A 42929-nucleotide genomic window follows, 5' to 3' on the forward strand; every position below is an offset into this window, starting at 1 on the left:
CTAGGAAGCCGGGTCCCCGGCTGCGAGCTGCAGGGCGCGAGCGTACAGCCGATTGCGTGCGACTCCGGTGATCCGCACCGCCAGGCGGACCGCCTGCTTCAGGGGCAGCTCCCCGACCAGGGCACCGAGCACCCGTTCGACCTCTTCCTCCAGTTCCGGATCGCCCCCGGCATTCTGCATTGGCCGGTGCGGCGCGATTACCAGCACGAATTCGCCCCGGGTCCGGTTCGGATCCCGCTCGATCCAGCCGGCCAGCATCGACGCCGGGCCGAAGAAGTGTTCCTCGAACTGCTTGGTCATCTCCCGGGCGAGGAAGATCCCGCGTTCCGGCGCAAGCTCCGCCAGATCCGCCGCGGTGCCAGCAACCCGGTGCCCGGATTCGAAACAGACCACGGTAACGGGATAGCCCAGCAATGCCCCGAGCCGTTCCCGTCGGGCCGGCCCGGAGGCGGGCAGAAAACCCTCGAAACAGAAGCGGTCGGAGGGCAGGCCGGCAACGGACAACGCCGCGAGCGCAGCACCGGGACCGGGCACCGGCAGCACCTCGAGCCCCGCCTCGCGGCAGGCCCGCACGAGCCGGTAACCGGGATCGGAAAGCAGGGGCGTCCCGGCGTCCGACACCAGCGCGAGGTCCTGACCCTGCCGCAGGCCCTCCACGAGCCCGGGGACCCGGGCCTCCTCGTTGTGCTCGTGCAGGCTCATCAGGGGCGTCGAGATTCCCAGTCGGGACAGCAGGCGCCCGCTGTGACGCGTATCCTCGGCCGCGATCAGATCGACACCTGCCAGCACCCGACGCGCGCGCGGCGCCAGGTCTTCGAGATTTCCTATTGGCGTGGCGACCACCCAGAGTTTCCCGGGTCGCGTTGACAGCGTGTGGCGCTCTTTCAATACTGGCTCCCCCTCATTGGTCCAAGAACCTGTCGTGACTCTAACCCACACCACCCCCTCCACGCCCCGGGCCGCGACAGTGCGGATCCTTGTGGCCGGGTGCCTCGGCATCCTGCTGGCCGCGTGTGCCGCACCCCGACCCGCCCCGCCACCCGCAGCGCCGGAGCCCGAGACGGTCGCGATGAGCCCCGTGGAACGGGCCGGGAACCTGCTGATCGAGGCCGAGTCCACCCCCGATCCGGGACCCGCCCGGACCGCGATCGACGCGGTGCTGGTGCTGGACGAACCGAGCGGTGACCTGGTGCTGCGCGCGGACAGGCTCTGGACGCTGCTGCCCGAGGAAGGGCGCGGCACCCTCGCGGATCGTTACCGCGGGGCGCGTCTGGCGATGCTGCGCGGCGAATCCGGGCGCGCGTTCGAGCGCCTGCCGCCGGTGGACGAGTCGCCGGACACCCGGCTGTACAGGGACGCGCTGGCACTGCATGCGGAACTGCTGACGGCGCACGGACCGACGATGGATGCCCTGCTGGCACGGGTGGAACTGGACCCGTACCTGGTCGACCGGCCCGAGAGGCAGAACGCGAACCAGCAGGCGATCTGGCGGCTGCTTGCAGCGCTGGATCCGGCGGGGCACCGCAGGCTCGGCGCGCTGGAGGAACCGGCGCAGATCCACGGATGGACCGAGCTGTTCCATGGGCTGCGCGAGGCCGGCACCGATCCTGACGCCTTCGCAGAGGCGGTCGCTGACTGGAACCGGGTGCATCCCCGCCACCCGGGTCAGCTCCTGCTGCCGGAACTGCGCGATGCCGCGCTGCGCCCGGTCGATCCACCGGGACGCGTTGCGGTACTGCTGCCACTGACGGGACCTCTCGCCGACCTGGGCAATGCGCTGCTCGAGGGCATCGCCGCGCAGTTCTACCAGGCCCACGGCACGGGCACCTCCCTGCTGATCCTGGATACCGCGGGTGAGGAGGGTCTCGCGGATGCGGCCTACCGCAATGCCCTGCAGCAGGGCGCGGACCGCGTGATCGGCCCGCTGGTGCGCGAGGCGGTGGACCGGGTCGTGACGATCGATTCCAGCGTGCCCACGCTGCTGCTCAACCATCCGTCCCAATCTCTGCGGGCCCCCTTCTGGGTGCTGTCGCTGTCGCCCGAGGACGACGCCCGGGCCGTCGCGCATCGCGCGCACCGGCTGGGCCGCGAGAGGGCGCTGGTACTGGTGCCGGAGGGATCGTTCGGCGACCGCGTCGCCACCGCCTTCAGGGAGTCCTTCGAGCACCAGGACGGACGCGTAACGGCCGAACATCGCTTCGAGGCGCGGGCGCCGGACATCAATGCCCGGATCGGGACCGCGCTGGGCATCGACGCCAGTGAACAGCGCATCCAGCGGGTGCGGCGCGAGACGCAACTGGAACTGGAGGCGGACGCCCAGATCCGGAGCGACATCGACATGATCTTCGTCGCGGGATCGGCTGCGGACCTGCGGCTCGTGGTGCCGCACCTCCACTACCACCGGGCGGGACGGCTGCCGATGCTGGCAACGTCGCACGTTTACGAGGGCCGGCCACAGCCTGACCTCGACGTCGACCTGAGCGGAATCCGTTTCCCGGATGCGCCCTGGCTGCATCCCGACGTCAACCCGGAACCCGGGCTGCTCGCGGAACTGGCCTCCACGGAAGAGGTCGATACCGCGGCCTCGCGTCTGCCGCGGTTCGCCGCACTCGGGATCGACGCGATGGACGTCGCGGCAGAGCTCCCGCTCTACGGGCGCGCCCCGCATCTCGAGATAGGCGGGGTCGCCGGAACCTGGCAGCAGCACCCGCCGACGCGGAACTGGGTGCGGCAGCCGGCCTGGCTGGAATTCCATGCCGGACGCATCCGGCCGGCGTCGATGCATGCCGCCGCGCCGCAGGAGGATTGATTGATGGCACTGCCCGTCGAGCAGGGTCGGGTAGCCGAGGACGGCGCCGAGCGCTTTCTGGTGGATCAGGGCCTGCGCGTGATCGAGCGCAACTTCCGGCGGCGCTTCGGCGAGATCGACCTGATCGCGATGGAGGACGACGTTCTTGTCTTCGTCGAGGTGCGCAAGCGCAGTCACCAGGCCTTCGCCGACGGCGCGGAGAGCATCACCCGGCGCAAGCGGCAGCGCCTCCTGCGCACCGCCGAGGCCTACCTGCAGCAGCGGCGCTGGCGCGGTCCGGTGCGTTTCGACGTGATCGTGATGGATGCCCGCGACCGCATCGAATGGCTGCAGGACGCGATCCAGGCCGACTGGTGATGACGCCGCTGCAGCGCGAACTGGAGCGGCTGCTCCCCGAGCGGGACCGCCTGCTCGATCCGGCGGACTGCTGGGCCTACGGCGCCGACAACTCCCGCCTGCACGCGCCCCCCGAGGCAGTGGCCTTCGTCACCGACGAGCAGATGGCGGTGGAACTGGTCCGGCTCTGCCGGCGGCTGCGCAGCCCCCTGGTGGTGCGCGGCCGCGGCACGGGCACCACCGGCGCGGTGGTCCCCGTGGCGGGCGGCCTGGTGATCTCGATGGAACGCATGAACCGCATCGTGGAGATCGACCCGGACAACCGCTGGCTGGTCGCGCAGCCGGGCGTTACCAACGCCGAGGTGCAGGAGGCTGCGGGCCGGCACGGATTCTTCTGGCCCCCCGACCCGACCAGCAGCGCCTATTGCACCATCGGGGGCAACCTGGCCTGCAATGCAGCCGGTCCACGGGCGGTAAAATATGGCACGCCACGGGACAACACCCTGGGCCTGGCCGCGGTCGCCGGAACCGGAGACGCGTTGCGCACCGGCGTGTACACGACCAAGGGAGTGGTCGGCTACGACCTGACGCGCCTCCTGATCGGTTCGGAGGGCACCCTGGCGCTGCTCACCGAGGCGACCCTGCGGCTTACGCCGGTACCCGAGGCACGACAGCTGCTGCAGGCCGTCTACACCGACATGGCGGCGGCGGCCGCCGCCGTCGCGAGGATCATGGCGCAGCCGGCCACTCCCTGCGCACTGGAGTTCATGGACGCCGGGGCGATCGGGATGATCCGGGGATATGCCGACACCGACCTGCCCGAGCACGCAGGTGCGCTGCTGATGATCGAGGTCGACGGCTCGCAGGCGCAGATCGGCCTGGCCGCGGACGCGGTCCGCGCCGCCGCCGGCGGCCACGGTTGCCTCGGAATCGAGGTCGCGGCCACCGCCGGGGATGCCGAACGCCTGTGGCGGACCCGCAAGGCCCTGTCACCGGCGCTGCGCAATGTCGCGCCAAAAAAGATCAACGAGGACGTCGTCGTCCCGGTGACGAGGATCCCGGCACTGATCGACGGCCTGCAGGCACTGAGCCGCCGGCACGGGATCACGATCGTGAACTTCGGGCATGCGGGCAACGGCAACATCCACGTGAACCTGCTGGTCGACCCGGACGACCCGGCGCAAATGCGCTCGGCGGAGGCCTGCCTCGACGGCGTCTTTGCGCTGGTGCTGGAGCTGCGGGGCACGCTCTCGGGCGAACACGGAATCGGGCTGGTAAAGAAGGAGTTCGTGCGCCGCGAGCTGGATCCGGTGGCGCTGGGACTGATGCGCGGACTGCAGCGGGTCTTCGATCCCGACGGGATCATGAATCCTGGCAAGAGCCTGCCCGACGCCGCCGCTACTTGACGACCTTGAGACTCGGACCCTTGCGTCCGCCGGGCTTCTTGCCCGCATCGGCCGCTTCGCCTTCCCCGGCGCCCTGCCCCTGACCGGTATCCGCGTCACCCCCCGGCTCGCTGCCGAACATCATGCCCTGCCCGTTCTCCCTGGCGTAGATTGCCAGCACCGCCCCGACCGGCACGCTGACCTGCATCGGCTGCCCGGCGAAGCGCGCGGAAAAGGAGATCCAGTCGTTGCCCATATCGAGCCCCTGCACCGCGGCAGGACCGATGTTCAGCGTGATCCTGCCGTCCTGAACGAACTGGGTCGGGACGACCACTCCGGGGCGGGTGGCATCGACCAGCAGGTGCGCGGTCTGCCCGTTGTCGCTGATCCAGTCCAGCAGCGCGCGCAACAGGTACGGGCGTGAGGAGGTCATGGTCATTCCCGCAGTTCCCGCTCGGTGTCGGTCAGGCTGATCTGGAAGGACTCCCGCCCGCAGACGCGGTCGGCGTAGAGCTGGATCGACCTCGGCAGACTGTCGAGCGCGATCCCCGCCGAGGGCAGGCGCCACATCACCGGGGCGATGGCGCTGTCAACGATGCTGAACTCGTCGCTCAGGAAGAAGGGCTTCAGGTCGAAGATCTCGGTGGCGTTCAGCAGGCTCTCGCGCAGCATCTTCCGGGCCCGGGTCAGCGCCGCGCCACTGGACTGGGCGATCAGGTCCATGCCGGCATACCAGTCCCGCTCCACCCGGTACAGCGCAAGGCGGGCCGCCGCCCGGGACACGGGATCGACCGGCATCAGCGGCGGGTGCGGAAAACGCTCGTCCAGATACTCCGTGATCACGTGCGTGCCGTACAGCGCGAGATCACGGTCGACCAGGGTCGGGACCTCGTTGTAGGGGTTCAGGTCGGAGAGGTCCTCCGGCAGCTCATCCGGCGCCAGGCTGACCACGTCGATGGCGATGTCCTTCTCCGCCAGGATGATGCGTATGCGGTGGCAGCGCACGCAGTCATGCGCGGAAAAGAGGGTCATCACTGAACGGCGGTTGGCGACCAGCGCCATGGCTTTCTCCCGATGCCGCGGGACACGCGGAGTGGTGCGGAAACTGGGGACCGGGCGGATCCAGACTGCGAATCGATACCCGATCCGGGCCTTAGTGTACGTCTTTCCAGTATTCCTTTTTCAACAGGTAGGCCAGCACCAGGAACACGAGCAGGAAGCCCAGCACGTACATTCCGAGCCGCTGACGCTCGATCTGCATGGGTTCCCCGAGGTAGACAAGGAAGGTCACGAGGTCGCGGATCGCGCGGTCGTACTCGGGCCCGCTCATGCTGCCGGCCTCGATTACCTGCAGGCGCGTCTCCCCGTCCGCATCGACCTGCTTCTCCTGCCAGCCCTGCAGTTCCCACAACGGATTCGGCATTCCGACATTCTCGTACACCGCATTGTTCACCCCCAGCGGCCGGGAGTCGTCGAGGTAGAAACTGCGCAGAAAGGTGTACAGCCAGTCCTTGCCCCGCACCCGCGACACCAGCGTCAGATCGGGAGGCGCCACACCGAAGGCCTCCTCGGCGTAGACCGGGGTCATCGCGTTGGTGATCAGGGAGCCGACACCGACGGGTTCGCCCTGCTCGTCGGTGGTAAAGATCAGGGATTGGGCGACCTGGTTCTCGGTGAGTCCGAGGTCACGACCCAGCCGGTTGTAGCGCATGTATTCCGCGGAATGGCAGCCCACGCAGTAGTTGAAAAACAGCTGCGCGCCGCGTTGCAGCGAGGCCTGGTCGGTGACGTCCACCGGGGCCCGGTCCAACGACACGGAAGGGTCGGCGGCCTGCAGCGACACGGGCATCAGGGCCACGAAGACCATGGCGATCAGAGCGATTGACGGTTTCATCAGGCGGTCACCCTTTCCGGAACGGCACGGTCTCGGCCAAGGCCGCGTGCCAGCACGGGCACGAGCATCGTCACGAACAGATAGGCGGTCGGCAGCAGCCACATGGTCATCACCAGCGCCCCGTCGGTGCTGCCGATGCGGAGGGAATCGTAGTAGGTATAGATCCCGACGATGACTGCGAAGGCGATCGCGCTGAAGGCCGCCGAGCGTTCCCGGCTGTGGAACCAGAGCAGCCAGAAGAACAGGAAGTACATCGTGCTCAGCCGCAGACCCAGTTCTCCGTACAGGGCGCTGACCGGCTGTGCCCCCAGGTAACCCAGCACGATGAAGGTCACCGCGAACACGCCGAGGTTGATGCGATGGACGGGAGCGCGGTACCGGATCGACTTCACCGGGTTGCGGTCCAGCCAGGGCACGAAGAACAGGATGACGACCGCAGCCCCCATCGCCACCACGCCGAGGAACGGGTCGGGCACGGCCCGGAGCACGGTGTAGAAGGAGGTGAAATACCAGACCGGCGCGATGTGCTCGGGCGTTGCGAGCGGATCGGCCGGCTCGAAGTTCGCGTGCTCCAGGAAATAGCCGCCCATCTCCGGCGCGAAGAACACCACGGCGAAGAACGCGATGAAGAACACGCCGACACCGACCAGGTCCTTCACGGTGTAGTAGGGATGGAACCGGATGCCGTCGCGCGGCACACCGTTTTCATCCTTGTCCTTCTTGATCTCCACACCGTCGGGGTTGTTGGACCCGACCTCGTGCAGGGCAATGATGTGCGCGACCACCAGCAGCAGCAGCACCAGAGGCAGCGCGATCACATGCAGCGCGAAGAAGCGGTTCAGCGTCGCGTCCGAGATCAGGAAGTCCCCGCGAATCCACGTCACCAGATCGGGGCCGATATAGGGAATGGTCGCGAAGAGATTCACGATCACCTGCGCCCCCCAGTAGGACATCTGGCCCCAGGGCAGCAGATAGCCCATGAAGGCCTCGGCCATCAGCACCACGTAGATCAGTACACCGAAGACCCAGATCAGCTCCCGGGGCTTCTTGTAGGAGCCGTACAGCAGCGCCCGGAACATGTGCAGATAGACGACGATGAAGAAGAATGAGGCACCGGTGGAGTGCATGTAGCGGATCAGCCAGCCCCACTCGACGTCCCGCATGATGTACTCGACGGAGGCAAAGGCAAGCGCCGCATCCGGCTTGTAGAACATGGTCAGGAAGATGCCGGTAACGATCTGGATCACGAGCACCAGCAGCGCGAGCGACCCGAAGTAGTACCAGAAATTGAAGTTCTTCGGCGCGTAGTACCGCGCGAGGTGTTCGTTCCAGAGCTGTGACAACGGAAAGCGGGCATCCACCCAGCCCAGCAGCCCACCCTGGATCTTGTCAGCGGAATTGCCTGCCATTATGCGGTGCCTCCATCGGCGTGTTCACCCACGATGATCAGGTCATCATTCACGAAGCGGTACGGGGGTACCTCGAGGTTCAGCGCCGCAGGCACGTTCCGGTAGACCCGTCCCGCCATGTCGAACCGCGACCCGTGGCAAGCGCAGAGCCAGCCACCCGGCCAGTCCTCACCGATGTCCGCCACCCCGATCTCGGGGCGGAAGGCGGGCGAGCAGCCAAGGTGCGTGCAGATGCCGATCAGTACCAGGATCTCGGGCTGGATCGAGCGGTGCGGGTTGCGGGCGTAGTCGGGCTGCTGGGTGACCACCTCGGAGTCCGGATCGCGCAGCCGGTCGCGGATCTCGGGGAGCAGCTCCAGCATCTCCGGCGTGCGTCGGACCACCCAGATCGGGCGGCCGCGCCAGGCCACGCTGATGCGCTGCCCCGGCTCGATCTCGGCGACATTGACTTCGACAGGAGCACCGGCCGCCTGCGCACGGGCGCTGGGTTTCCACGACACCAGGAGGGGTGTCGCCAGGGCCACGACGCCCGCACCACCCACCACCGAGGTCGCTGCCACAAGGAACCTGCGGCGACCTCGATTCACGCCTTGGTTTGCCATCTTCGCTCTCTCCAGCTGCTGTTTCCGGTGCGTTCACGCTGGCGGTGGCTCGGCGGCGTCCGGCAAAGCCGGCGATCAGGCCTGCGCGCCATCGTGGCGCCCTCTTCGGGGCCGATGTAATCAAATAGAATTCCCTAAAACGCTAATGGGGTCAACCCGCGTGCCGGTGGGGACAAGCCCGTGGCGCCAGGGAACGGCCACAGGGACTGTGACCCGGTCGCTGAATGCCGGTTCGGATGGCTCAGGCCGGGTTGGGTATATCGATGAAGCGGTGGTCGACTCCGAAGCGTTCGGCGCACCAGGCGCCGAGGGCCCGGGGTCCGTAGCGCTCCGTTGCGTGATGACCGGCGGCAAAGTAGTGCACGCCGAGTTCCCGGGCCTCGTGGGTTGTCTGCTCGGAGATCTCGCCGCTGATGAAGGCATCGACCCCATGCCCGGCGGCGGTCGCGAGCATGGACTGCGCCCCTCCGGTGCACCAGGCCAGGCGGCGCACGGGGTGCGCACCCCCCTGAACCCAGGTCGGCTGGCGTCCGAGGACTGCGCCGATCCGGATGGCAAGCTGTTCCGGCGGGCATGGCTCCGGAAGCCGGCCGACCAGTCCGATGCCGTCCGGGCGCAATGATCCCTCCGGCACCAGGCCCAGTTCGAGCCCGAGCTGCGCGTTGTTGCCGAGTTCCGGGTGCGCGTCCAGCGGCAGGTGGTAGGCAACGAGATTGATGTCATGCTGCAGGAGCGCCTGCAGCCGGCGCCGCTTCATGCCCACCACGGGCTGCGGCTCGCCGCGCCAGAAATATCCGTGATGCACCAGGATCAGGTCGGCTTCCTGCTCCGCCGCGGCGCGAATCAGCGCATGCGAGGCGGTCACGCCGCTGATGATGCGCCGGATCTCCGGGCGCCCCTCGACCTGCAGCCCATTGGGGCAGTAATCCTCGAAGCGCTCCGGCTCCAGTATCCGGTCAAGCGCTTCGAGAAGGGTGTCACGGGCGATGGTGGCCGGCATCAGGGGACCTCGCGGATCAGGCGCTGATGTGCCCGGGAACAGCAGGCGCACGGGCACTCGAGAGAGATTGACAGTAATATATCGGCATCATGGTGAAGCTTTCGCGTTTCCTGCTGCAAGCGACCCTGGCCGGCATCGCGGTCGCGGTGGTCATTGCACTGCTCTTCCCCGCACTGCTCGACGGCGACCGCAGCGGTACCGCTGCCGGGCCGCCGCCGGAGGAGCCGCGGCAAACCCTGCAGGGTCCGGTCTCCTATGCGCCCGCGGTGGCCCGGGCCGCACCGGCGGTGGTGAACATCATGACCTCCCGCATGGTGGAGGTGCCGCATCCACTCACCGACGAACCCGAAGCGGACCCCTTCTTCCCGGAGATGCCTCACGGACCCCGGGACCGCGAGCAGGCCAGCCTCGGCTCGGGCGTGATCATGACGCCGAACGGGCACATCCTCACCAACCATCACGTGATCGAGCAGGCCGAGGCCATCGCCGTGGTGCTCGCGAACGGAGACGCGCACCCCGCTGCGATCATCGGCATCGACACGGAGACCGACCTCGCGGTCCTGCGCATCGCTGCCACGGAGATCACCGCGGCCACCGTCGGACAGTCCCGGAACCTGGAGGTCGGGGACGTCGTACTGGCGATCGGCAATCCCTTCGGTGTGGGCCAGACCGTCACCAAGGGCATCGTCAGCGCCACGGACCGGACCGAGCTGGGGATCAACCTCTTCGAGGACTTCATCCAGACGGACGCGGCCATCAACCCCGGGAACTCCGGCGGTGCGCTGATCAACGCACTCGGTGAGCTGGTGGGCATCAATACGGCGATCTTCACCCGCTCGGGCGGATCTCACGGCATCGGTTTCGCGATCCCGGTGGACCTGGCGCGCGAGGTGATGACAGAGATCATCGAAAAGGGCTACGTGACGCGCGGCTGGCTGGGTATCGAGGTGCAGGCGATGGACCGTGCCCTGGCCGAGTCCTTCGGACTGGAACGTCCCCGTGGCGTCCTGATTGCCGGCATCCTCAAAGGCGGACCGGCCGCGCGGGCCGGCCTGCAGCCGGGAGACGTGGTCGTCCGCCTGGACGATCAGCGCGTGGACAATGCGCGCGAGGCCCTCAACGCGATCGCCCGCAAGCGCCCTGGCGAGAAGATCGGCATCGAGGCGCTGCGCGAAGGAGAGACACTGCAACTCGAGGCCACTGTGGATCAGCGCCCGGTCTGATCTGCGTCCGGCAGCGGTTCAGGCGGGATTCGGGAGGGCGCTGGCGAGCGCCGCGAGGAAGGCATCGTTCTCCGCCGGGGCTCCCACCGTGACCCGCAGATGATCGGCGAGCACCCCGCCACCGCGCCCCACGTCCTTGATCAGGATGCCCGAAGCCAGCAGGGACTCGAAGGCCGCGCGTCCCTGCCCGGACGGGACCTCGAAGAGGATGAAATTGGCCTCGCTCGGCACCACCCGGCGCACGCCCGGAAGCGCCCCGAGTGCCGTCGCAACCCTGGTGCGCTCCTGGCGCAGCAGCCCGGCCTGTCGTTCCAGCCTGCCCCCGTGCTCGAGCGCGAACAGGATCGAGCGCTGGGTCAGCGTGTTCACGTTGTAGGGCAGGCGCAGTCGGTCCAGCGCATCGACCCAGTCCGCGGAAGCCGCCAGGTACCCGAGCCGCAGCCCCGCGAGCCCGAGCTTCGACAGCGTGCGCATCACCATCAGGCCCGGGGGCGTGCCGGCCCGGGGCAGGAAGCTGTGACTGGCGAAGGGGGCGTAGGCCTCGTCGATCACCGTGACGCCCGGGTTGGCCGCCACCAGTTCGGCGACCATTGCGGGATCGTACAGGCGACCCGTCGGGTTGTTCGGAAACGCGAGAAACAGCAGCGCCGGCCGTTCCCGCTCCAGCACCCGCAGCAGCGCCGGCAGGTCGAGGTCGAAGTCCGGCGCGAGCGGCACACCGATGAAGGGAACGCCGGCCGCACGCGCGAGCACCTCGTACATCACGAAGGTGGGCACTGGCGAGACGACCGGTCGGCCACTGCCCTGCACGGCCGTGATCAGGATCTGGATCAGCTCATCGGAACCGTTGCCGAGCAGGCACCCGGCCTCCACGGGCACCCCGTGCGCGGCGCGCAGGGCCGCGGTCGTCTCCCGCCCTCCCGGGTCGGGGTAGCGGTTCAGCTCCACCCCGCGCAGGGCCTCGAGCCACGCCGCCTCGAGTTCGCCGGGCCAGGGGAAGGGATTCTCCATCGCGTCGAGCTTGATCAGTCCGGCGGCATCCGCGACCGCGTAGGCGGCACGCTCCAGCACCTCGGGACGCATCAGTTCAGACGGACGGGTCATGCGGGTCCTTCCGCTGCTGCCGACGACGCGCTATTCACCACGCATCTCGGCCGAACGGGCGTGGGCGATCAGGCCCTCGCCCCGCGCGAGCACCGAGGCCGTGCGCCCCAGTTCCGCGGCCCCTTCCGGCGAACACTGGATGATGCTGGAACGCTTCTGGAAGTCATAGACACCCAGCGGCGACGAGAAGCGCGCGGTGCGCGAGGTCGGCAGCACATGGTTCGGCCCGGCGCAGTAGTCGCCCACGGCCTCGCAGGTGTAACGCCCCATGAAGACCGCACCGGCATGGCGCAGCCCGGCGTCGAGCAGCGCCCGGGGATCGGCGACCGAGAGCTCGAGGTGTTCGGGAGCGATGTGATTGGCCACGCGGATCGCCTCGTTCAGATCGCGGACCCGGATCAGCGCACCCCGATCACCGAGGCTGGCCCGGATGATCTCCTCACGCGGCATCTCCTGCAGCAGCCGGTCCATCGCCGCGGCGACCCGGTCGAGGAAACCCGCGTCCGGGGAGAGCAGGATGGACTGGGCCTGCTCGTCGTGCTCGGCCTGCGAGAAGAGGTCCGCGGCGATCCAGTCGGGATCGGTCTGCCCGTCGCAGACCACCAGGATCTCCGAGGGGCCCGCGATCATGTCGATGCCGACGGTTCCGAAGACCTCGCGCTTGGCGGCGGCGACGAAGATGTTCCCCGGCCCGACGATCTTGTCCACCGCCGGAACCGTCTGCGTGCCGTAGGCCAGCGCCGCCACCGCCTGCGCCCCACCGAGGGTGAACACACGATTCACGCCGGCAATGGCCGCGGCCGCCAGCACCATGTCGTTCAGCTCGCCATCCGGCGCCGGAACCACCATCGCCAGCAGGGGCACGCCGGCAACCTTCGCCGGAATCGCGTTCATCAGCACCGAGGAGGGGTAGGCCGCCTTGCCTCCGGGTACGTACAGACCGACGGAGTCGAGCGGCGTCACGCGCTGCCCGAGCAGCGTGCCGTCCGGCTCCTCGATCACCCAGTCCTGCATGCGCTGTTGTTCCGCATAGCGGCGGATGCGCCCGGCGGCCTGCTCCAGGGCATCGCGCTGGACGGCCGGGATGCGCTCCAGCGCCTGGCGCAGCCGTTCCGGCGGGACCTCCAGCTCGCCGGCACTGGCCAGGTGCAGGCGATCGAAGCGTTCCGTGTAGCGGAGCAAGGCGGCGTCGCCCTCTCTGCGCACCGCTTCCAGGATCTCGTCCACGATGGCACGGACCCCGTGGTCGGCCACCGACTCCCACGCCAGCAGGCGGTCCAGTTCGCTCCAGAACCGCTCGTCCCGGCTGTCGAGGCGCTTGATCTCAGGCATGGCTGCTGACTCCCGTCACTGTCGGACGAACGGCCCGATGGCCGTCCGGAGTTCCACGATGATGGCGCTCCGCGCGGTCTTCGTTTTACCCGGTGATCACGAAGACTCCGCAGACCGTCCTGTTCGCGCGCGCACGGTTGGCCCGTCGCGTTGTATTCGGCATGGCCTTCTCCAGCGCCGGCGCATTGGTGATGACCAGACCGTGTTATCCGGACTCGCGGCGCCGGCGCGCGGCGGTGGCCAGCACGCGCAGCGCCGCCTCGGAATCATCCCAGCCCATGCAGGCATCGGTGATGCTCTGCCCGTAGACCAGCGGCCTGCCCGCGACGATGTCCTGCCGGCCGGGCTGCAGGTGACTCTCGAGCATCGCGCCGATGATGCGCCGGTCCCCGTCACCGACCTGGTCCGCGATCGTGCGCACCACATCGACCTGTCGCGCCGGATCCTTGCGGCTGTTGGCGTGGCTGCAATCCACCATCACCGTCTCCGGCAGATCGGCCGCCTGCAGCTGACCGCAGGCCCGGGCGATGCTCTGCGCATCGTAGTTGGGCTGACGTCCGCCGCGCAGGATGATGTGGCAATCCTCGTTGCCGGCGGTGGAGAAGATCGCCGAACGCCCCGCCTTGGTCATGGACAGGAAGTGGTGAGGCCTCGACGCGGAGCGGATCGCGTCGATCGCGATCTGCAGACTGCCGTCGGTCGAGTTCTTGAAGCCTACCGGGCACGACAGTCCCGACGCCAGCTCGCGGTGCACCTGACTCTCGGTGGTCCGGGCCCCGATCGCGCCCCATGACACCAGGTCGGCGATGTACTGCGGGCTGATCAGATCAAGGAACTCGGTGGCCGCGGGCATGCCGCGCTCGGCCAGGTCGCGCAGCAGGCCGCGCGCGATGCGCAGCCCCCGGTTGATCTGGAAGCTGCCATCCAGGTCGGGATCGTTGATCAGCCCCTTCCAGCCCACGGTGGTGCGCGGCTTCTCGAAATAGACGCGCATCACCACCTCGAGGGCGTCGCCGAACTCCTCGCGCAGCGCGCCCAGCCGCCCGGCGTACTCCAGCGCCGCATCGACATCGTGGATCGAGCAGGGTCCGACGACCACCAGCAGACGGTCGTCCTCGCCATGCAGGATGCGGTGGATCGCGGCCCGGGCGCTGTAGACCGTGTCGGCGGCCGCGTCGGTCAGCGGCAGCTCCCCGCGCACGGCGTCCGGAGGGGAGACCTCGTCGATGGACTTGATTCGCAGATCGTCGGTGGCGTGGCTCATCGTGAATCCAGTGGCCTCAGGAGGCCGGCGTCAGGGCGGGTTGCAGGCCCTCGATCAGCTGTTGAATGCGTGCATGCTGCATCTTCATCGCAGCCTTGTTGACCACCAGCCGGGAACTGATTCGGGCGATCAGCTCCAGCGGCTCGAGGCCGTTGGCCTTCAGGGTGTTGCCGGTGTCGACCAGGTCGACGATATAGTCGGCCAGCCCGACCAGCGGCGCCAGTTCCATCGATCCGTACAGCTTGATGATCTCGACCTGCCGCCCCTGGGCCGCGAAGTGGCGCTGGGTGACGTTCACGAACTTGGTCGCGATGCGCAGGTGCCGGGCGCTGGCCGCGTGTCCCGGCCGGCCCGCGAGCATCAGGCGGCAGCGTGCGATGCCGAGGTCCAGCGGCTCGTACAGACCGGTCGCTCCATGTTCCATCAGCACGTCCTTCCCGGCAACGCCGACCGCGGCCGCGCCGTACTGGACGTAGGTCGGCACGTCGGTGGCGCGCACCACGACGATGTTCACGTCGGGACGGCTGGTGCCGATGATCAGCCTGCGCGTCTTCGCCGGATCCTCCAGCGGCACGATCCCCGCACGTTCCAGCAGCGGCAGCGTCTCCTCCAGGATGCGCCCCTTCGACAGCGCGATGGTCATGGCCTCCGCGGCGTTCACCGGCTGGGCTCCCTGCGGATCGTCGCACCGATCTGCCGCAGCTTCTCCTCGATGCATTCGTATCCCCGGTCGATGTGGTAGATGCGGTCCACCGCGGTCTCGCCCTCCGCCACCAGTCCCGCAAGGATCAGACTGGCGGACGCGCGCAGGTCGGTGGCCATTACCGGAGCCCCGCGCAACTGCTCGACACCGGCGACGATCGCGGTGTTCCCCTCGATACGGATGTCCGCGCCCATGCGCTGCAATTCCTGGGCGTGCATGAACCGGTTCTCGAACACCGTCTCGATCACCGATCCGGTCCCGGAGCCCGCCGCGTTCAGCGTCATCATCTGCGCCTGCATGTCGGTCGGAAAGGCCGGGAACGGAGCGGTGCGCAGGTTCACGCACCTCGGCCGGCGCCCGCGCATGTCCGCCTCGATCCAGTCGGGGCCTGAATCGATCCGGGCGCCGGCCTCGGCCAGCTTCAGCAGCACCGCGTCCAGGAGCTCCGGCCGGGTGTTGCGCGTGCGCACGTGGCCCCGGGTCACGGCGGCCGCCACCAGGAAGGTGCCCGTCTCGATCCGGTCCGGCATCACCTCGTATTCGCAGCCCGTCAGCCGCTCCACCCCGGTCACGCGGATGGTGTCTGTCCCCGCACCCTGGATCCTCGCGCCCATGCGCGCCAGGAAGCAGGCAAGGTCGACCACCTCGGGTTCGCGGGCGGCGTTCTCGATCACGCTCTCGCCATCGGCGAGCGTCGCCGCCATCAGCAGGTTCTCGGTGCCGGTGACCGTCACCTGATCAAAGACGATGCGGGCGCCCTGCAGTCGGTCGGCCCGGGCATGGATGTACCCGGCCTCGACCTCGATCTGCGCACCCATCGCTTCCAGGCCCTTCAGGTGCAGGTTCACCGGACGGCTGCCGATCGCACAGCCCCCCGGCAGCGAGACATCGGCCTGTCCGAACCGCGCCAGCAGTGGCCCCAGCACCAGGATCGAGGCGCGCATGGTCTTCACCAGATCGTAGGGCGCCACGCATTCGGTCAGCGTGGTCGGGTCGACCTCGATCCGCATGCGCTCGTCCACGGTGAGCGTCACGCCCATACGGCCGAGCAGCTCCATGGTCGTGGTGACGTCCTGCAGGTGCGGCACGTTCCCGACGACCACCGGACCATCCGCGAGCAGCGTTCCCGCCAGAATCGGCAGCACCGCGTTCTTCGCACCGGATATCCGGACCTGCCCCTCCAGCGGGCGGCCACCACTGACGATCAGTTTGTCCATCTGAGACTCGGAAGGGCCCTCGCGGGTACCGCGGCGTTCGAAAACCGGCGATCATAACCGAAAGCATCGGTGGCCGCCCATCCGGCCCGGTTGCGGATCAGTCCGAGGCTGCCACGCCGAACACCGGCTCGAGCGCGTAGAGCTGCAGGAGCGGCTGCAGGTCCGCCGGTATCGCCGCCAACCGGAGACTCGCGCCCGAGCGTTCGCGGTGGCGCCAGAACTCGACCAGCATCGCGGCACCGGCACTGTCGATCCGCGTGACACCCGAGAGGTCGAGCGTGCCCGCCTCCGGCAGCCGGGCCAGCAACCGGCGACCCCGCGACAGCAGCGGGGCGACGGTGTTCAGGGTGACGGGACCGGACAGCCGCAGCACGCTCCCGTCGAGCGCCAGCGAGGGTTCAGCCACGGTCTTCGTTGCCTTCCGGAACGGCCTCCTCGATCAACGAGCGGTCGCCCTCCTCGAGGCGCACGATCAGGGCGTCCAGACCATCGCGGCGGATCTCGGTGTTGAAGGTCGAGCGGAAGTTGCCCACGAAGCTCAGGCCCTCCGCCTCGACGTCGAAGACCCTCCATTCGCCGCCCACCGGACGCAGCCGGTAGTTCACGACGATGTTCGGCTGGCCGCTGCCGCCCTCGATCTCGGTGGCGACCACCGCCATCCGGTCATCCTGTCGGGACCGCCGCGGAATCACCATCACGCGCCGGTCCAGATAATCAGCCAGCCGCACGCCGTAGGCGTTGAGCAGGGTGCTCCGGAAGGCCTCGATGAAGCGGCGGCGCTGTTCGGGGCTGGCATCGCGCCAGTGGCGGGCGAGGATCAGCCGGGCCATACCGTCGACGTCCACCAGCGGCAGGATCTCGTCCTCGATCACCTCCAGCACGAAATCGGGGTCCTCCTGTGCCCGGGCCTCGTTGGACCTGAGCGTGTCGAGAACACGGTTGATCGCCTCCTCGACGAGTTGCGTGGACTCCGCGGCCTGCAGGGGCGACGCGCCGAGGGCGCACGCGAACAGGAGCAGCATGCCCGCCAGCGCGGCGTGCAGTCGTTTTCTCATTTCCATTTCGCCTCCATCGTCATCCTCGGACCGCCGGCCTGGTCCGGCCGTTCAATCACTCGAGAGGTCGGTCAGCACACGGCCGATCATGTTCTCCAGCACCAGTGCCGACTGCGTCAACAGGACCTCGTCACCATCCGCCAGCACCTCGAAGTCCCCCCCGGGCTCCAGCGCGACGTACTGCTCGCCGAGCAGCCCGGCGGTGAAGATGCTGGCCTGCGTATCCGCGGGAAGGTAGTCCTGTCCGGACTGGATGGCCAGGGCCACGCGCGCCTGGAAACGCTCGGCATCGTAGGCGATCGCCGACACGCGGCCGATGCGCACGCCCGAGACCGTCACCGGGGAGCGCACCTTCAGGCCGCCGATGTGATCGAAGTAGGCGATCACCTCGTAGGTGTCAGCGTCCCGATACTCTCCGATGTTGCTGACCTGGATCGCCAGGTAGAACAGCGCCGCGATGCCCAGCAGCACGAACAGGCCCACCGAGATTTCCAGATAGCGCAGCTTCATTGCGTTTCCTCCTGATGACGTGGCCGCGTCGCGGCGGCCGGTCAGGTAAACATCAGTCCCGTCAGGGCGAAGTCGAGTCCGAGTACCGCCAGCGCCGACATCACCACGGTCTGGGTGGTGGCGAGCGAGATCCCCTCGGAGGTCGGCTCGGCGTCGAAGCCCTGGAAGATCGCGATCCACGTGACCACGAAGCCGAACACGATGCTCTTGATCACGCCGGAGAGCACGTCCTCGCGCCAGTCCGTCACCGACTGCATCTGCGAAAAGTAGGATCCGCTGTCCACACCCAGCAGTCCCACCCCCACCAGATACCCCCCGATCACGCCCACCGCGCTGAACATCGCTGCCAGCAGCGGCAGGGACAGGAATCCGGCAAAGAATCGCGGCGCGAACACCCGACGGTAGGGATCGACCGCCATCATCTCCATCGCCGAGAGCTGCTCGGTGGTCTTCATCAGGCCGATCTCGGCGGTCAGGGCGGAGCCCGCGCGACCCGCGAACAGGAGCGCGGTGACCACGGGACCCAGTTCCCGGACCAGCGACAGGGCCACCGCGCCACCGAGGGCCTCGGCCGCGCCAAAATTGACCAGCGTGATGTACCCCTGGTAGGCGAGCACCATGCCGACGAAGAGGCCCGAAACCACGATGATCAGCAGCGATCGCACGCCGACGGAATGAATCTCGGCCAGCGTCAGCCGATACCTGCGCACGACCGCGTCCTGGGAGCGCAGGACCCGGAAGAGGAAGATCGACGCGCGCCCGAGCAGCGACAGCCAGTTCAGGCCGGAACGCCCCAGATTCGCGAGGAAGTCACCCATGTCCGGATTCGCGCTCGCGCATCAGATCGTCGCGGTAGCTGTCGCCGGGATAGTGGAAGGGCACCGGCCCGTCCGGGCGGCCGTCGAGGAACTGCTCACTCCACTGCGAGGCCCCCGCGCGCACCTGGTCCACGGTTCCGGCGTCCATCACGCGTCCCTCCGCGATCAGCACGACATGATCCGAGATCTCCATCGCCTCGGCCACGTCGTGGGTGACCAGCACGCTGGTCAGACCCAGGGTGCTGTTGGTGCGCCGTATCAGCGTCACGATCTGGCCCATCGTGATCGGATCCAGACCGGCGAAGGGCTCGTCGTAGAGGATCATGTCGGGGTCCAGCGCGATGGCCCGGGCCAGCGCGACGCGCCGCGCCATGCCTCCCGAGAGCTCGGCCGGACTCAGGTCACGCGCCGCGCGCAGTCCCACCGCCTCGAGCTTCATCAACACCAGGTTGCGGATCAGTTCCTCCGGCAGGTCCGTGTGCTCGCGCAGCGGAAAGGCGACGTTCTCGAACACGTTCATGTCGGTCAGCAGCGCGCCGGTCTGGAACAGCATTCCCATGCGCTTGCGCAGCGCGTACAGGCGGCGGGTCGACAGCCGTGCCACCTCTTCCCCGTCCACCCAGATCCGGCCGCTCTCGGGGCGCAGCTGCCCCCCGATCAGGCGAAGCAGCGTTGTCTTGCCGGTACCGCTGGGACCCATCACGGTGGTCACGCGACCGCGCGGAACCGTCATGGACAGGCCGTCGAAGACGACCTTTCGCCCGCGCCGGAACACGAGGTCTTCGACCACCACGTGCGGCGTATCGTCGCCCCGGGCATCGTTCACCTTGCAACCATCCTTGTGAAAATCCAGCGGCTCAGTCTGAGAGCGCCCCGGCCCGCCGTCAACCTGTGGGCCGTCCGGTCCGGAGCCGGGGGCATGCCTCAGTCCCGTTTCCAGTCGAGACCGCCGAGCCGAAGAATGGTCTGCGCCTGCTCGAGTTCTCGCGGGCCGCTGCGCAGGAAGGCCAGGGTGTCGCGACCCGGCGTCGCGGCGGCATGCAGCGATTCCAGCAGGGCCCGCCACTGCCGCGGGTCCAGTCCGGTCTCCGGTTCCAGCACCAGTACCGTCTCGAGCCCGTTCGTCCAGGCCTGCGCGGACCTCACACCGGCAACCACCGGGTCCTCCACCCGGCGGAAGACCTTTGCCGGTTCCAGTGACAACGGGGCCTCGGCGGCCGCGTCCGGGAACAGGAAACCGCCGAGGCGCTCCCCGAGCCGAGCCGCAACCCGGAGACAGTCGGCGCCGGCGCGCGCCGGGACCTCCAGGTACAGGCGCAGTTCCTCAGGCACCTCCTGCAGCCGGCAGTCATCCGCGGCCCAGCTCGGCCAATGGTCGACCGGTGACAGCAGGTCTGGCCAGAAGTGGGCGTAATAGGCAAGCCTCCAGTCGGCGGGCAGATCCTCCGGGTAAAACGACCGCCAGGCGGGGTTCTCATCGTCCTCCACCGCAGCCACGCGCAATCCGCCGTGGGGGGCTTCCGCTGACATCAGGCAATCTCCGGGCGTTGGTTCTCCGCGGATGCTAGCGGCTCGACCCCGTGGCGGAAAGCCTGCAATGGCCGGGACGCTGGAAAACGGGATGCCGATACGGGATTATCACCGCATGACCGGCCCGGACACCGACTGATGGACGCTCCCCGCACGCACCTGGATTCCGAAAACACCCGCAATCTCGCGCTGGCGGTGATCGCGACCGAGGCCGAGGCGATCGGCGCCCTGGCGCATCGGGTCGACGCAGATTTCCTCCGCGCCTGCGAGCATGTGCTGGATTGCCGCGGGCGCGTGGTGGTGACCGGCATGGGCAAGTCCGGGCACATCGGCGGCAAGTTCGCGGCGACGCTGGCCTCCACCGGCACGCCGGCATTCTTCGTCCATCCCGGCGAGGCGAGCCACGGCGACCTGGGAATGATCACCCGGGACGACACCGTGATCGCGCTGTCCAACTCCGGCGAGACGGACGAACTGCTGCTCATCCTTCCGATCATCCGCCGCCTGGGGGTGCCGCTGATCGCGCTGACCGGCAACCCGGGATCGCGTCTGGCGCGCGAGGCCACGGTGCACCTGGACGTCAGTGTGGCCCGGGAGGCCTGTCCGCTCGGCCTGGCGCCCACTTCGAGCACCACCGCGGCACTGGTGATGGGTGACGCGCTGGCGGTGGCGGTCCTCGACGCGAGGGGATTCACCGCGAACGATTTCGCCCGCTCGCACCCGGGCGGCCGGCTGGGGCGACGGCTGCTGATCCACGTCGGCGACATCATGCGCACCGGAGACGCGGTGCCCTGCATTCATGCCACCGCCCTGCTTCGCGATGCCCTGCTCGAGATCTCGCGCAAGGGGCTGGGCATGGTGGTCGTCTGCGACGACTCGGGTCGGGTGGAAGGCGTCTTCACCGATGGCGACCTGCGCCGCACGCTCGACCGTGGCCTGGACCTGCACCGCCTGACCATCGGTGAGGCCATGACCCGGGACGGTTTCACCGGACGGGCACAGTGGCTCGCGGTCGAGGCCCTCGAGCTGATGGAGAGCCGCCGGATCAACGCCCTGCCGATCGTGGACGACGCGTTGCACCTGGTCGGCGCACTGAACATGCACGATCTGCTCCGGGCCGGGGTGGCCTGATGCCGCTGGAGTCCGGAATCCTGCTGCAACGGCAACGGCAGATCCGCCTCCTGATCCTCGACGTGGACGGAGTGCTGACCGATGGCAGCCTGTTTCTCGGGGACGGCGGAGAACAGTACAAGGCCTTTCACAGCCGCGACGGCCACGGCATCCGGATGGCCCAGCAGGGCGGTCTGGAGCTGGCAATCCTGACCGGACGCAACTCCGAGGTGGTGCTGCACCGCATGCGCGATCTCGGAGTAAGGCACCTGCTGCAGGGACGCCGGGACAAGGGCGAGGCGCTCGAGGAACTCCTCGGACAGACCGGTTTTGGACCGGAACAGAGCGCCTTCGTCGGAGACGACGTCGTCGATCTGCCCGCCATGCGCCGGGTTGCGCTCGGCATCGCGGTCGCCGATGCGCACCCGCTGGTCCTCGAACACGCCGACTGGCACACCTGCGAGCGGGGCGGCCGCGGTGCCGTCCGCGAGGTCTGCGAGACCCTGCTCGCCGCGCAGGGCCGGCTGGAGGACATCCTCCGTGCCTATCTCGACACGTAACGGCGGCCGCCGACCGCTTCCGGCACCCCGGACGCGCGGCCCGGTGCGCGCCGCTGCACTGCTTCTGGCAGTCGCGGCGGCAGCCGTTCCAGCGTCGCCTGCGGCCGTGGAACCGGACCCCCAGTTCGACATCCTCGGGTTCACGCTGCGCATCACCGACGCGGAGGGCACAGTCACGCATGTGCTGAAGGGGGAGCGCATGCAGCAGTTCCAGGACCTTGGAATCCAGCGTGCGCAGGAGCCCCGGCTGGAGCTGCTGACCGAGGGCCGCGTGGACTGGATCTGGACCGCGCCGGCGGCGGTGCATGATCCGGCGGAAGAGCGGCTGGAAACGGTCGGGATCACCGAGGGCGTCCAGTTGCCCGGGCCAGCGAACCCGCGGACCGAGATCGAAACGGCGGACGTGACCATCCTGACCGGAACCCGCGAGGTGATGACCAACGCTCGGGCGACGGTGCTCCGCCCCGGGCTGTTCATGACCGGCATCGGGATGCATGCCGACGTGCAGGCCGACATCATCGAGCTCCGGAACGAGGTCGAGACCGTCTATGCTCCTCAGGAGACAGAGGAAGATCCGCAATGAACCAACGGACATTGCCGCTGCGCATCGCCGCCGGCGCGCTGCGTGGCCTGCTTCTGGCCTGCCTGCCTGCGATCCTCGCCGCCCAGACGCCGACGCTGCCGGTGCAGATCACCGCCGACAGCGCCGAGATGGACGAACGGCGCGGAATCGGCACCTACACCGGCGACGTCGTCGTCACCCACGGTGACATGACGCTGTGGGCGGACCGTATCGTGATCCACGCTCCGGACCGGCGCCCGACCCGAATGGAGGCCCAGGGCAAGCCGGTGCGCGCAGAGGCGCCCGACGCCGACAACCAGCCGCGGGTCGCGACATCCCTGGAGATGGAATATCACCTCGAAGACGAGGTGCTGGTGCTGCTGGGCGAGGCGCGGGTGCAGACCTTGACGGAGGACGCACGCGGCGAGCGGATCCGTTACGACCTCGCACAGGATGTCATCCGCATCGAAGGCACGCCGGAAGAGCGCGTCCGGATCACCATCCAGCCGGAAGCCGAATGACGGCCGCCGCGGATCCCAGCGGCACGGCCCGCGCGGAGCCGGCCCCGGATGATCGTCTGGTGGGCATCGCGCTGACCAAACGCTACGGCACGCGCACGGTGCTGGACGGGGCCGACGTCGACGTCGCCCGGGGCGAGGTGGTCGGTCTGCTGGGACCGAACGGTGCCGGCAAGACCACCTGCTTCTACATCCTGGTGGGACTGATACAGGCGGACGCGGGCCGCATCATGCTGGCCGGCCGCGAGCTCACGCGCGCGCCGGTCCATCTGCGCGCGCGACTCGGAATCGGTTACCTGCCCCAGGAGGCATCGATCTTCCGCCGTCTGACGGTCTGGCAGAACCTGCAGGCCGTGCTCGAGTTGCGCCGGGACCTCGATGCGGCCGGACGCCGGGAGATCGGGGACGCACTGATCGAGGAATTCCAGCTGAATACGGTGCGCGACAGCGCGGGGATCGCGCTGTCCGGCGGCGAGCGGCGGCGCGCCGAGATTGCCCGCGCGCTGGCGGGCAACCCGCAGTTCGTCTGCCTCGACGAACCGTTCGCGGGCGTGGACCCGATCTCGGTGGTGGAGATTCAGGAGGTGATCGCCCACCTGAAACAACGGGGCATCGGGGTGCTGATCTCGGACCACAACGTGCGCGAGACACTGGGCATCTGTGACCGGGCCTACATCCTCAGCGAGGGCCGCCTGCTCAGCGAGGGGACGCCACCCGAGCTGCTCGCCGACCAGCGCGTGCGGACGGTTTATCTCGGTGAGCATTTCCGTCTCTGATGCATGCCATCCGCGCCGTAGCCCCCGGCAGGGGCGGCCCGCCTCCGGCCGCGCGCCGTGGCCCTGCACCAAAAGGCTGCAAAAAACCGGGCACAGGCAGTAACATGAAGTCATGATGAATCATTTCGCGTCCCTGCCCGCCGCATGCTGAAGTCTTCGCTCAATCTGCAGCTCGGTCAGCACCTGACCATGACCCCGCAGCTGCAGCAGGCCATCCGCCTCCTGCAGCTGTCGACGATCGAACTGCAGCTGGAAGTGCAGCAGGCGCTCGAGAGCAATCCGATGCTCGAGCTCGCCGAGGACACGCCCCCCGAAGAGGCGTCCGGTGAGCCAGCCGAGGCCCAGCCGGAAGCGGAACCCGCCGACAACAGCCCGGACACGGAGGCATCCGCCGAGGACTGGGGTGACGAGCCGTACGCCCAGGGCCCGGGCTCGCAGGGCGTCGGGGTCGATGACCGCGACCCCTTCGAGAACCAGGCGGGCAGCGAGGGTGGCCTGCACGAGCACCTGCTGTGGCAGCTGCACCTGGGCCCGCTGAACGAACAGGACCGGCACATCGGGGCGACGCTGATCGACAGCATCAACGCGGACGGCTACCTCGAGACCGACCTCGAGACCCTTCAGGAAATCCTTGGGGGCGAGGAGACCGTCGGCCTCGACGAAATCGAGGCGGTCCTGCACTGGATCCAGCAGTGCGATCCGGTCGGCGTCGGTGCGCGCGATCTACGCGAGTGTCTGTTGCTCCAGCTGCGCGTGCTGCCGGAGGGCACGCCGCTGCGCGACACCGCCCTTCGGGTGATCGATGCGGGAATGGAGAGTCTCGGCAGGCATGACTTCCGCACGCTCCAGCGGGAACTCGGGCTGGACGAGACGACCCTCGCGCGCGCGATGGAGCTCGTCCGCACGCTGAATCCGCGGCCCGGCAGCCAGATCAGCGACCAGGCGCCGGAATACGTGACCCCGGACGTCTATGTGCGCCGGGACCGCGAGGGCTGGCGGGTCGACCTGAACCCGGAGATCGCGCCGCGCATCCGGATCAACAGCCTCTACGCGGGCATGGTCCGGAGGGTCAGTGATGCGCGCGACAGCGCCTTCATGCGCAATCAGCTGCAGGAGGCGCGCTGGTTCCTGAAGAGCCTGCACAGCCGCAACGAGACCCTGCTGCGCGTGGCGCGGGCGATCGTGGACCGGCAGACCGGATTCCTCGAGAAGGGCGAGGTGGCGATGCAGCCGCTGATCCTGCGCGATATTGCCGAGGCGCTGGACCTGCACGAATCGACCATCTCGCGGGTGACGACCCAGAAATTCATGCATACCCCGCGCGGCGTGTTCGAGTTCAAGTACTTCTTCTCCAGCCACGTGGGCACCAGCGACGGCGGTGAATGTTCCGCCACCGCGATCCGTGCGATGATCCGCAAACTGATCAGCGAGGAACCGCCCAACCGGCCCATGAGCGACTCCCGACTCGCCCAGGTCCTCTCCGACCGAGGCATCAACGTGGCCCGGCGCACCGTGGCCAAATACCGCGAGGCGATGAACCTGCCGCCGTCCAGCGAACGCCGGCAGCTGCTCTGAACCTCGCGGCCCACCAATGCAAGGAGTTTGAGTATGCAGATCAATCTGACCGGTCATCACGTCGACATCACCGATCCACTGCGTGACTACGTTCAGGACAAGTTCGGTCGCCTGGAACGGCACTTCGACCAGGTGATCGACATCCATGTCGTGCTCACGGTGGAGAAGAACCATAACAAGGCGGAGGCCAACCTTCAGGTCAGCGGCAACCACATCCATGCCTATGCGACGCACGCGGACATGTACGCCGCGATCGACGGCCTGATCGACAAGACCGACCGGCAGCTGATCAAGCACAAGGAGAAGATAAAGGATCATCACCGCGCCGAAGGCGTGCAGCTCAACCGACAGCAAATCGCCTGAGCAATGCAGATTGCCGATCTTGTCCGGGAGGACCGGGTTTGCCTGGACGCCGACATCACCAGCAAGAAACGCGCGCTGGAACGGCTCGGTGAACTCCTGGCCAGGGGTGACGCCGTTCCCTCGGCCAGCCTGATCTTCGATGCCCTCTCGGCACGGGAGCGGCTCGGCTCCACCGGTCTCGGCCATGGCGTGGCCATTCCCCACGGGCGCATGGCCGAGATCGACAACCCCAGAGTCGCGGTGCTGCGGCTGGAGCAGGGTGTGGACTTCGAGGCCATCGACCATGAACCGGTCGACATCCTGATCGCGCTGATCGTGCCGGAGGAATCCACCGGCGAACACCTGGATCTGCTGGCGCAGCTGGCACGCGTCCTGTCCCAGCCCGACAATATCGCCGCGCTCCGGCGCAGCGCCGACACCCCCGCCCTGCACCTGGCCGCCCGCACCGCCTTCCGCGATGGCTGAAAGCCTCAGTCTCGCCGAGCTGGTCGCCGCCCTCGGGCCGCGCACCGGGCTGGTGTACGTCCATGGCGAGGCCGAAGCGCACGACCGGATCCTGCACGAGGCAGACGACGCCGATCTGCCGATGGCCGGTCACTTCAACATGATCCGGCCCAACCGCATCCAGGTGATTGGCGATCTCGAGGCCCGCCATATCGAGACGCTGAAACCGGCCGAGCACGAGTGCCTGATCCTGGATCTCGCCGCGACCGGCACGGTGGCCGTGGTCTTCGCCGAGGGCACCTGCCCGTTCGAGAGCCTGCCGCCGAAGTGCGGAAATCCCCTGCCCGCGGTCCTCTGCACGCATATCGGAAGCCACGAGCTGATCGGACTGCTGCGCTATTTTCTTCAGCACCGGCTGGCGCGCTCCGTGGTCCGCCACGGCGTTTTCATGGAGATCCTCGGGGCCGGCGTGCTGATCAGCGGCGAATCCAGCGTCGGGAAGAGCGAGGTCGCACTGGAACTCGTGAGCCGCGGCCATCGGCTGATCGCCGACGATGCCCCGGAGTTCGCCCGCATCGCACCGGACATCATCCGTGGCACCTGCCCCCCGCTGCTGCGCGACCTGCTGGAGGTGCGCGGTCTCGGGGTCCTGAACATCCGGGCGATGTACGGAGATTCCGCGATCAAGCGCGGCAAGTACCTGCGCCTGATCATCGACCTGCGCGACTGGGACCAGCACACCACCCTGCCGGACGACCGCATGAACGGCTGCCGCGGAGAGGAGGATGTGCTCGGCCTGAGGATCCCGGTCGTCAGCCTTCCGGTCGCCCCGGGACGCAACATCGCGGTGATGATCGAGGCGGCGGTCCGTGCCCATCTGCTGCGGCTGCAGGGATACGCGGCCGGGGACGATCTGCGCACGCGGCTGCGCAACCGTCTGGAGTCGGAACCCGCGGCCGCGCAAGGGAACCAGGGCTGACCATGCGGCTGCTGCTGCTCAGCGGCCTCTCCGGCTCGGGCAAGACGGTGGCCCTGCACACGCTCGAGGACGAGGGCTTCTTCTGCGTCGACAATCTGCCCCTGAACCTGCTGAACGACCTGATCCAGGAGCTGCGTACCGGAAGCCACCGCAACGATGGCAGGGTGGCGGTCGGGGTGGACGTGCGCAGTGGCCGCGACGCGCTGCAGGGCCTGCCGGAGAATCTGGCGAGACTGCGCCAACAGGGGCTGCAGGTGGAGGTCGTCTTCCTGCACGCGTCGGACCAGGCGCTGTTGCGCCGCTATCACCACACGCGACGCCGGCACCCGCTGGCGCGCAAAGGCGTGCCGCTGGTCGAGGGCCTGGCACTGGAACGGGAGTGGCTCGGGCCGATCGCCGCGAACGCCGACCTGAGCATCGACAGCAGCGATCTGACCATGCATGATCTTGCCCGGCAGGTGCGGGCCCGTCTGGCGACGCACGAGGCCGGGAACCTGTCGCTCCTCTTCCAGTCCTTCGGGTTCAAGCACGGCGTCCCGGTGGACGCGGACTTCGTCTTCGACGTGCGCTGCCTGCCCAACCCGCACTACGAGCCGGGGCTCAGGCATCGCACCGGCCACGAGACTCCGGTCGTGGCCTTCCTGGAGGCCCATCGCGAGGTCGGGGAGATGTTCGACAGCATCCAGGCCCATCTGCAGCGCTGGCTTCCGCGCTTCGCGGAGGACCATCGCAGTTACCTGACGGTGGCCATCGGCTGTACGGGAGGACGCCACCGCTCCGTCTACTTCGCCGACCGGCTCGCCGGTGCCTGGCGGGGGATGCGGAATTTTACCGTGAGCACCCGTCACCGGGAGCTCGACGATCATCTGACGGACGCGGGGTGAAGCGATGTCGGTCGGTCTGCTACTGATCACCCACCAGAACCTCGGAGAGACGCTGCTGCAGACGGCCGGCAGCATGCTCGGTGAGATGCCGCAGGCCTGTGACGCCCTGCCGATGTCGCAGAGCGATGATCCCGAGGCGATCGAATCCGCGGCACGGACCCGGCTCGGGGCCCTCGACAGCGGGGACGGAGTGCTGATCCTGACCGACATGTTCGGGTCGACACCGGCGAACGTGGCCAGCCGGCTGGCCCGGGGCTCGAGCCGGCGCGTGATCGCCGGCGTCAACCTGCCAATGCTCGTGCGGGTGCTGAATTATCGTGATCTGCCGCTGAGCGAGCTCGTGAACAAGGCGCTCAGCGGCGGGCACGACGGCATCCTGCTCTGCGACCAGGAATGTTCGGATGCCGCAGCGCGCAGTGCCCATCGTTAACCGGCTCGGCATGCATGCACGGGCCGCGGCCAAGTTCGTGGGGCTCGCGAGCCAGTACCAGGCGGACGTGCTGGTGAGCCGCCAGGGACGCGAGGTGAACGGCAAGAGCATCATGGGCGTGATGATGCTGGCCGCCGCGCAGGGCACGGAGGTCGAGATCCGGACCGAAGGTGCGCCCGACGCGGAGGACGCGCTGGATGCCCTGAGCGACCTGGTCGCCAATCGCTTCGGCGAGGAGAGCTGACGCGCCGGCAGAGCCACGGAAGGACCCGCAAATACACGGAAGCAGATACGGCTCCCCAGCGGGGACAGATTGCAAATCTGTCCCCGGACCTTGGCTGCCTTGCCCGCAAGCGGGGGAGCATCTCCCCTTTCCCGCTTGCGGGAGGGGGCCAGGGGTGAGGGCCGGCAGTTACCGCGCGCGATTTTCACGTCAAGCGAACAGCGGCAGGCCCTGCAGGAACGCGAACCAGAGCGGCAGCGTGACCAGGGAGACGGCGGTGGTCAGGGTGACCGCGGCGGCATAGAACCCGGTATCCAGACCGAAGCGGTCACAGAACACCAGCCCCAGCACCATCGCGGGCATGGCGGTCTCCAGGATCGTCGCGATGCCCGGCACACCCTCCAGCCCGATAGCAGCGACGAGACCCAGGGCCACGAGCGGCGCAAGCAGCAGCTGGATCACCGTCACCGCCGCGAGCGCCGGTGCATCGGCCGCGCGGAAGCGGTCGAAGACCAGCGCCAGGCCGACCGAGAACAGCATCAGCGGTGTGACCGCGTGGCCGAGAAAGCCGAGCCACTGGTCCAGCCAGACAGGCATCGGCGCGCCGGCCAGATTCAGGGACACTGCAAGCAGCGCGGCCCAGATCGAGGGCACCGCGACAAGACCCCGCAATGGGGACACCGCCGGGTCCCCGCGATCCCCGTAGTGCCGTCCGATCAGCACGCCCACCGTGAGCAGCATCGGCAGCGCGGCGAAGAGGTCGAACTGGATCGCGACTGCGCGCCCCTCGTCTCCAAAGAGGCGGTCGAGGATCGGCAGACCGAGGTAGACCGCATTCGGCCACGCGGCCACCAGGAACATGGCGCCGGTCGCGGCGCGGCTGGACAGGCAGACCCGGCAGGCCAGGCCCGCCATCGCCAGCGCCGCGAGCACCGTCAACCCGGCCACCGCGGCAATCTGCACGGAGACCAGGCCCACCGGGGCCGCCCACAGCACCTTCAGCACCAGCGCCGGGAGCAGCAGGTAGTAGACCAGCGTGGTGAGCACACGCCGGGTCTCGTCGCCGCTCAGCCCGCCGGGCCGGAGCCGGCTCCATGCCACGCCGCAGGCGATCAGCGCGCCCATCTGGGCCATCACACCCAGCACGAATGTGCGCGCCCGCTGCGGGCGTCAGGCGTCCGTCAGGCGCCTGCGGCACCCTCCTGCTGGCGGCGGATGTCCTCGTGCACCTGCGCCATGTCCAGGGCCTTGACCTTGCCGATCACGTCATCCAGCTGCCCGGCACTGAGCATCCCGGGCTGCGAGAAGATGATCACCTGCTCGCGGAAGATCATCAGCGTGGGGATCGAGCGGATCTGGAAGGCGGCCGCCAGCGACTGCTGCTCCTCGGTGTTCACCTTCGCAAACGCCACGCCCTCGTGCTGCTCCGAGGCCGCCTCGAAGGTCGGTGCAAAGGCCCGGCAGGGTGCGCACCACGGTGCCCAGAAGTCGACGACCACGATGTCGTTGCCGGTTACGGTGGATTCAAAGTTTTCCTGGGTCAGTTCCTGAACAGCCATCGGATGCTCCCGTTAAGTCTTGTTCCGACCATACCAGCACAGGCTGCTGCTGTCAGGGATTCTGCGCGGCCATCATGGCCGCCCGCAGGCGCTGAAGCCGCTGCAGGGGATCGTCCTCCTCCAGCAGCTCCTGCTTGATCCGGAGGTCCAGCGGCAGCAGTTCGACCAGCCGGCCGGCCACCCATGCGGCATCACCGATGCTGCGCTCGAGATGGGACCACGGCGCACCGAGCTGCTCGAGCAGGCGATCGAGCAGTCCGGAGAGCGACGCGTATTCCACCGGCAGCTCCACCGGCGGCCATTCCTCCAGGGACGCGACCTCCGCCACCAGGAGACCGTCGGGCCGGCGCTGGTGCGACAGCACCCGCACCCGCTCCCGGCCGCTGGCCAGGATCCCGAGCAGGCCGTCCGCCCGCTGCTCCCAGTCGATGATCTCCGCGCGCGTGCCAATCTCGAAGAAGTCGGCGTCCGCCGCCGTTTCGGCACCCTGGCGGATGGCCACCACGACGAAGCCGTCCCCACTGCGCATGCATTCCCGGACCATGTCGATGTAGCGCGTCTCGAAGATACGCAGCGGCAGCAGCCCCCCCGGGAACAGCACGGTGTTCAGCGGGAACAGCGGGACGGTCCTCACTTGCCCTCCGCATGGGCCGGGGCGGTGCCCCAGCGGGGTCCGAGTTCGTGGGCGATGTCGAGGTGGTCCAGCACCCGCGCGGTCATGAAGTCCACCAGATCGTCCACGGTCCGCGGACGATCGTAGAAGGCCGGGTTCGCGGGCATGATCACCACCCCCATGCGGGCCAGGCGCAGCATGTTCTCGAGATGCAGCTCGGAGAACGGCGTCTCGCGAATCACCAGTACCAGCTTCCGCCGCTCCTTCAGGACCACATCGGCGGCGCGCTCGATCAGGCTGCGCGACGCGCCGCTGGCGACGGCCGACAGAGTGGCGGTGGAGCAGGGACAGACCACCATCGCCCGGGGCACCGAGGAGCCGCTGGCCACGGGCGCCGTCCATTGCTCCGGACCGTAGCAGCGGATCTGGCCCGCGTCGGCGTCGAAGCGCTCGGCGAAGAAGCGCGCGATCTCCGCGGGCCGCCCGGGCACGGCGAGGTCGGTTTCCAGACCCAGCACCACCTGAGCGGGACGAGACAGCATCAGGTGCACCGGGACGCCCGCCCGCACCAGACATTCGAGCAGCCGGATGCCGTACTGGACGCCCGATGCGCCGGTCAGGGCAAGGGCCAGATCAGATGCCGCCATCCCGGGTCTCCCGAAGGCGCGTCAACAAAGTCTCGTGGATGCCACCGAAGGCGCCATTGCTCATGATAACCAACCAGTCGCCGGGACGCGCGGCATCGACCAGTGCCTCCGCGAGCTCCCCGATCGCACTGGCCAGGTGCAGGCGCGGGCCCAGGCGTTCGCGGACCCCCTCCGGAGACCAGCGCAGATCCTCGGGCAGGAACAGGAAGACACGGTCCGCGTGCTCGAGGGCCCCACCCAGCGTGTCCGCGTGCACTCCCATACGCATCGTGTTCGAACGCGGCTCGAGCGCGACCAGGAGCCGCCCGTCCTTCGGCATCGCCGCGCGCAGACCTGCCAGGGTCGCGCCGATCGCGGTGGGATGGTGGGCAAAATCGTCGATCACCCGGATCCCGCCCACCTCGCCCCGCACCTCCTGGCGGCGCCGCACCCCGGAGAACCGGCACAGGGCCTCGATGCCCCCTGCGAGCGAGACGCCTGCATGGCGCGCGGCACCCAGCGCCGCCAGCGCGTTCTCGATGTTGTGCGCGCCGGTCAGGGACCAGCGAACCTCGCCAGCCGGTTCCCCCGCGGCCCGAACCTCGAAGCGCGAGCCGTCCGGATTCAGCGCGCGGGCGTCCAGGTCCGCCGCGGCGCCGGCACTGAACCGGCTCACCGGTGTCCAGCAGCCCTGCTGCAGCACCCGCTCAAGCGACGGACTACCGGCGTTGACCAGGACCTGGCCCTGCCCCGGTACAGTCCGCAGCAAGTGATGAAACTGCCGCTCGATCGATGCCAGATCAGGGTAGATGTCCGCATGATCGTACTCGAGATTGTTCAGGACCAGGGTGCGCGGCCGGTAGTGGACGAACTTGGCGCGCTTGTCGAAGAAGGCGCAGTCGTACTCATCGGCCTCGATCACGAAGAATGCCCCGCCGCCGAGTCGTGCGCTGACCCCGAAGTCGCGTGGCACGCCTCCGATCAGGAATCCCGGATCCAGCCCCGCCGCCTGCAGCAGGAAGGCGAGCATGCTGGCGGTCGTGGTCTTCCCGTGCGTCCCCGCGACGGCCAGCACCCAGCGCCCCTGCAGGATGTTTTCGGCCAGCCACTGCGGTCCCGAAACGTAGGGCAGACCGCGATCCAGCATCGCCTCGACCACCGGCAGTCCGCGGCGCATCACGTTGCCGACGACAATCATCGCGTCGCCCGGCAGATCCTCCGGCCGGTAGCCCTCGCGATAGGGAATGCCGGCCTGGCGCAACTGGCCATCCATCGGGGGATAGAGGTCCTGGTCAACGCCCGAGACCTCCGTGCCGGCGGCGGCCGCCAGCTGCGCGAGGCCACCCATGAAGGTCCCGCCAATTCCGAGAACGTGGATCGGCTGGCTCATACCCCGGCAAGCCCCAGCGCCAGCTGCGTCACCACACTGGAGAGGACGACGAAGCCCAGCGCAATCGCCACGCCCGTCATGCGTCCCGCGAGGTCAAGAGCCTGCTGAAGGATATGTCCGAAGGCCAGCAACAGCCAGACCACCAGCCCGAGATAGACGACCAGTGCCGGCGCCGAGACCTCCCCCTCGGCCAGATCCGGCGGAAAGAAGCCAAGCAGCACGGCCATCACCAGTCCCAGCAGGGCGCTGACTCCGACCATCGCGGTGTAGGTCTGCATCCAGCGCGCGGACCGCCCCTGCAGCCCGAGCACCGCCATCACGAACAGGTACAGCACCACGAGATCCAGCGCGCTCAGAAACAGGCTGGCCGCGAACCCGTACATCGGCGCGGCGATCAGGATGCCGGAGAACACCGATGCCCCCATCCAGAACACCAGTACGCCCTGATCCGCCGCCAGGTCCTGCGGTCCCCGACGCAGGCGCAGTATCTCCAGCATCGGGACGACGGTATTCAGGCCCATCAGAACTCTTCCTCCGCTTCCAGTGCCTCGAGGGCGTCGAGTTCGTCCAGGTCATCCAGCCATGACTCGTCGTCCACCACCTCGCCATCGCGGACCAGAAACTCCCGGCGCTGCAGCCAGAGGTCCCGGATCGCGACGTAGCGGTCGTCCGAGTAGTCGTCCAGCAGGTCTTCGGTGGCCAGAAGGCCGGCCCGCGCATGCACCAGGTCGAGCACCAGCAGGGCCGCGAAATTGTTGCGCAGCTCGCGCTGCTGGCCGACTGTGTAGTTGCGGGGATTGGTGTAGAAATCAACGACCAGCGCCGGGGCGTCGCGCCCGCTGCTCGGGCCCAGGAACGGAAGCTGCAGATAGGGACCGGCGGGTACACCCCAGGCACCGAGCGTCTGTCCGAAATCCTCGTTGTGCTTGGGCAGCCCCATCGGGCCGGCGACGTCGATCAGGCCGAAGACACCGAAGGAGGAATTGAACAGGATTCGTGCGGTATCGGAGGCCGCGTCGTGAAACTTGCCCTGCAGCAGGTTGTTGAAGCCCACCCTGAAGTCGTCCAGGTTCGAGAAGAAATTGCCGACACCGGTCTGGACGGGCCCCGGGAGTTCCGAATAGACCTCGGCCGCCGGCTTCAGCACGGCCCGGTCCAGCCGGTCATTGAAGGCGAATACCGCGCGATTGTATGGCTCCAGCGGATCCGCGGAATGACGATCCTCCGACGGGACGCTGGCGCAGCCGGAGAGAAGGGCGAACAGCAGCAGAAGGGCCAGGCGCCGGTGGGGCCTCGGGAGGTGCTTGTGCATCCGGTCCTCGGGTTGTCGTTCCATACGTCCGCCGGGCGGCGCGGCACGCCGGTGCTGCGGCACCCCGGCGCGCCGCCCTCAGCCCTGGAAGCGGTTGCGGGCGGCCGCGGTGCGCAGGCGCAGCGCGTTGAGCTTGATGAAGCCCGCCGCATCCTTCTGGTCGAAGGCGCCGGCGTCGTCTTCAAAGGTGGCGATCGCGTCATCGAACAGGCTGTCCGACTCCGAGCGGCGACCGGCAACGATCACGTTGCCCTTGTAGAGTCGCAGGCGCACGCTGCCATTCACCACCGACTGGGTCTGGTCGATCGCGGCCTGCAGCATGCGCCGTTCCGGGCTCCACCAGTAGCCGTTGTAGATCAGACTCGCATAGCGGGGCATCAACTCGTCCTTGAGGTGCGCGACCTCGCGGTCCAGCGTCAGGGACTCCAGCGCGCGACGCGCCTTCAGCAGGATGGTTCCGCCCGGTGTCTCGTAGCAGCCGCGCGACTTCATCCCCACGTAACGGTTCTCGACCAGGTCGAGCCGCCCGATCCCGTTCTCGCCGCCGATGCGGTTCAGTTCGGACAGCAGCTGCGCCGGCGTCAGCGGCATGCCGTTCAGTGTGACCGGATCCCCCGCCTCGAAGCCGATCTCCATCGTCGCGGATACGTCCGGGGCGGCCTCCGGCGACACGCTCCAGCGCCACATGTCCTCCTCCGCCTCGGTCCAGGGGTCCTCCAGCGGGCCGCCCTCGTAGGAGATGTGCAGCAGGTTCGCGTCCATCGAGTATGGCGACTTCTTGCCCTGCTTCGCGAAGTCCACCGGGATGCCGTGCTGCTCGGCGTAGGCCATCAGCCGCTCGCGCGAGGTCAGGTCCCACTCGCGCCAGGGCGCGATCACCTGGATACCGGGTGCCAGCGCGTAGGCGCCGAGTTCGAAGCGGACCTGATCGTTGCCCTTTCCGGTCGCGCCGTGCGCGATCGCATCCGCGCCGGTCTCGTTCGCGATCTCGACCAGGCGGCGCGCGATCAGCGGCCGAGCGATCGAGGTACCCAGCAGGTACTCGCCCTCGTACAGCGTGTTGGCCCGGAACATCGGAAACACGTAGTCGCGCACGAATTCCTCGCGCAGGTCCTCGATGTAGATGTGCCGCACCCCCAGCGCCTCGGCCTTCGTTCGGGCAGGCTCCACCTCCTCGCCCTGCCCGAGGTCCGCGGTGAAGGTGATCACCTCGCAGTCATAGGTCTCCTGCAGCCACTTCAGGATCACCGACGTATCCAATCCACCCGAATAGGCCAGCACCACCCGGGAAACATTCGCATTCATCAAGGCTTCCTTCTCTCTCGCACGCCGCTCGTTACCTTCTGTGCCCGTGACCCTTGCGTCGCAGGGGACCGTCCGGCCACCCCACGGGGCAGATCCCGCCACCGGGGCGGAACCCGCCGCTGGGTGGCGTCCCGGACACGCTCAAGCCATCCATGGGCGCTCGACGGCGGCCATCCGTGACCGCCAACGGTCCGGACCGGGGACGCCACCCAGCGGCTAAAGCACTGCCCAGTCCAGTGGGTCATGCCTAAAGTACGCTACTGTCACACCACCGGGACCGCCATGCAAATGCCCTAGGCGGACGATCATCACGACCCGGATGAAAGCGCAAGCGCCACAGGGAATGCGGCAGCCATGTTGGTGGGCCCGCTGCGCTTGGCCCACCCTACACCTTCACCGCTGAAGGCGGGAGTGGGGTGGACGGGTTCAGGGCCGTCGGCGGCTACGGATGGCCGCCGTCGAGCGCCCAGGGACGGCCCGAGCGTGCCCTGAAGGCGTTTGCCCCGCTTCCGCCCCGGCAAGGCACAGCACGGACTTCAGCGCTTCCGCGGCGGCATGATGTCCGTGATCGACCCGTGCGCGACCTCGGCCGCAAAGGCCACGCTCTCCGAGAGGGTCGGGTGCGGATGCACCGTCAGGCCGATGTCCTCCATGTCCGCCCCCATCTCCAGCGCCAGCATCGCCTCCGAGATCAGGTCACCGGCCATCGGGCCGACGATGCCGGCACCGATCACCCGGCCCTCGGTGTCGAACAGCAGCTTGGTCATCCCGTCGTCGGCGCCCAGCGCGATCGCGCGCCCCGAGGCGGCCCAGGGGAAGACGCCCTTGGTGTACTCGACGCCGTCCCGCTTCGCCTCTTCCTCGGTGAGGCCCATCCACGCCACCTCCGGGTGGGTGTAGGCCACCGACGGGATCGCGCGGGCGTCAAAGTGCACCTTGTGCCCGGCGATCACCTCCGCGGCCACCTTGCCCTCATGCGTGGCCTTGTGCGCCAGCATCGGCTGGCCAACGATGTCGCCGATCGCGAAGATATGCTCGACGTTGGTGCGCATCTGGCTGTCCGTCTCGATGAAGCCGCGGTCGCTGACCTTCACGCCCGCGGCGTCGGCGGCGATGTCCCCGCCGTTCGGGCTGCGGCCGACCGCCACCAGCACGCGGTCGAACACGTCCTTCTCCGGCAGTTCCTTCGCCTCGCCCTCGAACCGGACCTCGATGCCCTTCTTCGTCGCCTTCGCCTGCGCCACCTTGCTCTTCAGGTAGATGTTCTCGTAACTCTTGCGAATGCGCTTCTCCAGCGGCCGTACCAGATCGCGGTCGGCACCGAGCATCAGGCGGTCCGCCAGTTCCACCACGGTCACCTTCGAGCCCAGCGCGTCGTAAACGGAGGCCATCTCCAGACCGATGATGCCACCGCCGACCACGAGCAGGCGCTCGGGAATGTCAGCGAGTTCCAGCGCGCCGGTGGAGTCCATCACCCGCGGGTCGTCCCACGGAAAGTCCGGCAGCCGCACCACCCTCGAACCGGCGGCGATGATCGCGTGCTCGAAACCGATGGTCTGAGTGCCATCCGGACCCTCGACCTCGAGCGCGTGGCTGCCCGCGAAGCGCCCGACCCCCTGCACCACCCGCACCTTGCGCTGCTTCGCAAGGCCCTTCAGGCCCTGCGTCAGCTTGCCAACGGTGCCGGACTTGTACTTGCGCAGGCCGGCCAGGTCGATATTCGGTTGCCCGAATTCAACCCCGAACTGGGCGAAGCGCTCCGCCTCCTCGATCACCTCGGCCGCGTGCAGCAACGCCTTCGACGGGATGCAGCCGACGTTCAGGCACACGCCACCGAGCTCCGGGTAGCGCTCGACCATGATCACATCGAGGCCAAGGTCCGCGGCGCGGAAGGCCGACGTGTAGCCCCCCGGGCCGGAGCCCAGCACCAGCACCTGGCACTGCAGGTCCGTGTCACCGGCGAAGGCCTTCGCCGCGGGCGCCGACTCAGCCGCGCCCCCCGGGGCCTTTTCGCGACCCTCGGCCGAGGATTCCGAAGCAGGGGGCGCGCCCGCACCGCTTCCGGCCTCCGGCTGTCCGGCCTCCGAGGATTCGAGATCGAGGATCGGATCCCCCTCGGAGATGCGGTCGCCGACCTTCACGTGCATCGCCTTCACCGTGCCTTCCTGCGGCGCGGGGATATCCATGCTCGCCTTGTCCGACTCCAGGGTGATCATCGGGTCCTCCGGGGCGAGGGTGTCGCCCTCGTGGACCAGGACCTCGATGATCTCCACGTCCTGGAAATCACCGATGTCGGGGACTTGGATGGTGGTCGTCTTGCTCATCGGAAGGCTCCCGGGTTGATGCCGGTTCGGGGGTTGCGAAGACGAGGCCTGCCGATCATGGCGATACGCGTCGGCCCGAACACTCAAAAACCGCCTCCCCGCTGGCAGGGGAGGGATGGGGTGGGGGCGCGGCGCCGGTCCCGGACCTCACCCCCGGCCCCTCTCCCGCCAGCGGGAAAGGGGAGAGTCTGAGCGCGCTGCCCGCGATTTTCACGTCAGAGCAGCATGCGGCGCATGTCGGACAGCAGGCCCGACAGCGCGCTGGTGAAGCGGGCGCCCAGCGCGCCGTCGACCACGCGGTGATCGTAGGACAGGGCGATCGGCAGGATCAGCCGGGGCTCGAAGGCCTCGCCGGACCAGACGGGACGGATCGCGGAGCGTCCGACACCGAGGATCGCCAACTCGGGGGCGTTGACGATCGGGGTGAAATGGGTGCCACCGATGCCGCCGAGGCTGGAGATGGTCATGCAGCCACCCTGGAGATCCTTCGTCTTCAGCCTGCGATCGCGCGCGCGCTGCGACAGTTCCATCAGTTCCGCCGCGAGATCCACCAGGCTCTTGCGATCGACGTCCCGCACCACCGGGACCACCAGACCGTTGGGCGTGTCCACGGCCACACCGAGGTTGTAGTACTTCTTCAGGATCAGGTTTTCGCCCGTCGCATCCAGTGACGCGTTGAAGCGCGGGTACTGCTTCAGCACCGACACCAGCGCCTTCATCAGGAAGGGCAGAAAGGTGACCTTAACGCCCTTCTTCTCGTACTCGTCCTTCAGCGACTTGCGGAAGTCCTCCAGTTCGGTGATGTCCGCCTCGTCGAACTGGGTGACGTGGGGGATGCTGACCCAGTTGCGGTGCAGGTTCCGCCCACTGAGTTTGTTGATCTTGCTCAGGGCCTGGGTCTCCACCGGCCCGAACTCGCTGAAGTCGATCTCCGGCATCGGCTCGATGCCCAGCGAGGATCCGGCCGGCTGGCTCAGGCTCCGCTTCACGAAGGCCTGCACGTCCTCGCGCAATATGCGTTTCTTCCGCCCGCTCCCCTCGACCTTCGCGAGATCGACCCCGAGCTCGCGCGCGAAACGCCGCACGGCGGGCGAGGCATGCGCCTTGCGGAAGGCCTTCTCGTCCGCAATCTGCGCGGTGGGAGACGGACGGGGCACCGGCGGCGGCGTGCGCTCCGGGGCGCTCGGTTCCGGTTCCGGTTCCGGCCGTGAGGGCGCCTCCTTCTGCCCCGGTTCCGCGGACGGGGCCTTGCCCTCGTCCCTGTCCGCGCCGGCGTCACCGGCGGACTCCGAGGCCTCGGCGGCGCCCTCGCCCGCCGGCTCGAGGCCCAGGATCGGGTCGCCCTCGGACACCCGGTCCCCGACCTTCACGTTCACCTTGCGCACCACGCCCCCGCGGGGCGCCGGAATCTCCATCGAGGCCTTTTCCGACTCGAGGGTGATCAACGGGTCCTCGGGAGCCACCTCGTCGCCGACGCCGACCAGAACCTCGATGATCTCCACATCCTCGAAGTCACCGATGTCGGGGACATCCACGGTAATGATCTCGCTCATGTCAGCTCCTCGCTGGGGAACGGCGGCGACGGCGTCAGGCCTGCAGGGGGTTGGGCCGGCTGGTGTCGATCCCGTACTTGGCGATTGCATCGGCCACCACCGAGGCCTCCACGTCACCGGCCTCGGACAGGGACTTCAGCACTGCCAGAACCACGTGGTGACGATCCACCTCGAAGTGGCGCCGCAGGGCCGCCCGGGTGTCCGAGCGCCCGAATCCGTCGGTGCCCAGCACGCGGTAGGGGGCCGGCACCCAGGCCCGGATCTGATCGGCATAAGCCTTCACGTAGTCGGTGGCCGCGACCACCGGGGCCGAGGAGCCCGACAGACACTGCGTGACCCAGGGGACAGGGGGCTTGCCCTTCGGTTTCAGCAGGGCCTCGCGGTCGCAGGCCCGGCCGTCCCGGGCCAGTTCATTGAAGCTGGGCGCACTCCAGACCTCGGACGAAACCCCCCAGTCCTTGTCCAGCAGCTCGGCCGCGGCGATCACCTCGCGCAGGATCGTGCCCGAGCCGAGCAGCCGCGCCTGTTTCTTGCGTCTGCCGGCGGCCGCAAACTTGTAGAGCCCCTTCACGATGCCCTTCTCCGCTCCCTTCGGCATCGCGGGCTGGGGGTAGTTCTCGTTCATCGTGGTGATGTAGTAGAAGACCTTCTGCTGGTCCACGAACATGCGCTGCAGGCCGCTGTGCACGATCACCGCGAGCTCGTAGGCGAAGGTCGGGTCGTAGGAGACGCAGTTCGGGACATTCGCGGCCATCATCAGGCTGTGACCGTCCTGGTGCTGCAGGCCCTCGCCCGCAAGCGTGGTGCGCCCCGCGGTGCCGCCGATCAGGAACCCCCGCGCCTGCATGTCGCCGGCGGCCCAGATCAGGTCGCCGACACGCTGGAAGCCGAACATCGAGTAGTAGATGTAGAAGGGGACGGTGGCGACGCCATGCGTGGAGTAGGAGGTCGCGGCGGCGATCCACGAACACATCGCGCCGGCCTCGTTGATCCCCTCCTCCAGGATCTGCCCCTTCTTGTCCTCCTTGTAGTACATCACCTGCTCGCGGTCCTGCGGCTGGTAGAGCTGGCCCACCGAGGAGTAGATGCCAAGCTGACGGAACAGCCCCTCCATGCCGAAGGTGCGGGCCTCGTCGGGGACGATCGGCACCAGGTAGCGCCCGAGCTTCTTGTCCCGCGCGAGCAGGGTCAGCATGCGCACGAAGGCCATGGTCGTCGACATCTCCCGCTCGCCGCTGGATTCGAGCAGCGACTTGAAGATGTCCAGGTCCGGGACCTCCAGCGGCGCGGCCAGCGGCCGGCGCACCGGGAGGAAACCGCCCAGCTCCTTGCGCCGCTCCATCATGTATTTGAATTCGGGGGCCTCCTCCTTCGGGCGGATGTACTCGGCCGCCTCGATCTGGTCATCCGACAGCGGGATGCTGAAGCGGTTGCGGAAGGCCTTCATGTCGTCCACGTCCAGCTTCTTCTGGCTGTGCGTGCGGTTCTGCGCCTCACCCGCCGGGCCCATGCCGTAGCCCTTCACGGTGTGCGCGAGGATCACCGTCGGCTCGTCCCTGTGCTCCGCTGCGGTCTTGTACGCGGCATAGACCTTGACCGGATCGTGTCCGCCGCGGTTGAGCCGCCAGATGTCCTCGTCGGACATGTTCGCGACCATCGACTTGAGTTCTGGGTACTTCCCGAAGAAGTGCTCGCGCACGTAGGCGCCATCCCGCGACTTGTAGTTCTGGTAGTCGCCATCCACCGCCTCCATCATGCGCCGCTGCAGCAGGCCGTCCTTGTCCTTCGCGAGCAGCGGATCCCAGTAGCGGCCCCAGAGCACCTTGATCACGTTCCAGCCCGCACCGCGGAAGATCGCCTCCAGCTCCTGCACGATCTTGCCGTTCCCGCGCACCGGGCCATCGAGGCGCTGCAGGTTGCAGTTGACCACCCAGACCAGATTGTCCAGGCGCTCGCGCGAGGCCAGGGTGATCGCGCCCAGCGTCTCGGGCTCGTCGACCTCGCCGTCGCCGACGAAGCTCCAGACCTTGCGGTCATCGGTCTTGGCCAGGCCGCGGTCCTGCAGGTACTTCATGAAGCGGGCCTGAAAGATGCTCATGATCGGTCCGATGCCCATGGACACGGTCGGGAACTGCCAGTAGTCCGGCATCAGCCACGGGTGCGGGTAGGACGACAGGCCCTTGCCATCGACCTCGCGGCGGAAGTGGTCGAGCTGCTCCTCGGTCAGACGCCCTTCCAGGAAGGAGCGCGCGTACATGCCGGGCGCGGAGTGACCCTGCACGAAGACGAGGTCCCCGCCGTGCTCGTGGGAGGGGGCGCGCCAGAAATGGTTGAAGCCGACGTCGTAGAGGGTCGCGGCGGAGGCGAAGGTCGCGATGTGCCCGCCCAGTTCCGCGGAGACCCGGTTGGCCTTCACCACCATCGCCATCGCGTTCCACCGGATGTACGACCGGATCCGGTGCTCCAGCTCACTGTCACCCGGGTACACCGGCTCCATGTGCGTGGGAATCGTGTTCACGTACGCGGTATTGGCCGAGTAAGGCAGATACGCCCCGCTGCGGCGCGCCTTGTCGATCAGCGACTCGAGCAGCTGGTGGGCGCGCTCGGGCCCGTCTGCATCCAGGACCGCCTCGAGGGCGTCGATCCACTCCTGGGTTTCCTGCGGATCGATATCGTGCGAGTCAGCGTTTGCGTTCATGCGTGATCCTTCTGGAGAACGCTCGACGGTCTGCCCCGGAACGGCGGCGGAGCGGGGCCGGGCGCCCTTTCTGCTACCATGGGTGTAGGTGCGGCGAGGCTGCGAACAGGTGAGCAAGTATCCGGACTGAGGCCGTGCAAGGTCAAGGCGCGCTGCCTTCCCGCGGCGATCGCCCGCAGAAAGCGCTTGAAATTCCCGAACAAAACATGGCCCCCATTATCCTGGAGGGAGTCTCTTGCAGCGTGCAGGCGTAACATGAGCGAGATCCCGACCCTGCCTCCAGCGGCAGTCCCGATGGCGAACCGCTTCCGGGGATTTCTTCCGGTCGTGGTGGATGTCGAGACCGGCGGGTTCGACGCCGGCAGACACGCGCTGCTGCAGATCGCGGCGGTCTTCCTGCGCCGGGGCGAGAACGGTCACCTGTGGCGGGAGCGCACGCTCAGCATCCACGTGCAGCCGTTCGACGGCAGCCACCTGGACCCGAAGTCCCTGGAGGTGAACGGCATCGACCCGTTCCACCCGCTGCGGATCGCCCAGCCCGAGGATCAGGCGATGGGACAGATCTTCAGCGAGGTGCGCCGCGAGGTGAAGCTCAACCTGTGCAAGCGCGCGATCCTGGTCGGCCACAATGCGCACTTCGACCTCGGGTTCGTGCATGCGGCGGCGGCGCGCTGCGGGATCCGCCGCAATCCGTTCCATCCCTTCAGCAGCCTCGACACGGTCTCGCTGTCCGCGCTCGCCTACGGCCAGACGGTACTGGCACGCGCCGCGGAGGCGGCGGGCCTTGACTGGGACACGGATGCCGCCCACAGCGCCGCCTACGACGCCGAGGTGACGGCCGAGGTCTTCTGCTCGATCGCGAACCGCTGGATGGATACCGCGGGCATCCCGGAGGCGGCCGCGCTGCTGCCGGACGGAACGGGCTAGTGGGCCA

Annotated in this window: 46 protein-coding genes; 17 read left to right on the forward strand and 29 right to left on the reverse strand. The window is 68.2% G+C overall.

Features of this window, described 5'->3' with window-relative positions; translation table 11 throughout:
- Positions 1-843, reverse strand: a complete 843-nt coding sequence (rsmI, locus tag ACESMN_RS06025; protein ID WP_373052736.1) for a 16S rRNA (cytidine(1402)-2'-O)-methyltransferase — start codon at positions 841-843, stop codon at positions 1-3.
- A 226-nt stretch (positions 844-1069) separates the two neighbouring features.
- On the opposite strand from rsmI, the gene ACESMN_RS06030 reads away from it, so the two are divergent.
- Genes ACESMN_RS06030 through ACESMN_RS06040 form a run of 3 tightly spaced genes read left to right on the forward strand, consistent with a single transcriptional unit; the run spans position 1070 to position 4551 of the window.
- Positions 1070-2809, forward strand: a complete 1740-nt coding sequence (locus tag ACESMN_RS06030) for a penicillin-binding protein activator (protein ID WP_373052697.1) — start codon at positions 1070-1072, stop codon at positions 2807-2809.
- Between the two features lie 3 nt (positions 2810-2812).
- On the forward strand, positions 2813-3166 hold the full coding sequence (locus ACESMN_RS06035) for a YraN family protein (RefSeq protein WP_373052698.1): 354 nt from the start codon (positions 2813-2815) through the stop codon (positions 3164-3166).
- Entirely contained in the window at positions 3166-4551 is a 1386-nt protein-coding gene (locus ACESMN_RS06040; protein ID WP_373052737.1) for an FAD-binding oxidoreductase, read from the forward strand. The genes ACESMN_RS06035 and ACESMN_RS06040 overlap by 1 nt, the downstream gene beginning before the upstream one ends.
- On the opposite strand, the gene ACESMN_RS06045 is transcribed toward ACESMN_RS06040, so the two are convergent.
- The 6 genes from ACESMN_RS06045 to ACESMN_RS06070 form a co-directional block, all read right to left on the reverse strand.
- Positions 4544-4963 (reverse strand): ClpXP protease specificity-enhancing factor, encoded by a 420-nt coding sequence (locus ACESMN_RS06045; protein WP_373052699.1) that lies wholly within the window; start codon positions 4961-4963, stop codon positions 4544-4546. The genes ACESMN_RS06040 and ACESMN_RS06045 overlap by 8 nt on opposite strands.
- A gap of 2 nt (positions 4964-4965) precedes the next feature.
- Positions 4966-5592 (reverse strand): glutathione S-transferase N-terminal domain-containing protein, encoded by a 627-nt coding sequence (locus tag ACESMN_RS06050; RefSeq protein ID WP_373052700.1) that lies wholly within the window; start codon positions 5590-5592, stop codon positions 4966-4968.
- 91 nt (positions 5593-5683) lie between these two features.
- Positions 5684-6424 carry a cytochrome c1 gene (locus ACESMN_RS06055; RefSeq protein WP_373052701.1) on the reverse strand — a complete coding sequence of 247 codons (741 nt, stop codon included), beginning with the start codon at positions 6422-6424 and terminating at the stop codon, positions 5684-5686.
- A complete protein-coding gene (locus ACESMN_RS06060) occupies positions 6424-7833 on the reverse strand; it encodes a cytochrome b (RefSeq protein WP_373052702.1) in 1410 nt (469 codons plus the stop codon). Before ACESMN_RS06060 ends, ACESMN_RS06055 begins: the two co-directional genes overlap by 1 nt.
- The gene (petA, locus tag ACESMN_RS06065; RefSeq protein WP_373052703.1) at positions 7833-8435 is read right to left on the reverse strand and encodes a ubiquinol-cytochrome c reductase iron-sulfur subunit; all 603 of its coding nucleotides are present in this window, start codon (positions 8433-8435) and stop codon (positions 7833-7835) included. Before petA ends, ACESMN_RS06060 begins: the two co-directional genes overlap by 1 nt.
- 241 nt (positions 8436-8676) lie before the next feature.
- Positions 8677-9435 carry a Nif3-like dinuclear metal center hexameric protein gene (locus ACESMN_RS06070; protein WP_373052704.1) on the reverse strand — a complete coding sequence of 253 codons (759 nt, stop codon included), beginning with the start codon at positions 9433-9435 and terminating at the stop codon, positions 8677-8679.
- Between the two features lie 89 nt (positions 9436-9524).
- Between ACESMN_RS06070 and ACESMN_RS06075 the strand changes: the two genes are divergently transcribed.
- Entirely contained in the window at positions 9525-10658 is a 1134-nt protein-coding gene (locus tag ACESMN_RS06075) for a S1C family serine protease (protein WP_373052705.1), read from the forward strand.
- An 18-nt stretch (positions 10659-10676) separates the two neighbouring features.
- Here ACESMN_RS06075 and hisC read toward each other — a convergent pair whose 3' ends face one another.
- The 11 genes from hisC to ACESMN_RS06130 all read right to left on the reverse strand — a co-directional run bounded on the left by hisC (position 10677) and on the right by ACESMN_RS06130 (position 20191).
- Positions 10677-11762 (reverse strand): histidinol-phosphate transaminase, encoded by a 1086-nt coding sequence (hisC, locus tag ACESMN_RS06080; RefSeq protein ID WP_373052706.1) that lies wholly within the window; start codon positions 11760-11762, stop codon positions 10677-10679.
- A 30-nt stretch (positions 11763-11792) separates the two neighbouring features.
- Positions 11793-13094: a histidinol dehydrogenase gene (hisD, locus tag ACESMN_RS06085; protein ID WP_373052707.1), complete on the reverse strand. Its 1302-nt coding sequence runs from the start codon at positions 13092-13094 to the stop codon at positions 11793-11795.
- Between the two features lie 205 nt (positions 13095-13299).
- Positions 13300-14358, reverse strand: coding sequence for a 3-deoxy-7-phosphoheptulonate synthase (locus tag ACESMN_RS06090; protein WP_373052708.1), 1059 nt, complete (start codon positions 14356-14358; stop codon positions 13300-13302).
- Positions 14359-14374: 16 nt separating this feature from the next.
- Positions 14375-15001 carry an ATP phosphoribosyltransferase gene (hisG, locus tag ACESMN_RS06095; RefSeq protein WP_373052738.1) on the reverse strand — a complete coding sequence of 209 codons (627 nt, stop codon included), beginning with the start codon at positions 14999-15001 and terminating at the stop codon, positions 14375-14377.
- A gap of 14 nt (positions 15002-15015) precedes the next feature.
- Positions 15016-16278, reverse strand: a complete 1263-nt coding sequence (murA, locus tag ACESMN_RS06100; protein ID WP_373052709.1) for a UDP-N-acetylglucosamine 1-carboxyvinyltransferase — start codon at positions 16276-16278, stop codon at positions 15016-15018.
- A 97-nt stretch (positions 16279-16375) separates the two neighbouring features.
- Positions 16376-16684 carry a lipid asymmetry maintenance protein MlaB gene (locus ACESMN_RS06105; protein ID WP_373052710.1) on the reverse strand — a complete coding sequence of 103 codons (309 nt, stop codon included), beginning with the start codon at positions 16682-16684 and terminating at the stop codon, positions 16376-16378.
- Positions 16677-17300 (reverse strand): phospholipid-binding protein MlaC, encoded by a 624-nt coding sequence (locus ACESMN_RS06110; RefSeq protein ID WP_373052739.1) that lies wholly within the window; start codon positions 17298-17300, stop codon positions 16677-16679. Before ACESMN_RS06110 ends, ACESMN_RS06105 begins: the two co-directional genes overlap by 8 nt.
- Before the next feature lie 84 nt (positions 17301-17384).
- Positions 17385-17843, reverse strand: coding sequence for an outer membrane lipid asymmetry maintenance protein MlaD (gene mlaD / locus ACESMN_RS06115; RefSeq protein ID WP_373052711.1), 459 nt, complete (start codon positions 17841-17843; stop codon positions 17385-17387).
- A gap of 41 nt (positions 17844-17884) precedes the next feature.
- Positions 17885-18661, reverse strand: coding sequence for a lipid asymmetry maintenance ABC transporter permease subunit MlaE (gene mlaE, locus ACESMN_RS06120; RefSeq protein WP_373052712.1), 777 nt, complete (start codon positions 18659-18661; stop codon positions 17885-17887).
- Positions 18654-19454, reverse strand: a complete 801-nt coding sequence (locus tag ACESMN_RS06125) for an ABC transporter ATP-binding protein (RefSeq protein ID WP_373052740.1) — start codon at positions 19452-19454, stop codon at positions 18654-18656. The genes mlaE and ACESMN_RS06125 overlap by 8 nt, the downstream gene beginning before the upstream one ends.
- A 131-nt stretch (positions 19455-19585) precedes the next feature.
- Positions 19586-20191 (reverse strand): hypothetical protein, encoded by a 606-nt coding sequence (locus tag ACESMN_RS06130; protein ID WP_373052713.1) that lies wholly within the window; start codon positions 20189-20191, stop codon positions 19586-19588.
- Positions 20192-20329: 138 nt separating this feature from the next.
- Between ACESMN_RS06130 and ACESMN_RS06135 the strand changes: the two genes are divergently transcribed.
- The 12 genes from ACESMN_RS06135 to ACESMN_RS06190 all read left to right on the forward strand — a co-directional run bounded on the left by ACESMN_RS06135 (position 20330) and on the right by ACESMN_RS06190 (position 28636).
- Positions 20330-21322: a KpsF/GutQ family sugar-phosphate isomerase gene (locus ACESMN_RS06135; protein WP_373052714.1), complete on the forward strand. Its 993-nt coding sequence runs from the start codon at positions 20330-20332 to the stop codon at positions 21320-21322.
- Positions 21322-21861, forward strand: coding sequence for a KdsC family phosphatase (locus tag ACESMN_RS06140; RefSeq protein WP_373052715.1), 540 nt, complete (start codon positions 21322-21324; stop codon positions 21859-21861). Before ACESMN_RS06135 ends, ACESMN_RS06140 begins: the two co-directional genes overlap by 1 nt.
- Entirely contained in the window at positions 21842-22444 is a 603-nt protein-coding gene (gene lptC / locus ACESMN_RS06145) for an LPS export ABC transporter periplasmic protein LptC (RefSeq protein WP_373052716.1), read from the forward strand. The genes ACESMN_RS06140 and lptC overlap by 20 nt, the downstream gene beginning before the upstream one ends.
- Positions 22441-22944, forward strand: a complete 504-nt coding sequence (gene lptA, locus ACESMN_RS06150; protein WP_373052717.1) for a lipopolysaccharide transport periplasmic protein LptA — start codon at positions 22441-22443, stop codon at positions 22942-22944. Before lptC ends, lptA begins: the two co-directional genes overlap by 4 nt.
- Entirely contained in the window at positions 22941-23717 is a 777-nt protein-coding gene (gene lptB, locus ACESMN_RS06155; protein WP_373052718.1) for an LPS export ABC transporter ATP-binding protein, read from the forward strand. The genes lptA and lptB overlap by 4 nt, the downstream gene beginning before the upstream one ends.
- Positions 23718-23906: 189 nt before the next feature.
- Positions 23907-25292, forward strand: coding sequence for an RNA polymerase factor sigma-54 (locus ACESMN_RS06160; protein ID WP_373052741.1), 1386 nt, complete (start codon positions 23907-23909; stop codon positions 25290-25292).
- 33 nt (positions 25293-25325) lie between these two features.
- A complete protein-coding gene (gene hpf / locus ACESMN_RS06165) occupies positions 25326-25655 on the forward strand; it encodes a ribosome hibernation-promoting factor, HPF/YfiA family (protein WP_373052719.1) in 330 nt (109 codons plus the stop codon).
- A 3-nt stretch (positions 25656-25658) separates the two neighbouring features.
- The gene (locus ACESMN_RS06170; protein WP_373052720.1) at positions 25659-26120 is read left to right on the forward strand and encodes a PTS sugar transporter subunit IIA; all 462 of its coding nucleotides are present in this window, start codon (positions 25659-25661) and stop codon (positions 26118-26120) included.
- Positions 26113-27078 (forward strand): HPr(Ser) kinase/phosphatase, encoded by a 966-nt coding sequence (gene hprK / locus ACESMN_RS06175; protein ID WP_373052721.1) that lies wholly within the window; start codon positions 26113-26115, stop codon positions 27076-27078. Before ACESMN_RS06170 ends, hprK begins: the two co-directional genes overlap by 8 nt.
- A gap of 2 nt (positions 27079-27080) precedes the next feature.
- Positions 27081-27962 carry an RNase adapter RapZ gene (rapZ, locus tag ACESMN_RS06180; RefSeq protein ID WP_373052722.1) on the forward strand — a complete coding sequence of 294 codons (882 nt, stop codon included), beginning with the start codon at positions 27081-27083 and terminating at the stop codon, positions 27960-27962.
- 4 nt (positions 27963-27966) lie between these two features.
- On the forward strand, positions 27967-28392 hold the full coding sequence (locus ACESMN_RS06185) for a PTS sugar transporter subunit IIA (protein ID WP_373052723.1): 426 nt from the start codon (positions 27967-27969) through the stop codon (positions 28390-28392).
- Positions 28364-28636 (forward strand): HPr family phosphocarrier protein, encoded by a 273-nt coding sequence (locus ACESMN_RS06190; protein WP_373052724.1) that lies wholly within the window; start codon positions 28364-28366, stop codon positions 28634-28636. Before ACESMN_RS06185 ends, ACESMN_RS06190 begins: the two co-directional genes overlap by 29 nt.
- Positions 28637-28825: 189 nt before the next feature.
- On the opposite strand, the gene ACESMN_RS06195 is transcribed toward ACESMN_RS06190, so the two are convergent.
- The 11 genes from ACESMN_RS06195 to aceE all read right to left on the reverse strand — a co-directional run bounded on the left by ACESMN_RS06195 (position 28826) and on the right by aceE (position 41995).
- Entirely contained in the window at positions 28826-29761 is a 936-nt protein-coding gene (locus ACESMN_RS06195) for an AEC family transporter (RefSeq protein WP_373052725.1), read from the reverse strand.
- A 35-nt stretch (positions 29762-29796) separates the two neighbouring features.
- Positions 29797-30174 carry a thioredoxin gene (gene trxA / locus ACESMN_RS06200; protein WP_373052726.1) on the reverse strand — a complete coding sequence of 126 codons (378 nt, stop codon included), beginning with the start codon at positions 30172-30174 and terminating at the stop codon, positions 29797-29799.
- Positions 30175-30226: 52 nt separating this feature from the next.
- On the reverse strand, positions 30227-30808 hold the full coding sequence (locus ACESMN_RS06205; RefSeq protein ID WP_373052727.1) for an LON peptidase substrate-binding domain-containing protein: 582 nt from the start codon (positions 30806-30808) through the stop codon (positions 30227-30229).
- Positions 30805-31434: a flavin prenyltransferase UbiX gene (locus ACESMN_RS06210; RefSeq protein WP_373052728.1), complete on the reverse strand. Its 630-nt coding sequence runs from the start codon at positions 31432-31434 to the stop codon at positions 30805-30807. Before ACESMN_RS06210 ends, ACESMN_RS06205 begins: the two co-directional genes overlap by 4 nt.
- The gene (mpl, locus tag ACESMN_RS06215; RefSeq protein ID WP_373052729.1) at positions 31421-32803 is read right to left on the reverse strand and encodes a UDP-N-acetylmuramate:L-alanyl-gamma-D-glutamyl-meso-diaminopimelate ligase; all 1383 of its coding nucleotides are present in this window, start codon (positions 32801-32803) and stop codon (positions 31421-31423) included. Before mpl ends, ACESMN_RS06210 begins: the two co-directional genes overlap by 14 nt.
- A complete protein-coding gene (locus ACESMN_RS06220) occupies positions 32800-33318 on the reverse strand; it encodes a hypothetical protein (protein WP_373052742.1) in 519 nt (172 codons plus the stop codon). The genes mpl and ACESMN_RS06220 overlap by 4 nt, the downstream gene beginning before the upstream one ends.
- Positions 33319-33323: 5 nt before the next feature.
- Positions 33324-34115, reverse strand: coding sequence for a VacJ family lipoprotein (locus tag ACESMN_RS06225; protein WP_373052730.1), 792 nt, complete (start codon positions 34113-34115; stop codon positions 33324-33326).
- A 78-nt stretch (positions 34116-34193) separates the two neighbouring features.
- Positions 34194-35420: an argininosuccinate synthase gene (locus ACESMN_RS06230; RefSeq protein ID WP_373052731.1), complete on the reverse strand. Its 1227-nt coding sequence runs from the start codon at positions 35418-35420 to the stop codon at positions 34194-34196.
- A gap of 536 nt (positions 35421-35956) precedes the next feature.
- The gene (gene lpdA / locus ACESMN_RS06235; protein WP_373052732.1) at positions 35957-37744 is read right to left on the reverse strand and encodes a dihydrolipoyl dehydrogenase; all 1788 of its coding nucleotides are present in this window, start codon (positions 37742-37744) and stop codon (positions 35957-35959) included.
- Between the two features lie 215 nt (positions 37745-37959).
- Positions 37960-39387: a dihydrolipoyllysine-residue acetyltransferase gene (aceF, locus tag ACESMN_RS06240; RefSeq protein WP_373052733.1), complete on the reverse strand. Its 1428-nt coding sequence runs from the start codon at positions 39385-39387 to the stop codon at positions 37960-37962.
- Positions 39332-41995, reverse strand: coding sequence for a pyruvate dehydrogenase (acetyl-transferring), homodimeric type (aceE, locus tag ACESMN_RS06245; protein ID WP_373052734.1), 2664 nt, complete (start codon positions 41993-41995; stop codon positions 39332-39334). Before aceE ends, aceF begins: the two co-directional genes overlap by 56 nt.
- Positions 41996-42250: 255 nt before the next feature.
- Between aceE and rnt the strand changes: the two genes are divergently transcribed.
- Positions 42251-42922 (forward strand): ribonuclease T, encoded by a 672-nt coding sequence (gene rnt / locus ACESMN_RS06250; protein ID WP_373052735.1) that lies wholly within the window; start codon positions 42251-42253, stop codon positions 42920-42922.
- Positions 42923-42929 lie beyond the last annotated feature (7 nt).

Source organism: Thioalkalivibrio sp., from assembly GCF_041690275.1.
In the GTDB taxonomy this organism is placed as follows: Bacteria; Pseudomonadota; Gammaproteobacteria; order Ectothiorhodospirales; family Ectothiorhodospiraceae; genus Thioalkalivibrio.

Coding starts and splice junctions, on each gene's coding strand:
- ACESMN_RS06030 (WP_373052697.1), top strand. CDS start 1,070: ATGAGCCCCGTGGAACGGGCCGGGAACCTGCTGATCGAGGCCGAGTCC.
- ACESMN_RS06035 (WP_373052698.1), top strand. CDS start 2,813: ATGGCACTGCCCGTCGAGCAGGGTCGGGTAGCCGAGGACGGCGCCGAG.
- ACESMN_RS06040 (WP_373052737.1), top strand. CDS start 3,166: ATGACGCCGCTGCAGCGCGAACTGGAGCGGCTGCTCCCCGAGCGGGAC.
- ACESMN_RS06045 (WP_373052699.1), bottom strand. CDS start 4,963: ATGACCTCCTCACGCCCGTACCTGTTGCGCGCGCTGCTGGACTGGATC.
- ACESMN_RS06050 (WP_373052700.1), bottom strand. CDS start 5,592: ATGGCGCTGGTCGCCAACCGCCGTTCAGTGATGACCCTCTTTTCCGCG.
- ACESMN_RS06055 (WP_373052701.1), bottom strand. CDS start 6,424: ATGAAACCGTCAATCGCTCTGATCGCCATGGTCTTCGTGGCCCTGATG.
- ACESMN_RS06060 (WP_373052702.1), bottom strand. CDS start 7,833: ATGGCAGGCAATTCCGCTGACAAGATCCAGGGTGGGCTGCTGGGCTGG.
- petA (WP_373052703.1), bottom strand. CDS start 8,435: ATGGCAAACCAAGGCGTGAATCGAGGTCGCCGCAGGTTCCTTGTGGCA.
- ACESMN_RS06070 (WP_373052704.1), bottom strand. CDS start 9,435: ATGCCGGCCACCATCGCCCGTGACACCCTTCTCGAAGCGCTTGACCGG.
- ACESMN_RS06075 (WP_373052705.1), top strand. CDS start 9,525: ATGGTGAAGCTTTCGCGTTTCCTGCTGCAAGCGACCCTGGCCGGCATC.
- hisC (WP_373052706.1), bottom strand. CDS start 11,762: ATGACCCGTCCGTCTGAACTGATGCGTCCCGAGGTGCTGGAGCGTGCC.
- hisD (WP_373052707.1), bottom strand. CDS start 13,094: ATGCCTGAGATCAAGCGCCTCGACAGCCGGGACGAGCGGTTCTGGAGC.
- ACESMN_RS06090 (WP_373052708.1), bottom strand. CDS start 14,358: ATGAGCCACGCCACCGACGATCTGCGAATCAAGTCCATCGACGAGGTC.
- hisG (WP_373052738.1), bottom strand. CDS start 15,001: ATGACCATCGCGCTGTCGAAGGGGCGCATCCTGGAGGAGACGCTGCCG.
- murA (WP_373052709.1), bottom strand. CDS start 16,278: ATGGACAAACTGATCGTCAGTGGTGGCCGCCCGCTGGAGGGGCAGGTC.
- ACESMN_RS06110 (WP_373052739.1), bottom strand. CDS start 17,300: ATGCTGCTCCTGTTCGCGTGCGCCCTCGGCGCGTCGCCCCTGCAGGCC.
- mlaD (WP_373052711.1), bottom strand. CDS start 17,843: ATGAAGCTGCGCTATCTGGAAATCTCGGTGGGCCTGTTCGTGCTGCTG.
- mlaE (WP_373052712.1), bottom strand. CDS start 18,661: ATGGGTGACTTCCTCGCGAATCTGGGGCGTTCCGGCCTGAACTGGCTG.
- ACESMN_RS06130 (WP_373052713.1), bottom strand. CDS start 20,191: ATGTCAGCGGAAGCCCCCCACGGCGGATTGCGCGTGGCTGCGGTGGAG.
- ACESMN_RS06135 (WP_373052714.1), top strand. CDS start 20,330: ATGGACGCTCCCCGCACGCACCTGGATTCCGAAAACACCCGCAATCTC.
- ACESMN_RS06140 (WP_373052715.1), top strand. CDS start 21,322: ATGCCGCTGGAGTCCGGAATCCTGCTGCAACGGCAACGGCAGATCCGC.
- lptA (WP_373052717.1), top strand. CDS start 22,441: ATGAACCAACGGACATTGCCGCTGCGCATCGCCGCCGGCGCGCTGCGT.
- lptB (WP_373052718.1), top strand. CDS start 22,941: ATGACGGCCGCCGCGGATCCCAGCGGCACGGCCCGCGCGGAGCCGGCC.
- ACESMN_RS06160 (WP_373052741.1), top strand. CDS start 23,907: ATGACCCCGCAGCTGCAGCAGGCCATCCGCCTCCTGCAGCTGTCGACG.
- hpf (WP_373052719.1), top strand. CDS start 25,326: ATGCAGATCAATCTGACCGGTCATCACGTCGACATCACCGATCCACTG.
- ACESMN_RS06170 (WP_373052720.1), top strand. CDS start 25,659: ATGCAGATTGCCGATCTTGTCCGGGAGGACCGGGTTTGCCTGGACGCC.
- hprK (WP_373052721.1), top strand. CDS start 26,113: ATGGCTGAAAGCCTCAGTCTCGCCGAGCTGGTCGCCGCCCTCGGGCCG.
- rapZ (WP_373052722.1), top strand. CDS start 27,081: ATGCGGCTGCTGCTGCTCAGCGGCCTCTCCGGCTCGGGCAAGACGGTG.
- ACESMN_RS06185 (WP_373052723.1), top strand. CDS start 27,967: ATGTCGGTCGGTCTGCTACTGATCACCCACCAGAACCTCGGAGAGACG.
- ACESMN_RS06190 (WP_373052724.1), top strand. CDS start 28,364: ATGCCGCAGCGCGCAGTGCCCATCGTTAACCGGCTCGGCATGCATGCA.
- trxA (WP_373052726.1), bottom strand. CDS start 30,174: ATGGCTGTTCAGGAACTGACCCAGGAAAACTTTGAATCCACCGTAACC.
- ACESMN_RS06210 (WP_373052728.1), bottom strand. CDS start 31,434: ATGGCGGCATCTGATCTGGCCCTTGCCCTGACCGGCGCATCGGGCGTC.
- mpl (WP_373052729.1), bottom strand. CDS start 32,803: ATGAGCCAGCCGATCCACGTTCTCGGAATTGGCGGGACCTTCATGGGT.
- ACESMN_RS06225 (WP_373052730.1), bottom strand. CDS start 34,115: ATGCACAAGCACCTCCCGAGGCCCCACCGGCGCCTGGCCCTTCTGCTG.
- ACESMN_RS06230 (WP_373052731.1), bottom strand. CDS start 35,420: ATGAATGCGAATGTTTCCCGGGTGGTGCTGGCCTATTCGGGTGGATTG.
- lpdA (WP_373052732.1), bottom strand. CDS start 37,744: ATGAGCAAGACGACCACCATCCAAGTCCCCGACATCGGTGATTTCCAG.
- aceF (WP_373052733.1), bottom strand. CDS start 39,387: ATGCAATCGCCAAGTACGGGATCGACACCAGCCGGCCCAACCCCCTGC.
- aceE (WP_373052734.1), bottom strand. CDS start 41,995: ATGAACGCAAACGCTGACTCGCACGATATCGATCCGCAGGAAACCCAG.
- rnt (WP_373052735.1), top strand. CDS start 42,251: ATGAGCGAGATCCCGACCCTGCCTCCAGCGGCAGTCCCGATGGCGAAC.